Source organism: Micromonospora carbonacea, from assembly GCF_014205165.1.
GTDB classification, from domain to species: domain Bacteria; phylum Actinomycetota; class Actinomycetes; order Mycobacteriales; family Micromonosporaceae; genus Micromonospora; species Micromonospora carbonacea.
The window spans coordinates 3,166,988-3,224,354 of the sequence record NZ_JACHMZ010000001.1 but is presented as its reverse complement, the minus strand read 5'-3'; the positions used below and the strand labels follow the sequence as shown (position 1 = coordinate 3,224,354).

At 74.3% G+C, this 57,367-nt stretch carries 53 protein-coding genes (2 of these 53 cut by a window edge); 25 read left to right on the top strand and 28 right to left on the bottom strand.

The features are described from left to right. On the top strand, positions 1–110 hold the 3' end of the coding sequence (locus HDA31_RS13950; RefSeq protein WP_178065403.1) for an MEDS and STAS domain-containing protein. Its footprint begins 736 nt before the window's first position; only the last 110 of its 846 coding nucleotides appear in the window; its start codon lies off the left edge, out of view; the stop codon is at positions 108–110. A gap of 39 nt (positions 111–149) precedes the next feature. On the opposite strand, the gene HDA31_RS13945 is transcribed toward HDA31_RS13950, so the two are convergent. The 3 genes from HDA31_RS13945 to HDA31_RS13935 all read right to left on the bottom strand — a co-directional run bounded on the left by HDA31_RS13945 (position 150) and on the right by HDA31_RS13935 (position 3,327). Next, on the bottom strand, positions 150–779 hold the full coding sequence (locus tag HDA31_RS13945) for an MBL fold metallo-hydrolase (RefSeq protein ID WP_178065402.1): 630 nt from the start codon (positions 777–779) through the stop codon (positions 150–152). Continuing rightward, positions 776–1,864, bottom strand: coding sequence for an S-(hydroxymethyl)mycothiol dehydrogenase (locus HDA31_RS13940; protein WP_074476366.1), 1,089 nt, complete (start codon positions 1,862–1,864; stop codon positions 776–778). Before HDA31_RS13940 ends, HDA31_RS13945 begins: the two co-directional genes overlap by 4 nt. 107 nt (positions 1,865–1,971) lie before the next feature. Further along, positions 1,972–3,327: an MFS transporter gene (locus HDA31_RS13935; RefSeq protein ID WP_178065401.1), complete on the bottom strand. Its 1,356-nt coding sequence runs from the start codon at positions 3,325–3,327 to the stop codon at positions 1,972–1,974. A 260-nt stretch (positions 3,328–3,587) separates the two neighbouring features. Between HDA31_RS13935 and HDA31_RS13930 the strand changes: the two genes are divergently transcribed. Then, positions 3,588–5,039 carry a cryptochrome/photolyase family protein gene (locus HDA31_RS13930; protein WP_178065400.1) on the top strand — a complete coding sequence of 484 codons (1,452 nt, stop codon included), beginning with the start codon at positions 3,588–3,590 and terminating at the stop codon, positions 5,037–5,039. 58 nt (positions 5,040–5,097) lie between these two features. Here HDA31_RS13930 and HDA31_RS32225 read toward each other — a convergent pair whose 3' ends face one another. The 4 genes from HDA31_RS32225 to HDA31_RS13915 are packed head-to-tail and all read right to left on the bottom strand — an operon-like array spanning position 5,098 to position 8,071. After that, positions 5,098–5,247: a hypothetical protein gene (locus tag HDA31_RS32225; RefSeq protein WP_246383970.1), complete on the bottom strand. Its 150-nt coding sequence runs from the start codon at positions 5,245–5,247 to the stop codon at positions 5,098–5,100. Further along, positions 5,244–5,636: an alpha/beta fold hydrolase gene (locus HDA31_RS13925; RefSeq protein ID WP_246383969.1), complete on the bottom strand. Its 393-nt coding sequence runs from the start codon at positions 5,634–5,636 to the stop codon at positions 5,244–5,246. The genes HDA31_RS32225 and HDA31_RS13925 overlap by 4 nt, the downstream gene beginning before the upstream one ends. Then, positions 5,633–6,532 (bottom strand): SDR family NAD(P)-dependent oxidoreductase, encoded by a 900-nt coding sequence (locus HDA31_RS13920; RefSeq protein WP_178065399.1) that lies wholly within the window; start codon positions 6,530–6,532, stop codon positions 5,633–5,635. The genes HDA31_RS13925 and HDA31_RS13920 overlap by 4 nt, the downstream gene beginning before the upstream one ends. Before the next feature lie 24 nt (positions 6,533–6,556). Next, the gene (locus tag HDA31_RS13915) at positions 6,557–8,071 is read right to left on the bottom strand and encodes a flavin-containing monooxygenase (protein WP_178065398.1); all 1,515 of its coding nucleotides are present in this window, start codon (positions 8,069–8,071) and stop codon (positions 6,557–6,559) included. 270 nt (positions 8,072–8,341) lie between these two features. Here HDA31_RS13915 and HDA31_RS13910 point away from each other — a divergent pair, with 270 nt between their 5' ends. Both HDA31_RS13910 and HDA31_RS13905 read left to right on the top strand, forming a co-directional pair. After that, complete coding sequence (locus HDA31_RS13910) at positions 8,342–9,220, top strand: pentapeptide repeat-containing protein (protein ID WP_178065397.1); 879 nt, start codon at positions 8,342–8,344, stop codon at positions 9,218–9,220. 62 nt (positions 9,221–9,282) lie between these two features. Continuing rightward, entirely contained in the window at positions 9,283–9,513 is a 231-nt protein-coding gene (locus tag HDA31_RS13905; RefSeq protein WP_074476360.1) for a hypothetical protein, read from the top strand. Positions 9,514–9,643: 130 nt separating this feature from the next. Here HDA31_RS13905 and HDA31_RS13900 read toward each other — a convergent pair whose 3' ends face one another. From HDA31_RS13900 to rnhA, 3 genes are all read right to left on the bottom strand, one after another. Further along, positions 9,644–9,868: a ferredoxin gene (locus HDA31_RS13900; protein WP_376701383.1), complete on the bottom strand. Its 225-nt coding sequence runs from the start codon at positions 9,866–9,868 to the stop codon at positions 9,644–9,646. Beyond that, on the bottom strand, positions 9,865–11,085 hold the full coding sequence (locus HDA31_RS13895; protein ID WP_178065396.1) for a cytochrome P450: 1,221 nt from the start codon (positions 11,083–11,085) through the stop codon (positions 9,865–9,867). The genes HDA31_RS13900 and HDA31_RS13895 overlap by 4 nt, the downstream gene beginning before the upstream one ends. A gap of 95 nt (positions 11,086–11,180) precedes the next feature. Next, complete coding sequence (gene rnhA, locus HDA31_RS13890; protein ID WP_074476357.1) at positions 11,181–11,663, bottom strand: ribonuclease HI; 483 nt, start codon at positions 11,661–11,663, stop codon at positions 11,181–11,183. Positions 11,664–11,762: 99 nt separating this feature from the next. Here rnhA and HDA31_RS13885 point away from each other — a divergent pair, with 99 nt between their 5' ends. Beyond that, entirely contained in the window at positions 11,763–12,872 is a 1,110-nt protein-coding gene (locus tag HDA31_RS13885; protein WP_178065395.1) for a serine hydrolase domain-containing protein, read from the top strand. 13 nt (positions 12,873–12,885) lie between these two features. Here the strand turns inward: HDA31_RS13885 and HDA31_RS13880 are convergent, their stop codons facing one another. Together HDA31_RS13880 and HDA31_RS13875 are read right to left on the bottom strand one after the other, a co-directional pair. After that, entirely contained in the window at positions 12,886–14,076 is a 1,191-nt protein-coding gene (locus HDA31_RS13880) for a lycopene cyclase family protein (protein WP_178065394.1), read from the bottom strand. A 65-nt stretch (positions 14,077–14,141) separates the two neighbouring features. Further along, complete coding sequence (locus tag HDA31_RS13875) at positions 14,142–15,035, bottom strand: aldo/keto reductase (RefSeq protein ID WP_178065393.1); 894 nt, start codon at positions 15,033–15,035, stop codon at positions 14,142–14,144. Positions 15,036–15,230: 195 nt separating this feature from the next. On the opposite strand from HDA31_RS13875, the gene HDA31_RS13870 reads away from it, so the two are divergent. The 5 genes from HDA31_RS13870 (at position 15,231) to HDA31_RS13850 (ending at position 19,052) form a co-directional block, all read left to right on the top strand. After that, positions 15,231–15,716 carry a hypothetical protein gene (locus tag HDA31_RS13870; RefSeq protein WP_178065392.1) on the top strand — a complete coding sequence of 162 codons (486 nt, stop codon included), beginning with the start codon at positions 15,231–15,233 and terminating at the stop codon, positions 15,714–15,716. 74 nt (positions 15,717–15,790) lie between these two features. After that, on the top strand, positions 15,791–16,411 hold the full coding sequence (locus tag HDA31_RS13865) for a class F sortase (RefSeq protein WP_178065391.1): 621 nt from the start codon (positions 15,791–15,793) through the stop codon (positions 16,409–16,411). 63 nt (positions 16,412–16,474) lie between these two features. Continuing rightward, on the top strand, positions 16,475–17,581 hold the full coding sequence (locus tag HDA31_RS13860) for a magnesium and cobalt transport protein CorA (RefSeq protein ID WP_178065390.1): 1,107 nt from the start codon (positions 16,475–16,477) through the stop codon (positions 17,579–17,581). Between the two features lie 330 nt (positions 17,582–17,911). Further along, on the top strand, positions 17,912–18,577 hold the full coding sequence (locus tag HDA31_RS13855) for a C39 family peptidase (protein ID WP_178065389.1): 666 nt from the start codon (positions 17,912–17,914) through the stop codon (positions 18,575–18,577). A 70-nt stretch (positions 18,578–18,647) separates the two neighbouring features. Then, positions 18,648–19,052: a YchJ family protein gene (locus tag HDA31_RS13850; RefSeq protein ID WP_178065388.1), complete on the top strand. Its 405-nt coding sequence runs from the start codon at positions 18,648–18,650 to the stop codon at positions 19,050–19,052. Between the two features lie 15 nt (positions 19,053–19,067). Here HDA31_RS13850 and HDA31_RS13845 read toward each other — a convergent pair whose 3' ends face one another. The 3 genes from HDA31_RS13845 to HDA31_RS13835 form a co-directional block, all read right to left on the bottom strand. After that, positions 19,068–20,015 (bottom strand): mechanosensitive ion channel family protein, encoded by a 948-nt coding sequence (locus HDA31_RS13845; RefSeq protein WP_178065387.1) that lies wholly within the window; start codon positions 20,013–20,015, stop codon positions 19,068–19,070. Positions 20,016–20,103: 88 nt separating this feature from the next. Next, positions 20,104–20,829: a hypothetical protein gene (locus HDA31_RS32970; protein WP_281370185.1), complete on the bottom strand. Its 726-nt coding sequence runs from the start codon at positions 20,827–20,829 to the stop codon at positions 20,104–20,106. A 37-nt stretch (positions 20,830–20,866) separates the two neighbouring features. Beyond that, entirely contained in the window at positions 20,867–22,561 is a 1,695-nt protein-coding gene (locus HDA31_RS13835; RefSeq protein ID WP_178065386.1) for a serine/threonine-protein kinase, read from the bottom strand. A gap of 326 nt (positions 22,562–22,887) precedes the next feature. Here HDA31_RS13835 and HDA31_RS13830 point away from each other — a divergent pair, with 326 nt between their 5' ends. Further along, positions 22,888–24,021, top strand: a complete 1,134-nt coding sequence (locus tag HDA31_RS13830; RefSeq protein ID WP_178065385.1) for a peptidoglycan recognition protein family protein — start codon at positions 22,888–22,890, stop codon at positions 24,019–24,021. A 151-nt stretch (positions 24,022–24,172) separates the two neighbouring features. Continuing rightward, positions 24,173–24,718, top strand: a complete 546-nt coding sequence (locus tag HDA31_RS13825) for a MarR family winged helix-turn-helix transcriptional regulator (protein ID WP_178065384.1) — start codon at positions 24,173–24,175, stop codon at positions 24,716–24,718. A gap of 13 nt (positions 24,719–24,731) precedes the next feature. Here the strand turns inward: HDA31_RS13825 and HDA31_RS13820 are convergent, their stop codons facing one another. Genes HDA31_RS13820 through HDA31_RS13805 form a run of 4 tightly spaced genes read right to left on the bottom strand, consistent with a single transcriptional unit; the run spans position 24,732 to position 27,855 of the window. Beyond that, on the bottom strand, positions 24,732–25,826 hold the full coding sequence (locus tag HDA31_RS13820; RefSeq protein ID WP_178065383.1) for an ABC transporter ATP-binding protein: 1,095 nt from the start codon (positions 25,824–25,826) through the stop codon (positions 24,732–24,734). Beyond that, complete coding sequence (locus tag HDA31_RS13815) at positions 25,823–26,644, bottom strand: ABC transporter permease (protein ID WP_178065382.1); 822 nt, start codon at positions 26,642–26,644, stop codon at positions 25,823–25,825. The genes HDA31_RS13820 and HDA31_RS13815 overlap by 4 nt, the downstream gene beginning before the upstream one ends. 6 nt (positions 26,645–26,650) lie before the next feature. Further along, positions 26,651–27,442 carry a molybdate ABC transporter substrate-binding protein gene (modA, locus tag HDA31_RS13810; RefSeq protein WP_178065381.1) on the bottom strand — a complete coding sequence of 264 codons (792 nt, stop codon included), beginning with the start codon at positions 27,440–27,442 and terminating at the stop codon, positions 26,651–26,653. Next, positions 27,439–27,855: a TOBE domain-containing protein gene (locus HDA31_RS13805; RefSeq protein WP_178065380.1), complete on the bottom strand. Its 417-nt coding sequence runs from the start codon at positions 27,853–27,855 to the stop codon at positions 27,439–27,441. Before HDA31_RS13805 ends, modA begins: the two co-directional genes overlap by 4 nt. 152 nt (positions 27,856–28,007) lie before the next feature. Between HDA31_RS13805 and HDA31_RS13800 the strand changes: the two genes are divergently transcribed. Next, on the top strand, positions 28,008–29,582 hold the full coding sequence (locus HDA31_RS13800) for an FMN-binding glutamate synthase family protein (RefSeq protein ID WP_178065379.1): 1,575 nt from the start codon (positions 28,008–28,010) through the stop codon (positions 29,580–29,582). A gap of 61 nt (positions 29,583–29,643) precedes the next feature. On the opposite strand, the gene HDA31_RS13795 is transcribed toward HDA31_RS13800, so the two are convergent. Together HDA31_RS13795 and HDA31_RS13790 are read right to left on the bottom strand one after the other, a co-directional pair. After that, complete coding sequence (locus HDA31_RS13795) at positions 29,644–30,825, bottom strand: acyl-CoA dehydrogenase family protein (RefSeq protein WP_178065378.1); 1,182 nt, start codon at positions 30,823–30,825, stop codon at positions 29,644–29,646. 173 nt (positions 30,826–30,998) lie between these two features. Next, complete coding sequence (locus tag HDA31_RS13790; protein WP_178065377.1) at positions 30,999–31,844, bottom strand: maleylpyruvate isomerase family mycothiol-dependent enzyme; 846 nt, start codon at positions 31,842–31,844, stop codon at positions 30,999–31,001. A 116-nt stretch (positions 31,845–31,960) separates the two neighbouring features. On the opposite strand from HDA31_RS13790, the gene HDA31_RS13785 reads away from it, so the two are divergent. Continuing rightward, entirely contained in the window at positions 31,961–32,893 is a 933-nt protein-coding gene (locus tag HDA31_RS13785; RefSeq protein ID WP_178065376.1) for a hypothetical protein, read from the top strand. 58 nt (positions 32,894–32,951) lie between these two features. On the opposite strand, the gene HDA31_RS13780 is transcribed toward HDA31_RS13785, so the two are convergent. Next, a complete protein-coding gene (locus HDA31_RS13780; protein ID WP_178065375.1) occupies positions 32,952–33,497 on the bottom strand; it encodes a carboxymuconolactone decarboxylase family protein in 546 nt (181 codons plus the stop codon). Between the two features lie 230 nt (positions 33,498–33,727). Here HDA31_RS13780 and HDA31_RS13775 point away from each other — a divergent pair, with 230 nt between their 5' ends. From HDA31_RS13775 to HDA31_RS13765, 3 genes are all read left to right on the top strand, one after another. Beyond that, a complete protein-coding gene (locus tag HDA31_RS13775) occupies positions 33,728–34,894 on the top strand; it encodes a M20/M25/M40 family metallo-hydrolase (RefSeq protein ID WP_178065374.1) in 1,167 nt (388 codons plus the stop codon). A 50-nt stretch (positions 34,895–34,944) separates the two neighbouring features. Beyond that, positions 34,945–36,063 carry a carboxylate-amine ligase gene (locus HDA31_RS13770; protein WP_178065373.1) on the top strand — a complete coding sequence of 373 codons (1,119 nt, stop codon included), beginning with the start codon at positions 34,945–34,947 and terminating at the stop codon, positions 36,061–36,063. Positions 36,064–36,244: 181 nt separating this feature from the next. After that, on the top strand, positions 36,245–36,844 hold the full coding sequence (locus HDA31_RS13765; RefSeq protein ID WP_219825125.1) for a nitroreductase family protein: 600 nt from the start codon (positions 36,245–36,247) through the stop codon (positions 36,842–36,844). Positions 36,845–36,847: 3 nt separating this feature from the next. On the opposite strand, the gene HDA31_RS13760 is transcribed toward HDA31_RS13765, so the two are convergent. Next, complete coding sequence (locus HDA31_RS13760; protein WP_178065371.1) at positions 36,848–38,401, bottom strand: NAD(P)-binding domain-containing protein; 1,554 nt, start codon at positions 38,399–38,401, stop codon at positions 36,848–36,850. Between the two features lie 160 nt (positions 38,402–38,561). After that, a complete protein-coding gene (locus tag HDA31_RS13755) occupies positions 38,562–38,876 on the bottom strand; it encodes a hypothetical protein (RefSeq protein WP_043969055.1) in 315 nt (104 codons plus the stop codon). 638 nt (positions 38,877–39,514) lie between these two features. Between HDA31_RS13755 and HDA31_RS13750 the strand changes: the two genes are divergently transcribed. From HDA31_RS13750 to HDA31_RS13730, 5 genes are read left to right on the top strand one after another with little or no spacing between them, the layout of a single operon-like run. Then, a complete protein-coding gene (locus tag HDA31_RS13750) occupies positions 39,515–41,431 on the top strand; it encodes a CRTAC1 family protein (RefSeq protein WP_246383967.1) in 1,917 nt (638 codons plus the stop codon). Continuing rightward, complete coding sequence (locus HDA31_RS13745) at positions 41,428–42,411, top strand: enediyne biosynthesis protein (RefSeq protein WP_178065370.1); 984 nt, start codon at positions 41,428–41,430, stop codon at positions 42,409–42,411. Before HDA31_RS13750 ends, HDA31_RS13745 begins: the two co-directional genes overlap by 4 nt. Beyond that, positions 42,408–48,230, top strand: a complete 5,823-nt coding sequence (locus HDA31_RS13740) for a type I polyketide synthase (protein WP_178065369.1) — start codon at positions 42,408–42,410, stop codon at positions 48,228–48,230. Before HDA31_RS13745 ends, HDA31_RS13740 begins: the two co-directional genes overlap by 4 nt. 4 nt (positions 48,231–48,234) lie before the next feature. Further along, the gene (locus tag HDA31_RS13735; RefSeq protein ID WP_074476331.1) at positions 48,235–48,711 is read left to right on the top strand and encodes an acyl-CoA thioesterase; all 477 of its coding nucleotides are present in this window, start codon (positions 48,235–48,237) and stop codon (positions 48,709–48,711) included. Positions 48,712–48,750: 39 nt separating this feature from the next. Next, positions 48,751–49,263, top strand: coding sequence for a flavin reductase family protein (locus HDA31_RS13730; RefSeq protein WP_074476507.1), 513 nt, complete (start codon positions 48,751–48,753; stop codon positions 49,261–49,263). Positions 49,264–49,579: 316 nt separating this feature from the next. Here the strand turns inward: HDA31_RS13730 and HDA31_RS13725 are convergent, their stop codons facing one another. Beyond that, on the bottom strand, positions 49,580–50,947 hold the full coding sequence (locus HDA31_RS13725; protein WP_178065368.1) for a cytochrome P450: 1,368 nt from the start codon (positions 50,945–50,947) through the stop codon (positions 49,580–49,582). Continuing rightward, a complete protein-coding gene (locus HDA31_RS13720; protein WP_178065367.1) occupies positions 50,944–51,930 on the bottom strand; it encodes a DUF1702 family protein in 987 nt (328 codons plus the stop codon). The genes HDA31_RS13725 and HDA31_RS13720 overlap by 4 nt, the downstream gene beginning before the upstream one ends. Before the next feature lie 233 nt (positions 51,931–52,163). On the opposite strand from HDA31_RS13720, the gene HDA31_RS13715 reads away from it, so the two are divergent. Next, positions 52,164–53,264, top strand: coding sequence for an SDR family NAD(P)-dependent oxidoreductase (locus HDA31_RS13715; RefSeq protein WP_178065366.1), 1,101 nt, complete (start codon positions 52,164–52,166; stop codon positions 53,262–53,264). Next, positions 53,261–53,962, top strand: coding sequence for a maleylpyruvate isomerase family mycothiol-dependent enzyme (locus HDA31_RS13710; RefSeq protein WP_178065365.1), 702 nt, complete (start codon positions 53,261–53,263; stop codon positions 53,960–53,962). Before HDA31_RS13715 ends, HDA31_RS13710 begins: the two co-directional genes overlap by 4 nt. A 207-nt stretch (positions 53,963–54,169) precedes the next feature. Here the strand turns inward: HDA31_RS13710 and HDA31_RS13705 are convergent, their stop codons facing one another. Together HDA31_RS13705 and HDA31_RS13700 are read right to left on the bottom strand one after the other, a co-directional pair. Then, positions 54,170–54,949 carry a helix-turn-helix transcriptional regulator gene (locus HDA31_RS13705; protein ID WP_221487292.1) on the bottom strand — a complete coding sequence of 260 codons (780 nt, stop codon included), beginning with the start codon at positions 54,947–54,949 and terminating at the stop codon, positions 54,170–54,172. Between the two features lie 452 nt (positions 54,950–55,401). Then, positions 55,402–56,466 (bottom strand): carboxymuconolactone decarboxylase family protein, encoded by a 1,065-nt coding sequence (locus tag HDA31_RS13700; RefSeq protein WP_178065363.1) that lies wholly within the window; start codon positions 56,464–56,466, stop codon positions 55,402–55,404. Positions 56,467–56,792: 326 nt separating this feature from the next. Here HDA31_RS13700 and HDA31_RS13695 point away from each other — a divergent pair, with 326 nt between their 5' ends. Next, positions 56,793–57,367 carry the 5' portion of a carboxymuconolactone decarboxylase family protein gene (locus HDA31_RS13695; RefSeq protein ID WP_178065362.1) on the top strand. It continues 25 nt past the right edge of the window, so only the first 575 of its 600 coding nucleotides appear in the window; its start codon is at positions 56,793–56,795; its stop codon lies beyond the right edge, outside the window.

Here is a 57,367-nt window from a genome sequence, read left to right as displayed (position 1 = left end):
CGGTGACGCTGGTCCGCGCCGGCCCACGCGGCGTGCGGCTGGTCGGCTGCCGGCCGGGGCTGGCGCGGCTGCTGGAGCTGGTGCGCGGCGGCCTGGCCGGCGCGGACTGACGCCGGCCGGCCGGGTGTCCGGCCGGCGTCGGCTGGCCGTCAGTGGCCCCGGGCCACCCACTGCGCGAGGTGCGGCGTCTCCGCGCCGATGGTGGTGCTGTCGCCGTGCCCGGTGTGCACGACCGTCTCCGGGGGCAGGGTGAACAACCGGGTCCGGATCGACTCGATGATGGTGCCGAAGTCGCTGTACGAGCGGCCCGTCGCCCCCGGCCCACCGGCGAAGAGGGTGTCGCCGGTGAAGACGACGCCGAGCTGCGGGGCGTGCAGGCTGCACGCCCCGGGGCTGTGGCCGGGGGTGTGCAGCACCCGCAGCGCGGTGCCCGCCACCTCGACGGTCGCACCGTCGCGCAGCTCGCCGTCGGGGGCCACGTCGGGGTGCACCATGTCCCACAGCACCCGGTCGTCGGGGTGCAGCAGCACCGGCGCGCCGGTGGCCCGGGCGAGCTGCGGGGCCACCCGCACGTGGTCGTCGTGGGCGTGGGTGGCCAGGATCGCCACGACCCGCCGGCCGCCGACGGTACGCAGGATCGCGTCGACGTCGTGCGGGGCGTCGACGACGACGCACTCGCTGTCGTCGCCGATCACCCACACGTTGTTGTCGACGTCGAAGGTCTGCCCATCGAGGGAGAACGTGCCGGAGGTGACGGTGTGGTCGACGCGGGCGGTCACGGGAAGACCACCACCGAACGCAGCACGTCGCCGTGGTGCATCCGGGTGAACGCCTCCTCGACCTGGTCCAGGGCGATCTCCTCGGTGACGAACGCGTCCAGGTCGAGCCGGCCCTGCAGGTACAGCTCGGCCAGCAGCGGGAAGTCGCGGCTGGGCAGGCAGTCGCCGTACCAGCTGGACTTGAGGGCCCCACCGCGGCCGAAGACGTCCAGCAGCGGCAGCTCCACGGTCATCTCCGGGGTGGGCACGCCGACCAGCACGACCGTGCCGGCGAGGTCGCGGGCGTAGAACGCCTGCTTCCACGTCTCGGGGCGGCCGACGGCGTCGATGACGACGTCCGCGCCGAAACCGCCGGTGGCGGCGCGGATCGCCTCCACCGGGTCGGCCTCCGAGGCGTTGACGGTGTGGGTGGCGCCGAACTTGCGGGCCCAGTCGAGCTTGCGGGAGTCGGTATCCACCGCGACGATCGTCGTCGCCCCGGCCAGGGCCGCACCGGCCACGGCGGCGTCACCGACCCCACCGCAGCCGATGACGGCCACGGAGTCGCCGCGGGTGACGCCGCCGGTGTTCATGGCCGCGCCCAGGCCCGCCATCACCCCGCAGCCGAGCAGGCCCACGGCGGCGGGCCGGGCCGCCGGGTCGACCTTCGTGCACTGCCCGGCGTGCACCAGGGTCTTCTCGGCGAACGCGCCGATGCCCAGCGCCGGCGACAGGACGGTGCCGTCGGCGAGCGTCATCTTCTGCGCGGCGTTGTGGGTGGCGAAGCAGTACCACGGCCGTCCCCGGCGGCAGGCGCGGCAGACCCCGCACACGGCCCGCCAGTTGAGCACCACGAAGTCGCCGGGGGCGACGTCGGTGACGCCGTCGCCGACCTGCTCGACGATCCCGGCGGCCTCGTGGCCGAGCAGGAACGGGAACTCGTCGTTGATGCCGCCCTCGCGGTAGTGCAGGTCGGTGTGGCAGACCCCGCACGCCTGGACGCGGACCACCGCCTCGCCGGGCCCCGGGTCGGGCACCACGACGGTGGTGACCTCGACCGGCGCGCCCTTGCGCCGTGCAATGACTCCCCGGACTTCCTGGCTCACGATTCCTCCTGGTCCACACGCTTGTCGGTGTCGCCGCCACCGGGCCCCGGCCGACGACGCGGGACGCGCCGGCGGGCTGCCCGCGCCGATCACGTTCCCCGGCGAAACTACCGCCGATCACCTCGCCGGACCCACCGACGTGCGGGGGTTACCCCCGGCGGGGCGGCCTGGACCGATTCGGCCGGAAGGCCGATGCTCTGCGCGGCGGCGAGGACCCGGCGGGCGGCGGCGCGGTAGCGCAGCACCTGGACCGCGCCGAGCGCCCAGAGGGCGTACTGCACGGCGAAGGCCCACCGGAACGCGGCCAGGTCGGGGGCGGCCCGGCCGGCGGGGGTGGCCAGGTCCAGGACGATCCCGACGGCCAGCACGAGCGCGATCGAGGCGGCGAAGCCGCCGACGTTGACGATGCCGATGGCGCTGCCGATCCGGCTGGCCGGGTTGAACGTGCGGGCGTAGTCGAAGCCGATGACGGAGCCGGGACCGTTCGCGGCGAGCACCAGCACCAGCACGACCAGCAACCAGCCCGGCGCGCGGCCCGGCCAGGCCAGCACCACCGCCCACACCCCGGCGGTGGCCGCGGTGACGGCGAGCACGAGCACCGAGCGGCGCAACGGGTAGCGGGCGCACAGGTGGGCGACGACCGGGCCCGCCGCCAGGCTGGCCAGGGTCATCAGGGTGAGCAGCGACGCGGCGGCGGTGGGCGTCATCTGCTGCCCCTGCACCAGGAACGGGTACCCCCACAGCAGGGCGAACACCGAGCCGGAGAACTGGGCGACGAAGTGCGTCCACATCCCCAGCCGGGTGCCGGGCTGCGCCCAGGCCGCGGCCAGCTGCCGGCGCACCGTCGTCAGGTCGGGGGCGGCCGCGGCGGCGGGCCCCCGGTGCGGGGTGTCCCGGACGACCGCGACGACCGCGGTGAGCACGGTCGCCCCGAGCGCGGCGGCGCCGAGGAACGCCGGGGTCCAGCCCGCGTGGTGCAGCAGCGCCACCAGGGGCACCGCGCCCAGCACCGCGCCGAGCTGACCGAGGGTGCCGGTGAGCTGCACCAGCATCGGGTTGCGCCGGCCCGGGAACCAGAACGCGACGATGCGCAGCACGCTGATGAACGTCATCGCGTCGCCCAGGCCGACCAGCACCCGGGCGGCGACGGCGAGACCGACGTCGGTGGCGACGGCGAAGCAGAGCTGACCGGCGACCATCAGCGCGCCGCCGGCGACGAGGAGCCGGCGGGAGCCGTACCGGTCGAGCAGCACGCCCACCGGCACCTGCATCGCCGCGTACACGGCGAGTTGGGCGACGGTGAAGATGGCCAGCGTGGCGGCGCTGATGTCGAAGCGGTGCGCCGCGTCGACCCCGGTGACGCCCAGCGAGCCGCGGTGGAACACCGCCGCCACGTACGCGCTGAGGGCGACGGCCCAGACCCCGACGGCCCGGCGGCCGGACGCGCCGGCGGCGGCGCTCACCGCGGGGTCCGCGACACGACGGTGGGGTGGGCCGCCCGGTTGGTGGCCATCAGCGCGGTGACGTCGCCGGCGGCCGCCCGGCGGTGCCCGCCGCCGGTCCGGGATTCGTCATGTATCTATGATGGGCCGCGTTCGGGACGGTGTCCGCGACGGGCGGGCGGAAGGTGGCGCGGGCCACCCCGGCCGCTGTGGCGTGCGCCACTTGATGGACACGCCGGTCCCGGGCGGCGGCGGCGGAACGGACTGGGCAGAATCGACGCATGTCTTCCCGCCGGTGGCTGCTCGCCGATCAACTCGGGCCCCACTTCCTCGACGACGCGGCGCAGCCGGTGCTGCTCGTGGAGGCCCGGGAGTTGTTCCGACGCCGCCCGATGCACCGGCAGAAGGCCCACCTGCTGCTGTCCGCGCTGCGGCACCGCGCCGCCGAGTTGGGCGACCGGGCCCTGCTGGTGCGCGCCGACACGTTCCGGCAGGCTCTGGCCCGCGTCGACGGGCCGGTCGAGGTCTGCCACCCGCCGTCGCGGGCCGGGCTGGCGTTCGCCCGCTCGGTGCCGGGGCTGACCGTCCTGCCGCCGCGTGGCTTCCTCGTGCGCCGGGAGGACTTCGCGGCGTGGGCCGACGCCGACCGCCGGGGCCCGTTGCGGGTGTCCGACTTCTACCGCTGGGCCCGGCGCGAGCACGGCGTGTTCGAGGGCCCGCCGGGGCGGGTTCCGCGTCGTCCCCGCCGCGGCGACGGCGGCGGGCTGGTGGCGCCGGCTCCCCCGCCGATCGTGGAGGACGACATCGACGCGGAGGTCCGCGCCGAGCTGGACCGCTGGGAAGGCGACGGCGTGCGGTTCCTCGGCCGCGACGGCCCGCGCCGCTACCCGGCCACCCACGCCGAGGCCGACGCGCGGCTGCGGCACTTCGTGGCGCACCGGCTGCCCGACTACGGCCGCTACCAGGAGGTGATGAGCGCGGGCGACCCGCTGCTGACCCACAGCGTGCTGTCGTCGTCGTTCAACCTGGGGCTGCTCGACCCGGCGCAGGCCGTCCGGGCCGCCGAGGGCGCCTGGCGGGACGGGACCGCGTCGCTGTCGGCGGTGGAGCCGTTCATCCGGGGGCTGCTGGGCTGGCGGGAGTTCCTCTGGCAGCTCTACTGGTATGTCGAGCCGGGCCACCGGGGCACCGACTGGCTGGCCGCGACCGAGCCGCTGCCCGACTGGTTCGCCGACCTGGACGCCGACGCCGTGGAGGCGCGCTGCCTGGCCGACGTGCTCGCCGGGGTCCGCGACCGCGCCTGGGCGCACCACGCGCAGCGCCTGCTGGTGCTCGGCAACTACGCGTTGCAGCGCGGCTGGCGGCCGGCGGAGCTCGCCGACTGGTTCCGCAACTGCTTCGTCGACGGCACCGAATGGGTGATGAACGCGACCGTGATCGGCATGAGCCAGTACGCCGACCTGGGCCGCATCGACACCCGCCCGTACGCCGTCGACGGCCGCTACGTCGACGAGCTCAGCGACTACTGCACCGGGTGCCGCTACCAGCCGGAGACGACGCTGGGCGACCTGGCCTGCCCGTACACCGGGGGGTTCGACGCGTTCCTGCACCGCAACCGCGACCGCCTCGCCGCCGACGCGCGGCTGGTCGCGGAGCTGGCCGAACGCGACGACCCGCAGCTACGCGACGCGGTGCTGGCGCAGGAGGACAAGCGCGGCAGCAGCCCGCCCTGACGAGCGCGGCGGAACCAGGCCGGCGCGGTGGTGCGCCTGCGCCGCCGCCCGGCGCGCCTCACCGGCCGGCGGCCCGGCCCGCCCAGAAGCCGGTGACGAGGCGGTGGAACTCGTCGGCGCGTTCGACCTGCGGCAGGTGCCCGGTGTCGGCGAACAGGTGGGTGCGGGCCCGGGGCAGCCGGGCCAGCAGCCGCAGCCCGATGGTCACCTCGCGGCCGAACCCGCGCTGGCGACCAGCACCAGGCTGGCCGCGCGGGCCGGGTCGTCGACGGCCAGCCGCATGGCGACCGCCCCGCCGAGGGAGTTGCCGACCAGGTGGACGGGGCCGGGCACACCGAGCGCGTCGAGGCAGTCGGCGGCGGCGCGGGCCAGCGCCGCCAGGGTGTGCGGCCCGTCCAGCGGCGCGGAGCCGCCGTGCCCGGCCAGGTCGAGGCTGATCACCCGGTGGTCGCGGGCGAACCGCCCGTGCAGCTCGGCGAAGTCGGCGAGGGTGCGGCCGATGCCGTGCAGCAGCAGCACGGGCGGGCCGTCGCCGGTGTCCCGGCACCGGACGGCCCGGCCCCGCACGGTGCGGATGGTGTCGGCCAGGCCGCTCACCCCGGCTCCCCCGGCCCGTCCGCCGGCACCGACGCTGGGGCGGTCGCCTCCGACGCCTGCGGCCCGGCGGTCCGCCGGCCCACGGCGAGGGCGAGGACCCGGCCGTACCCGGCGGGGGCGAGCCGGGCCAGCAGGTCGGGCAGCCGCGCCGACCAACCGATCAGCACCCGGCCCCGACGCCGCCGCACACCGCGCAGGATGGCCTCGGCGGCGGTTGCCGGGTCGATGGACAGCAGCCGCTCGAAGCGGCGGCGGGCGGCCTCGTACTCCTGCACGGGCACGCCGCTGCCGACGCGGGCGTCGGCGGCGATGCGGGTGCGGACGCCGCCGGGGTGCACGCACGTCACCCCGACGCCGTCGCCGGCCAGCTCGTGCCGCAGCGCCTCGGTGAACCCCCGCACGGCGAACTTGCTGGCCGAGTAGGCGGCCTGCCCGGCGGGGGCGATGAGCCCGAAGAGGCTGGACACGTTGACCAGGTGCGCGCCCGGCTCGGCCTTCAGGGCGGGCAGCAGGGCGTGGGTCAGCTGCACCACGGCCCGGAAGTTGACGTCGACCACCCAACCGAACTCGTCCAGGGTGACCTGGTCGAAGCGGCCGCCCAGCGCGACACCGGCGTTGTTGACCAGCAGCCGCAGCCGCGGGTGCCGCCGCCGCAGCTCCTCGGCGGCCCGTGCGGTGGCGGCGGCGTCGGCCAGGTCGACCACGACGGTGTCGACCCGCCGGCCGGGGTGGGCGGCGCGCAGCGCGGCGGCCACGGCGGCGAGCCGGTCGGCGTCGCGGTCGAGCAGCACCAGGTCGGCGCCGCGCCGCGCCAGGCCGTCGGCGAGCGCCGCGCCGATGCCGCCGGCCGCCCCGGTCACCACGGCGGTGCCCGCCGCGAAGTCGAACCTGCGCACGTCGCTCTCCCCTCGCCCGGCCGGTCAGCCGGCGGTCGTGCCGGCCGGGTGGGCCGGGTCGCGTCGGTGGGCCGCAGACGCCTGCGGGGCGCACGAGAACCGCACGCCGGCGTCGGTGAGCCGCCCGTGCCGCATCAGCAGCAGGTCCCGCACGTAGTTCTGGTGCAGCCGCCACGGCGCGGCCACGCCCTGCTTGGGCAGCGCGTCGACGCTGCGCAGCACGTACCCGGCCTTGAGGTCGATGATCGGCTCCAGCGGGCCGCCGGCGGGGGCCAACGGGGTGACGACCTGCTGGCCGGTGGCGTCCAGGTGCCGCAGCAGCCGGCACACGTACGTGGCGACGAGGTCGGCCTTGAGCGTCCAGGACGCGTTGGTGTAGCCGATGGTCATCGCGAAGTTCGGCACCTGCGACAGCATCATGCCCTTGTAGGCGACCGTCGCGGCGAGGTCGACGTCGCGCCCGTCGACGGTGAGCGTCATCCCGCCGAGGGCGAGCAGGTCGAGGCCGGTGGCGGTGACGACGACGTCGGCGGTCAGCTCGACGCCGGAGGCGAGCCGGATGCCGGTGGGGGTGAACGTGTCGATCCGGTCGGTCACCACGTCGGCCCGGCCGCCGCCCAGGGCGGCGAACAGGTCCCCGTCGGGGGCCACGCACAGCCGCTGGTCCCACGGGTCGTAGCGGGGCGAGAAGTGCCGGTCGACGTCGTAGCCGGCCGGCAGGCGACCGGCCGCCGCGCGCCGCAGGTACCGCCTGACCAGCGTCGGGGCGCGGCGGCTGAGCTGGTAGTTGGCGGTGCCGAGCAGCACGTTCTTCCACCGCACCACCGGATACGCGGCCTTCGCCGGCAGCCACCGCCGCAGCGCGTCGGCGAGCACGTCGCGCGACGGCAACGCGATGACGTACGTCGGTGAGCGCTGGAGCATGGTGACATGGGCGGCCCGCCGCGCCAGCTCCGGCACGAGGGTGACGGCGGTGGCCCCGCTGCCGATCACGACGACCCGCGTGCCGGTGTGGTCGAGGTCGGTCGGCCAGTGCTGCGGGTGCACCAGCCGCCCGGTGTAGGAGTCGACGCCCGGCAGGTCGGGGGTGTGGCCGGCGTCGTAGCGGTAGTAGCCGGAGCAGACGAACAGGAACCCGCAGGTGACGGTGACGTCCTCGCCGGTGTCGTCGCGGTGGGCGCGCACCGTCCAGCGGGCCGTGGCGCTGTCCCACCGGGCGGCGAGGACCCGGTGGTGGAACCGGATGTGCCGGTCGACCCCGTGCTCGCGGGCGGTGTCGCGCACGTAGGCGCGGATCGACTCGCCGTCGGCGATGGCCCGCGGGTTCGTCCACGGCTTGAACGAGTAGCCGAGGGTGAACATGTCCGAGTCCGACCGCACGCCCGGGTAGCGGAACAGGTCCCAGGTGCCGCCGATCGCGGCGCGCGCCTCCAGCACCGCGTACGTCTTGTCGGGGCAGGCGCGGCGCAGGTGGCACGCGGCGCCGACGCCGGACAGGCCGGCGCCGACGATCAGCACGTCGACGTGGTCGCAAACCATGACGTGTCTCCCGTCGCAGGCGGTGAACCGGACACTATCCACCACCGTCGACGGCGGTCAACGCGCGGCCGCGGTGGCGCGGTCCCCCCGCCCCGGGCGCGCCCGCCGTGGTCCGATGCCCGCCGTGGCGCGGCGCACGCGGGTGCCGCAGCCACCCAGGAGCTGCGGGGCGGCCCCTGCCGGCGGGGTGGCCCCCGACCGGCGGGACAATGGGCGGGCCCCGGGGTGCGCCGCCGACGCCGTCCCGACGTCTTCGAGGAGAGGGCCGACGTGTCCGACACCGCCCCGCCCGGCCCCGGTGACGAGCTGCGGGCCGACTGCGCCCGCTGCGTCGGGTTGTGCTGCGTGGCGCCCGCATTCGCCGCCTCGTCGGACTTCGCCGTGGACAAGCCGGCGGGTCGGCCGTGCCCGAACCTCGGCGACGACTTCCGCTGCGGCATCCACCGGGACCTGCGGGCCCGGGGTTTCGCCGGGTGCACCGTCTTCGACTGCTTCGGCGCGGGCCAACGGGTCGCCCAGGTCACCTTCGGCGGCCGCGACTGGCGCACGACGCCCGGCGAGGCGACCCGCATGTTCGACGTGTTCGCCGTGCTGCGGCCCCTGCACGAGCTGCTGTGGTATCTGACGCAGGCGGCGACGCTGACCGGGCCGGGACCGCTGCGCGTCGAGCTGGACGCGGCGCTGGCGCAGACCCGGCGGCTGGCCGCCGGCACCCCCGACCAGGTGCTCGCCGTGGACGTCGACGCGCACCGGGGGCGGGTGAACCCGCTGCTGGTGCGGGTGAGCGAACAGGTCCGGGGCGAGCGGGCCGGCGCGGACCGGCGGGGGGCGGTGCTCGTCGCCGCCGACCTGCGCCGGGCCGACCTGGTCGGGGCGAACCTGCGCGGCGCGGTGCTGCTCGGGGCGGACCTGCGCGGCGTGGACCTCACGCTGGCCGACCTCACCGGCGTCGACCTGCGCGGCGCGGACCTGCGGGGGGCGGACCTGCGCGGGGCGCTGTTCGTACACCAGTCGCAGGTCGACGCGGCCCGGGGCGACCACCGCAGTGGCCTTCCGGCGGCGCTGACCCGCCCCGCGCACTGGTCGCTGCCGGTCGTCGCGGCCCGCCGCCGCAGCGCGGGCCCGGCGGGCCGGGGCCGCCGCCGCTGACCGGCGCGTGTTCTCCGCCCGCCGGGACGTTTGCCGGCCGGTCAGCCGGGCACGACTGTCCCATGACCAGTGAACGACGCGTCGACCGGGCCAGCACCGACGAGCCGGACGGTGTGCCGGCGATGGAGGCGTCCCTGCGCCCGCCGGGCGATTCGGTGCGCAGCGGCGCCGACAGCGGGGACGACTTCGCCGACCTGCCGGCGGAGCAGGCCCGCCCGGCCCGGGACACCAGCCGGGCCGGCTACGACGTCGACGCCGTCTCCGGCGCCGCCGACCCGTCCCGCGAGGGCTGACCCCGGCGACGGTGCCGCCCGCCGGTGGTGTCGGCGGCGTCAACCGTCGGCGCCGCCGTCGCCGGCTGAGCGCGACCCGCCGGTGCGAGGTGGCCTGGGTGGCGGCCCCCCGCCGGGCGGCCCGGCGCGGTCAGGGTCCCGTCGTCGAGGTGAGGTGGATGGCGCCCGCCGGGCACGTCTCGACGGCCCGCCGGACCCGGTCGGCCGCCTCCGGCGGCGGGTCGGGCCGCAGTAGCAGCACCAGCCCGTCGGTGTCGTCCTGGTCGAAGACCTCCGGGGCGGCCACCACGCAGTTGCCGGACCCGCAGCAGCTGCCCCGGTCCACCGCCACCCGCACCACGCCCACCTGGCTCACCAGGTCACCGGCAGGCTGTTGAGGCCGAACACGACAGACGTGTCGCGGGTCGACACCTGCTGCGGCCCGACCTCGGCCCGCAGGGTCGGGAAACGGTCGGCCAACCCCAGCAGGGCGATGCGCAGCTCCGCGCGGGCCAGCGGCTGGCCGATGCACTGGTGCACCCCGAAGCCGAACGCGAGGTGCTGGTGGGCCTGCCGGTACGGGTCGAACTCCTCCGGGTCGTCGAAGACCCCCGGGTCGCGGTTGGCCAGCGACAGCACCGCGATGACGCCCTCCCCCGCCCGGATGGCCTGGCCGCCGATCTCGGCGTCGACCAGAGCCAGCCGGGGCAGCCCCGTGCGGACCACGCTGAGATAGCGCAGCAGCTCCTCGACGAGGTCCGCCGCCCGGTGCGGGGACTGACGCAGCGCCGCGAAGCGGCCCGGCTCGCGCAGCATCAGCAGGGTGCTCAGGCCGATCATGTTGGCCGTGGTCTCGTGGCCGGCGACGAGCAGCAGCAGGGCCATCCCGACCAGCTCGTCGACGGTGAGCTGCCCGGTGACGACCCGGTCGCGCACCAGCCGGCTGATCAGGTCGTCGCCGCCGGTGTCGCCGCGCCGGGCGACGACCAGCTCGTGCAGGTAGTCGCGCAGCTCCTGCGCGTGGGCGCGGAACACCTCCGGCGACGTCCTGCGGTCCAGCAGGGTGCGGCTGCGGACCTGGAAGAAGTCGTGGTCGGCGTAGGGGACGCCGAGCAGGTGACAGATCACGATGGACGGCACCGGCAGGGCGAACGTCTCGACCAGGTCGGCCGGCGGGCCGGCCGCCGCCAGGTCGGCCAACGCCCCGTCGACCGTCTGCTGGATCAACGGCTCGATCCGCCGCACATTCTTGATCATGAATTCGGCGGTGAGCATCCGGCGCAGCCGGGAGTGTTCCTCACCGTCCATCCGGATGAAAGCGCCCTGCCGGCCCGACTCCGACTGCGGGGGCAGCGGACGCACCAGCGGGAACCCCGGACGCTCCAGGTCGGCGCTGAACCCGGGGTGGCGCAGCACCTGACGCACGTCGGCGTGCCGGGTGACCAGCCAGGCGGGCACGCCCGTCGGCAGCCGGACCCGGGTCACCGGCCCCACGAGCCGGTGCCGCTGCTCCTCGTCGAGCAGCGCGAACGGACCATGGTCGAGAGTGGACGCCGGCCAGAGGGGCAGGTCGGTAGCGGCGGTCGCGGTCACGCGGACACCTCCCGTGACAACCGAGGGTAACGCTATCGATCCGCAACGTTACCCACCTGGGGTGCCGCGGCACAACCCCTCACCGTGACGCAACGTCACCCCCGGCCGGTCGCCGGCGCCCCCGACCGCGCCTGCGCCATGCCCCGACCGGCCAACGCGTCGGCCCGCTCGTTCTCCGGATGCCCGTTGTGTCCCTTCACCCACAGCCAGGTCACCTCGTGCCGGGCGCACGCCGCCTCCAGCCGCTGCCACAGGTCCGCGTTCTTCACCGGTTGCCGCGCCGCCGTCACCCACCCGTTGCGTTTCCACCCGGCCAACCACCCGGTGATGCCGTTGCGCACGTACGTGCTGTCGGTGTGCAACCGCACCGGCACCGGCCGCGTCAGGCTCTCCAACGCCCGGATCGCCGCCATCAACTCCATCCGGTTGTTCGTCGTCGGCGTCGCCTCACCCCCGCACAGCTCCCGCTCGTGCCCGCCGTACCGCAGCACCGCGCCCCAGCCACCCGGCCCCGGATTGCCGCTGCACGCCCCGTCGGTCCAGATCTCCACGACCCCGCCGGCCCCCGCATCCACCATGCCCCGCAACCTACCGCGCGCCCCGGCCCCCACCGACACCGAAAAGCGACACCGAAAACCGGCGGCGTCAGCACCGCCGCTCTGGCAGGCTGGCCCACCGTGACCGACCGCCACGCCGACCTGCAGGCCGAGATCCACGCCACCGTCGACGAACTCGTCGCCAGCGGCCGCGAGGCAGGCGTGCAGATCGCCGCCTACCTGCACGGCCACCCGATCGTCGAGGTCCACGCCGGCGTCGCCGACACCACCACCGGCCGCCCGATGACCGCCGCCACCCCCGTCTACGGCGTCTCCACCGGCAAGGGGCTCACCGCAACCGTCGTGCACGTGCTGGCCGAACGCGGGCACCTCGACTACGACCTGCGCATCGCCGACGTGTGGCCCGAGTTCGCCCGCCACGGCAAGGGCCACATCACCCTGCGCCACGCCCTCACCCACACCGCCGGGATCCCGGCGCTGCCCGCCGACGTCACCCTCGACGACTTCGCCGACTGGGACCACATGTGCGCCATCGTCGCCGACGCCCGGCCCCTGTGGACACCCGGCCGCCAACTCGCCTACCACGCGTGGACGTTCGGGTGGATCGTCGGCGAGGTGATCCGCCGCGTCACCGGCCGCCGCGTCGGCGACATCCTCACCGACGACGTCGCCGCGCCCCTCGGCGTCACCGGGGAACTGTTCTGCGGCGTCCACCCCAGCACCCGACCCGGCCCGGCCCGCATGGAAGACGGCAACCTGTCGGCCATGCTGGAGACGTTCGCCGGCCAGCTACCCCACCTCGACCGGGTCGCCCCGCCCGGCGTACGCCCCGACGCCACCCTCGCCGCCCGACCCGACGTGATCGCCGTCGACGTGCCCGCCGTCGGCACCCTCACCGCCCGCGCCGCCGCCCGCATGTACGCCGCGCTCCTCGGCCCCGTCGACGGCGTACGGCTGATCTCCCCGCACCGGCTGCGCGCCGTGTCCCGCCCCGCCGTCCGCGGCACCGAATGGGTCTTCGGCCGGGAAACGACCTGGGGCCTCGGCTACGCCGTCGACGACGACGGATCATTCGGTGTCGCCGGCAGCGGCGGCAGCCTCGCCTTCGCCTACCCCCGGTGGGGCCTCACCGTCGCCGCGACCCGCAACCGCCTCGCCGTCGGCGACGGCGACCCCCTGGAACACCTCCGGGCCCGCATCCGCGACACCGTCGCCGCAGCCGCCGACTGACCCCGGGCCCGGCTCAACCGGCGCGCCGCAGCCGCCCCCGCAACCGGCCCACCGCGTCACCCACCACCGCCGACGTCATCGGCGCCAACGGACTCGACCGCATCACCGCCAACTCCTCCGCCAGCCCGGTCTCCCCGTCGAGGAACCGCAACACCCGCGACGCCGGATTACGGTCGAACAACCGGCCGAAGAACTCCGGACCACCGACCCGCCCCGTGTCCCACGCCCGCAACGCCACCGCGTCCATCCACAGGTGCCGCCGGGGATACGCCGGCGCCGGCACCGGCGCCCGCCCACCCGCCAACGCCGCCGCCACCTGCTCGGCCTGCCGCAACATCGCCGAGAACGTGAACCCCGTCGACGGGCGCGTCGCGCCACCCGCCGTGCCCAACCGCACCACCCGCGGCGAAGGACGACGCGGAAACGGCGCGTCGGTCATCGGAATCACCCCGTCCTCCACCTCCCGCACCACCAACGCCGCCGGATCCCACCCCAGCCGCCGCAGATAACCGCGCAACGCCCGGTCGTAGTCGTCCCCGGTCAACCGGGCCGGGGAGAACTCCGTGTACTCCACCAACGCGAACCGGTCGCTGACCGGCAACACGTAACCGAACGACACCCCCCGCGCCGGCTGCGGCGTGCGGAAGTCCATCAACACCGCCCGCCGCGGATCGAACAACGCCGTCTCCGAGGCCACCCACCAACCCCGGAAGTGCTGCAACCAACTCGTCCGCCCCGGCCGCGCCGGCGGCCGGGGACGCGAGTCCAGCACCCACGACGCCCGCACCAACGGCGCGCCGTCCCCGCCACGCACCACCACCCGCGTGCCGTCGTCGTCGAGCCCCGCCACCGCCGCGTCGCACCGCACCGCCCCCAGCCGCCGCTCCGCCCGCTCCGCCCGCGCATACACCGGAGCCGACCGCACCATCGCATACCGCAGCGGCGCCAGGTCGAGCACCCGCCGACGCCCCGGCGTCACCACCTCCACCTGCCCCCAACTGGCGCTGAGCACCCCGTCGAGCACACCACCGGGTCGACCCCAGAACGCCCACGTGCGGTCCTGGCCGCGCCGGCGCACCGGATCGACCACCGCGACCCGCAACCCCGCCGGCCCGCGCCGGTCCAACGCCGCCAACACCAGCGACGCGGCGCCCCCGCCGCCGACCAGGGCCACGTCCACGTCGACCGGCGCGCCATCGTCCACCCCGACACGCTGTCACACCACCGGCCGCCACCCGACACCGACCGGCACGGCGGACGACGCCCCGGTCACTCCCCGCGCCGGTGCGCGACCTCCAGGCGGGCCAGATCCTCGTCGGTCAACCGCAACGACGCCGCCGCGACGTTCGCCACCAGATGATCGGGATCACCCGTGCCCGGAATCGCCAGCACGTTCGGGCCCCGCCGCAGCGTCCACGCCAGCCGCACCTGCACCGCCGACACCCCGTGCGCGGCGGCGACCGCCCGGACCTCCGCGTGCTCCGCGCCACCCACGCCCGCCTCCCGGCCCGTTGTCGCCAGGGAGAAGAACGGCACGTACGCCACCCCCTGCGCGGCGCAGTCCCGCACGAACTGGTCGTGCCCCGGCCGGAACCCCAGCCCGTACGCGTTCTGCACACTCACCACCGGCGCGACGGCCTGCGCCTGCGGCAGATGATGCGGACGCACGTTGGAGATGCCCAGGTGCCGGATCAGGCCCGCCTCGCGCAGCTCGGCCAACGCCCCGAAATGCTCCGCCACCGACTCCAGGCCCGCCTGCCGCAGATACACCAGGTCCAGGTGGTCACGGCCCAACTGCCGCAGGTTCTCCTCCACCTGCCCCCGCAACTGCTCGGGCCGCGCCAACGGCAACCACTCTCCCGACGGGTCCCTGCCCGGCCCGACCTTCGTCGCGATCACCAGATCCTCCGGGTACGGCGCGAGAGCCGTGTTGATCAGCTCGTTCGCCGACCGCAACGCCGAGAAGTAGAACGCCGCCGTGTCGATGTGGTTCACCCCCAACTCCACCGCCCGGCGCAGCACCCCGACCGCCCGCCCCCGATCACCGGGCCGCCCCTGCGCCGCCCCCGTCAGCCGCATCGCGCCCAGACCCATCCGGTTGACCGTCAGATCACCCAGCCGCCACGTGCCCGCCGCATCCGCGGCAACCGTCCCCGTATCCATGATCACGATCATGGCACGGGCGGGCCGCCCACACCGCCCCACCACCGCCGCCACACGACAGCAACGAAGAATTCTCAATCCCACCTGATCGGGGACCCAACCCTCCTAGGGTGGGACACACCGGTGCTACACACGGAGTTGGCCACCCGAACGACGTCCCACGCGACAGCGGACGAAAAGTGAGGGAAGACGCGTATGAAGGCACAGTCAGTTCTCGGATCGGCAGCGCTCGGCGCGGGCCTCGGCACACTCCTGCTCCCCGCCGCCGCCCTCGCCGACACCACAGTCTCACCCGCGACCACCCCGGTCGGCGGCACCGTCGTGCTCACCTCCACCTGCAACCCGAAATCCGGCGACGCGCTCTTCCACGTCACCGGCCCCGACCGGGACCAGAACGTCCGATCCACCACCGCCGCCGCCGGCGGCGGGCTCAGCGCCGAACTCTTCACCGCCGGCTTCACCCTCGGCACCTACACGGTCACCGCCACCTGCGGCGACGGCAGCACCTCCGGCAGCGCCACCTTCACCGTCACCCCGATCGGCGCCGCACCCGCCGGCACCGGCACCGACACCGACACCACCGGCCTGCTCGCCACCGGCAGCACCCTCCTCGCCGCCGCCACCACCAGCGCACTCATCCTGACCCGCCGCCGACGCCGCCGCACCGCCGCACCGGCCTGAACCACCCCAACCACGGGTGCCCGCGCCGGCCACCACCGACGCGGGCACCCACCGGCCCGACAGGAGACACCCCCATGGCAGCCCCCCACCACACCACCCGGGCCGCCATCGCACTGACCGCCCTCACCGCCGCCGCCGGACTCGGCCTCATCACCACCGCCGCCACCACCCACACCCCACGACCCGCCCCACCCGACCCGGCCACCACCACCCGCACCACCGAACCCGCCCCACCCCTGCCCCACGCCACCCCCCTGCGCATCACCATCCCCACCATCGACGTACACGCCGACATCGTCCCTGTCGCCGCCGACACCCACGGCCAACTCGAAGTCCCCCCAGCCGGCCCACCCGCCACCACCGGCTGGTACCGCCCCGGCGTCAGCCCCGGCGAAGCCGGCAACGCCGTCATCGTCGGACACGTCGACTCCCGCGAGACCGGCCCCGCCGTCTTCTTCGACCTCGGCCGACTCAGACCCGGCGACCCCATCCACATCACCCGCGCCGACCACCGCACCGCCACCTTCACCGTCGACCGCACCGCCACCTACCCCAAGACCCGATTCCCCACCGCCCTCGTCTACGGCCCCAGCCCCACCCCCCAACTCCGCCTCATCACCTGCGGCGGCCGCTTCGACGAACGCCACCACACCTACCCCGACAACATCGTCGTCTTCGCCACCGCCGTGCCCTGACCCACCACCACGACCGAAGATCCCCTACGGTTGCCGGCAGTCCCCGCAAAGCGGAGGTGACCGGTGGACCAACGACCCCCAACGACCCGGTGGCGCACCACCCTGCCCACCCTGCTCCGACGCGCCCTACGCCGCCCCACCCCCACCACACCACCGGCCACCCACCCCACCAACCCCGACGCCGTCGTCGACTGCGCCGTCTACGTCGACGGCCAACGCCAACCCGGCCGCCCCCACTACACCGACGCCCACCACCACAGCCGCCGCAACCGGCGCGCCTTCGTCTGGCTCGGCCTGCACGACCCCACCCCCGCCGTCATGACCGCCGTCGGACACACCTTCGGCCTCGACGACCTCCACATCGCCCAGGCCCTCACCGCCGGACACCGACCCACCCTGCAACGCCACGACGACACCACCCTGCTCGTCCTCCGCACCGCCGCCTACGTCGAACACACCGAACTGACCGACACCTCCGAGGTCGTCGACACCGGTGACATCATGATCTTCATCGGCGACCGATTCGTCGTCACCGTCCGCCACGGCGCACCCGGCGCACTCACCACCGTCCGCCACCACCTCCAACAACGCCGCACCCTCCTCACCGAAGGCCCCTGGGCCGTCGCGTACGCCATCTGCGCCCGCATGGTCGACCAGTACCTCGACGTCGCCAACCACGTCGAAACAGACCTCGAACGACTCGAAGAAACCGTCTTCGCCCGCGACCGCACCGCCGACATCGCGCACATCTACCAACTCAAACGAGAAATCGTCGAACTCAAACGCGCCGTGCTCCCCGCACAGGCGCCCCTGCGCACCCTCGCCGGACCCACCGACGGCCCACCCCCAGCCCTACGCCGCTGGTTCACCGACGTCGACGGCGACCTCGCCCGCGCAGTCGACCGCGTCAACGCCTACGACGACCTGCTCAACTCGATCCTGCAATCCCGACTGGCACAACTGGCCGTCGAACAGAACAACGACATGCGCAAGATCGCCGCCTGGGCCGCCATCGCCGCCACCCAAACCGCCGTCGCCGGCATCTACGGCATGAACTTCACCCACATGCCCGAACTGCACTGGCGCTACGGCTACGCCGGCGCACTCCTGCTCATGGCCACCGCCGCCCTGACCCTGCACCGACTCTTCCGCCGCTCCGGCTGGCTCTGACACCCCACCCCGGGCCGATGCCCGGTTTGCGCCGTCGCGTCCCGTGGCCCGGGTCACCGCGACGACGGAATCGGGCCCGGGGCGGGGGCGTTGCAACTGGCATGCGACCGGGGCTCCGCCGCCCGGTCGACCCCCCGGTCGACCCCCCGGTCAGCCCCGCTCCGTGAGCCCGGATCCCCGGGGCCGGGGAATGGTGGACGGGCCGGGGTCGTTACACCCTCCCGACGCCCCGAGCAGGCCCCCCGGCCGCCGGGTGCGCGTCCCCGGAATCCTTCCCGCGACGCCCCGGGCGGCGTCGTGTCTTCTCCCCCGAGCAGAGGAGTCGCCGTTATGCGTACCGATCTGATTCGTCGTACCGTTCTGACCGTCGCCGGTGTCGCCGCCACCGCGGGTGGGATCGCCGGTCCCGCGCTGGCCGCGCAGGCCGCCCCCGCGCCCGCCGAGCGGGCCGCCGCGTCGGTGCAGGCCGAGCGTCGGCCGGCGGGTGAGCGTCAGCTGGACGTGCGCTACGAGGCGCAGCCGAACTTCTTCTACTGTGGCCCGGCGGCGGCGCGTAACGCGCTGAGCGTGCAGGGCAAGAACATCGACGTGGACACCATGGCCAAGGAGATGGGCACCACCGAGGCCGGCACCAACTCCATCAACGACATCACCCCCGTGCTCAACAAGGAGACCGGCAAGGCCGACGCCTACCGCAGCGTCGAAATCCGCACCAACAAGGCCGACGACAAGCAGACCGACACCCTGCGGGCCGACATCGTCCGCACCGTCGACAACGGCCGCGCAGTCGTCGCCAACATCGCCGGCACCACCACCGACACCGACGGCGTCACCCACTCCTTCGAGGGCGGCCACTACATCAGCGTCGTCGGCTACCGCGACAACGGCCACACCGTCAAGATCGCCGACTCGGCCAACCCCGACCAGGCCAGCTACTGGATCACCGTCGACCACCTCGCCGACTGGATCGCCACCCGCGGCTACGCCACCTCCTGACCCGCAACCACCAGAAAGGGCCGGCCCCACCGGGGCCGGCCCTTTCGCCGCCCTACGGCAGGATGACCACGTGGCCAAACGACACCGCAACCCGGCAACCGACCCCTGCCCCTGCGGCACCGGCCAGCCCTACCCCGACTGCTGCGGCAAACTCCACCGAGGCCACGCCGACGCCGCCACCGCCGAAGCACTCATGCGCTCCCGATACACCGCCTACGCCCTCGGCGACACCGCCTACCTGCTACGCAGCTGGCACACCTCCACCCGCCCCCGCCGCCTGCACCCCGAACCCGGCCAACGGTGGACCCGACTCGACATCCTCCACACCGACCGGGGCGGCCTGCTCGACAGCACCGGCACCGTCACCTTCCAAGCCCACTACCGACAAGCCGGCCGCCCCGCGACCCTCACCGAACACAGCCGCTTCACCCGCGAACACGGCCGCTGGGTCTACCTCGACGCACAACCGGACTGAACCAACCACCCCACCTCACCGGCCGACGCCGCCCCCGTCCGGCCGACGAATCACCACCGTCGCCTCCCCGTCATCCACCACCGCCCCAGGCCCCCCGAAACCCTGCCCCAACGGCGGCACCGGCTGCGTCACCTCCGACCCCCCGAACGGACCCACCGGCTGCGTACGCTCCGACTCCTCACCCACCCGGGGCACCACCTGCGTGCGATCGGCGTCCCCGGCCACCGGCGGAGCCGCCGCCGCCAACCGCTCCGCCACATCCCGCCGCCCCGCCCGATACGCCCGCGCATGCGTCGCCACCACCCGCGACTCCCGCTCCGCCCGGCTCAACCACGACTCCCACCGACTCTGCATCGGCCGCACCAACCCACCACCGACACCCACCACCAGAATCCCGCCCACCGTCGCCAGCACCGCCACCAGCACCGGCGTCGTCACCGCCGTCGCCACACCCACCTGATTCAGCGCCGCGATCACCCCCAACCCCACGATGAACACCGACGCCACGCCCGCCAGCACCCGCCCGTACGACAACCCACCCAACGCGCTGCTGATGATGTCCTTCACCGCCCGCGCGATAGCGGCCGCCACCACCACGATCACGATCGCCACGAACGCCCTCGGCAACCACGCCACCACCGCCGCGATCAGATCCGAGATCGGATTCGGCCCCCACAGACCGAACGCCACATGCAACGTCACCAACAGCACCCCGTAGTACGCCAGCTTCGCCACGACGTCACCCGCGTCGTACGGCGACCGCGCCAACGCCGCCTTGATCCCCCCACGCTCCACCACCCGGTCGAACCCGACCCGCGCCAACACCCTGCCCACCACCCGCACCGCCGCCTTGGCCACCAACCAGCCCACCACCAGGACCACCACGAACCCCACCGCCCTGGGCAGGAAAAGCAGCACCGCCCGCAGCACGTCACCCACCGCGTCACCGAAGTCGTCTCTCATCGCTCAGATCCTTCACACCAGGGACAGCCGACAAACCCGTCGCCCTACCCTGACCCACCCGCGCGGAAACGGCACCCCGACCCGACCCTCAACGACCACGACAGGCGTACCGCACCTCCGTACCCGCCTGCGTCACCGACGGCTCCACGATGTTGACCGTCGCCGTCTCCCGCGCCGAACCCACACCCGCGAACGACCACCTCAACGGCAGACCCACCGACCGCTGCCCCCGACCGACCCGCTCACTGACCATCGCACCCGGCGGCGAACCCGAACGCAGCCACTGGTAACGGATCGTGCCCGCGTTACCGTTCGTCCGCACCGTCGCCACCACATCCACCGTCACGTCACACCGGCTCCCCGCCGGCTCGACCACCGCGACCGTGACCCCCTCGATCTCCAACGGACTCAGCCGCTGCCACAGGAACAACCCCACGACCACCAACAGCACCACCGTCAGCAGGGTGGACAGCACCGACACCAGCCGACGCCACACCGGCCGCGACCGCACCCCCGGCCCCGAACCCGGCTGCGGCCACGCCGGCGCCACCGGCGGCCCCACCGGCACCCCCGGACCGAACCGCGTCTCGCCACCCGGCGCGACCGTGACCGCAGGCTCCATGGAAGCGCCGACCGTACGCGCCGACGCCGGACCCGCCACCGTCGCCTCCGGACCCGCCCCGAACACCTGCGTCCGCCCCGCATCCACCGTCCGACCCAGATCCACGGTGCGCCCCAGCCCCACGGTCGGCTCCACCCCACCCGCCGCACCCACGCCCGGCACCGCCGCCGTCGGCTCGTTCGGACTACTCAACGCCGCCCCTCCGTCAACCTCGTCGACACCACCGCGATCAACCCGGCGTACAGAACGGCTGAAGACTCACGTACACCGGCCCGACCGGCCCGGCCGAATTGCCCGCAGCATCCACCGCCGTGACCGACACCGGAATGCGCACCGCCGCCTCCGGCATCGCGAACGGACCCAACGTCCCCTGGAAGACGTCCTTCCCCACCGACGCCATGCCCACCGACGCGGACACCCGACCCACCGTGTACCGGAACGACACCCGCAGATCCCCCGCCGCCGAACGATCGTCGGTCACACTCACCGTCACCGACGTCGACCTCGGCCCGTACTTGCAGCCCTCCGGCTCCAACGTCGTCAACGCCGTGCTCGGCGACCCCACCGACGGCGCGGTGACATCCGACGGCGGCGAGGACGTGCTCACACTCGGACTGGCGGTAGGCGACGCCGTCCTGGTGGGCCGGCTCGTCGGCGACGGCGGACGCGTCGTGGCCGGCGCACCCGTGGTCGGAGCCGCCACCGTCGGACTCGCCGACGTCGGCGCGGGCGTCGGGGTGCCACCCGACGGACCCACCGTGGCCTCCGGCGCCGCCGACTCCGACCCGCCACCCGACACCGGCGTCGCCGCACCGGCCGGCCCACCGGCATCGACCGGCGCGGCCACGTCCGGCTCCGCACCCGAGGCGTACTGATAACCGACGCCGCCGACCAGCACCGCCGTCACCAGCGCCCCGCCGACCAGGGCCGTACGGGCCCGCCCCGTCCGCATCCGCCGGCCGGTGCGGATCTCCCGACGGGTGCCGAAACCGGCGTCCGACCCGAGAACCGTGCTCGCCACGCTCGTGCCGCCGCCCGAGGACTCCGGGAACGGGAACAACACCGCCAACAGGGCGGCCCGCCGGGCCAGCTCCCGTATCCCGCGCTCCTCCCAGTCCGGCCCGTACGCCCCACCCGCGATCTGCTCCAGCACCCCGAGGAAGACCTGCGCCGGCTGCGGCCGCTCGTCGGGCCGCTTGGCCATCCCCCGGCGCAGCAGCTCGTGCACCGGCGGCGGAGCCGGATCGGTGGGAACCGGCGCGCTGGCGTGCTGGTCCCGCAGGGCCAACAGGCTCCGCCCGTCGTACGGGGGACGGCCCGTCAGGCACTCGAAGAAGGTCGCCGTCGCCGCGTAGATGTCGCAGGCCGGCGCCGCCGCCGCGCCGGTCCACTGCTCCGGCGCCATGTAGCGCGGCGTGCCGCTGACGATGGTGGTCGACTCCCCGCCGATCGGCATGGCGATGCCGAAGTCGGCGAGCTTGCTCTCCCCCTGAGCGGTGACCAGCACGTTCTCCGGCTTGTAGTCACGGTGCACTACGCCCCGGTCGTGCGCGGCCGCCAGGCCCGCCAGCGATCCCTTGAGGACGCAGAGCGCCGCCTCCGGCCCGGTCGGCCCGTTGGCGCGCAGCATCTGCCGCAGCGAGACGCCGTTGACCAGCTCCATGACGATCGCCGCGCCGGTGGGCGACTCGACGTACTCGTAGAGGCGGGAGATGTTCGGGTCGTCGATGTCGGCCAGCAGGCGCGCCTCGGCGCGGAAGGACTCACGGAACGACGGGTCACCGCCGAGCCCGCCGACGAGGTACTTCACGGCGACCGGGGTGCCGGTCGCGTCGTGGGTGGCCAGCACCACCCGGCCGGATGCTCCCGAGCCCAACTCACGGACCTCGGTGTAGCCGGACACCAGCCAGCTGTTGGCGCTCATTCGACGGTCTCCACCGCTCCCCCGGGCCGCTGGCCCGACACACCCGAATCCGACGCCGCTCATTGTGACCGGCGTCGTCCAGTCGGCCATCGGCGCATCGGTTGCTTCCTCGGGTCTGGGTGTTTCTTGTGTTGCGGTTGGGCGTCAGGGGGCGGTGTGCGTCACACCGCGTAAGGCATCCTAGGACACTAGGTGCAATGGTCCGGGGGGCGAGTCGTCGGTTGCCCCTGGCGCGCCGACCCGGCTTGGCAATATCCTCCACATCACACACTGCCCCTGGAGCTCCTTTTCACTCACGCGCCGTCGTCGGCCACAGAGGAGATGCCATGCACTTCGACCATCCGGAGCTCGACCGCCGCACCCTGTTGCGGGCCGGGCTCGGCGCGGCCACGGTCGCCGTCGTCGGCACGCAGCTCGCGTCCCCCGCCTCCGCGTGGGCGGCGTCCGGCCCGGACCTCGACTGGGTCATCGGCTGCGACGAGTGGGGCGCCCGGCCGCCGGCCGATCCCCTCTCGGTCAGCGAGATCGCCACCAACAAGATCATCGTGCACCACATGGCGTTCCCGAACGTCACCGACTACTCCCGCGAGCAGGCCGTGAAGCTGGCCCGGGACTGCCAGGACCTGCACATGGACGGCAACGGCTGGTCGGACACCGGCCAGCACTTCACCGTCAGCCGCGGCGGCTACGTGCTGGAGGGCCGGCACGGCAGCCTGGAACGGCTGGCCGCCGGCGACCGGCAGATGGTCTCGGCGCACTGCCCGGGCGAGAACGGGCGCGCCATCGGCATCGAGAACGAGGGCACGTACGTCGACGAGACCCCGCCGGAGGCGCTGCTGGACTCGCTGGTCAGGCTCTGCGCCACGATCGGCCGGCAGTACGGCCTGCACGCCCACGACATCTTCGGCCACTGGGACTTCCGCACCACCGCGTGCCCCGGAACAGCGTTCTACCGGCAGTTCCCCGAACTGCGCCGGCGGGTCTTCCGCGAGCTGGGCACCCGCCACGGCGACGTGCCGGCCCGGCGCTGGCCGGACCTGTGGCGGTTCGTCAGCTCCCCCTCGGTGCGGGTGGTGCAGTACCTGCTCACCCACCGGGGCTACGCGGTGCCCCTCGACAGCACCTTCGACGCCGCCACCGTCGCCGCCGTCCAGGACTGGCAGGCCCGCAACGGCATCCCGGTCGACGTGGACGCCACCCTCACCGCGCCCACCTGGGAGACCCTCGCCCCCGAACTGGACCGCAGCGCCAGCGGCGCGCCGGTCAGCGGGGCGCAGTTCATCCTCAACGCGAAGGGCTACGCCGACGTGGCGGTGACCGGCGAGTTCGACCACGCCACCCGCCGCGCCGTGCAGGACGTGCAGCGGCTGCACAACCTTCCGCCCCACGGCAAGGTCGACACGGGCACGTGGTGCGCGATCGTCGGCGGAGTGGTCCGGCAGTCGTTCCGGCGGCCCTGACGAGCCCGGCCGGGCGGGCCGGCGACGGCCGGCCCGCCCGGCGGCGTCGGGCCCGCAGGGCGGCGCGCATTCCGGCCTGTCACTGCGCAAAACGGATCAACTGCTGCCATGATGGTGTCCTGCCGCCCGAACCGCAGCCGGAGGTCCACCCATGGCCGATCCACCGCCGGGCATCGAGGGCGAGGCCGTGGCGGCGCTCCTGGCCGCCAGCGGCGCGCTCGTCGGGCTGGCCACCCGGTCGCTGGCCGGGACCGGCCCGGAGATCACCCTGTCGCAGCTCCGCACGCTGGTCGTCCTGGCCGTGCGGGGACCGCAGCGCGCGGCGGAGATCGCCGCGGAGCTCGGCGTGGCCCCCTCGGCGGGCACCCGGATGTGCGACCGGTTGGCCGCCAAGGGCCTCCTCCGGCGGGACCGCTCGACCGACGACCGCCGGGTGGTGCGGCTGCGGCTGAGCGCGGCGGGGGCCGCTCTGGTCGACGAGGTGTTCCGCCGGCGGAGGGAGGCGCTGTCCCGCATCGTCGCGGACACGGCCGGGCACTGGTGCCCGGAGGCGGTCGCGGCCCTGACCGCGTTCGCGGTCGCGGCGGGCGAGACGCCGGAGCGGCAGTGGTGCCACGGCCGGCCGGCCGCGCGGGAGCGCGCCCCGCGGCAGCGCGCCGGCCACGGGTCGACCGGAGCGCAGGCGTCGACCGCCTGAGCCGCCGCCCGGCTCAGGAACCCACCGGGTACGCGCGGGTCTCGGCGGCCTTCACCGCCACCCACACCTGCTGGCCGGGGCGCAGCCGCAGCGCGGCGGCGGCCGTCGGGGTGACGTCGGCGGAGACCGGCAGTGGCCCGCCCAGTTCGACCCGCAGGTGGTCCCCGTGCCGCTGCACCCCCACCACGGTGGCGGGCCAGGTGTTGCGGGGGCTGCCGTCGGGCCGGGCGGGGTGCAGGGCGACGGCGGCGGGCGGGAACGCGACGAACGCCTCGCCCACGACGCGGTCGACGGCGGTCAGGGCCAGCGGACCGACCTGCACCCGGTGGCCGTCGGCGTGGCCCCGGTGCAGGTTCAGCCCCACCAGGCGGGCGACGTAGTCGGTGCGCGGGCGGGCGGTGACGGCCGCGGCGTCCCCCTCCTGGACCACCCGGCCGCCCTCCACGATGACCAGCCGGTCGGCGAGCACCAGCGCGTCGAGCGGGTCGTGGGTGACCAGTACGGTCGCGCCGGGGTGCGCGCCGAGGTGACGGTGCAGCTCGGCGCGGGTGTCCACCCGGGTGCGGGCGTCGAGGGCGGCGAGCGGCTCGTCGAGCAGCAGCAGGGTCGGCTCCACGGCGAGGGCCCGGGCCAGCGCCACCCGCTGGGCCTGCCCGCCGGAGAGCTGCCGGGGCCGGCGGCGGGCGTGCCCGGCGAGGCCGACCCGGTCCAGCCAGGCGTCGGCCAGGGCGCGGGCGGCGCGCCGGTCCGCGCCGCGCCGCCGGGGGCCGAAGGCGACGTTGTCGCGGGCGCTCAGGTGCGGGAAGAGCAGGTAGTCCTGGAAGACGACGCCGACCGGGCGGCGCTCGGGCGGGACCCACACCCGCCCGTCGGGACGGTCGAGGTCGACCCCGTCGAGGGTGAGATGCCCGGCCGTCAGCGGGTGCAGGCCGGCGAGGGCGCGCAGCGCGGTGGTCTTGCCCGCGCCGTTGGGGCCGAGCAGCGCGACCACCTCCCCCGCGCCCACCCGCAGCGCCACGTCCAGGTGGAATCCGCCCCGGTCGGCGGCGAGGTGGGCGTCGAGCAGCGGCGTCCCGGCCGCGCGGCGGCGCGGCCCGGCGGCGGTCACGGGCCGGTGACCCAGCGGTCGCGCAGGCCGGCGAGGATCGCCACGGAGACGGTGAGCAGCACCAGGCTCAGCACGATGGCGGCCTCCAGGTCGGTCTCCAGGGCCAGGTAGACGGCCAGCGGCATGGTCTGGGTGCGGCCCGGGAAGTTGCCGGCGAAGGTGATCGTCGCGCCGAACTCGCCGAGGGCACGGGCCCAGCACAGCACCGCGCCGGCCGCCACCCCGGGGGCGACCAGCGGCAGGGTGACGTGGGTGAACGTCGCCCACCGGCCCGCGCCCAGGGTCGCGGCGGCCTCCTCGTAGCGGGCGTCGGCGGCGCGCAACGCGCCCTCGACGGCGATGACCAGGAACGGCATGGCCACGAACGCCTCGGCGAGGACCACCCCGGCGGTGGTGAACGGCAGGGTGACGCCGAGGGTGGCGTCGAGCCAGCCGCCGAGCAGGCCCCGGCGGCCGAAGACCAACAGCAGGGCCACGCCGCCGACCACCGGCGGCAGCACCAGCGGCACGGTGACCAGCGCCCGCACCAGCCGCCGGCCGGGGAACCGCACCCGCGCCAACACCCAGGCCAGGGGTACGCCGAGGACGAGGCAGAGCAGTGTCGCTCCGGTGGCGGTCAGCAGGGACAGCCGCAGCGCGGTGAGCACGCCCGGCGCGGCGAGCCGCTGCGGCAGGGTGGCCCACGGGGCGCGGGCGAGCAGCCCGGCCAGGGGCAGCACGAGGAACGCCAGCCCGAGGCCGGCGGGGACGAACAGGGCGAGGGGCGCCTGCCGGCCGGGGACACGGCGGCGCGGGGCCGGGGCGGGCGGGCGTACCACCGGCGGTCAGGCCCGGGGCGGCTGGAACCCGGCGGCGGCCAGCGCGGCCCGGCCCCGCTCGGACAGCACGTACGCGACGAAGGCGCGCGCGGCCGTCGGGTTGCCGGCCTGCCGCAGCACGACGATCGGGTAGTCGTTGACGGCCCGGGCCGACTCGGGAAACTCCACGGCGTCCACCTGGGACGCGGCGGCGGTGGCGTCGGTGCGGTAGACCAGCGCGGCGTCGACCTCGCCGAGGCGGACCTTGGCCAGCGCGCCCTTGACGTCGGATTCGAGGGTGACCGGGGTGAGCGCCACCCCGGCGGCGGCCAGGGCGGTGCGGGCCGCCGCGCCGCAGGGCACCTGCTCGGCGCAGAGCGCCACCTTCACCCCGGGCCGGGTCAGGTCGGCCAGCGCGCCGACGCGCCCCGGGTTGCCCTCCGGCACGGCGATGACCAGCTGGTTGCGGGCGAAGGTGGCCGGGGCGTCGGCGGCGTTGCCGGCGTCGGTGACCGGGCGCATGGTGGCCGGGGACGCGGCGGCGAACACGTCGGCGGGGGCGCCCTGGTTGACCTGGGTGGCGAGGGCCGCGCTGCCGGCGAAGCCGAACGTGACGGTGGCGCCCGGGTGGGCGGCCTCGAACTCGTCGCCGAGCCGGGTGAACGCCTCCGTCAGCGACGCCGCCGCCAGGACGGTGACCGGGCCGCGCACCCCGTCGCCGCCCTCCCCCGGCTGGTCGGCCCCGCCGGCGCAACCGGCGAGGGCGAGGGCCAGGGCGAACGCCCCGGCGAGGGCGGTGCGGGTCGTCGCTGCGGTCACGTGCCGGCCCTGCCTTTCGCAGCGGTCGGCCGCTCCACCACGACCGTCGTCGACTTGATCACCGCGATGGCGAGCGCGCCGACCTCGAGGCCCAGGTCGTCGACCGCCTCCCGGCTCATCAGCGACACGACCCGGAACGGCCCGGCCTGGATGTCGACCTGGGCCATGACGGTGTCCTTGACCACGGCGGTGACGATGCCGCGCAGCCGGTTGCGCGCCGAGGAGAGCTCGGCGTGTTCCTCGGGCGCGGCCGCCGCGGCCCGGACGAACGCGGCCAGGTCCACGCCGTCGAGCACCCGGTGGCCCTGCGCGTCGCGGGTGGCGGCGAGGCGGCCGGCGTCGACCCAGCGCCGCACCGTGTCGGTGCTGACGCCGAGCAGCTCGGCGGCCTCGCCGATCCGGAACATCGCCACGCCGGCAGCATACCGTGCCGCATCTGCGAGGTCGATGGCGTCCAACCCCTGGTATCCACAGGCCGGATCCGATCCCGACGGCGGCAGGTGCGATGAGAGGCGGGGCCCGGGCGAACCGTGCGGCGGGCGGCGGGTGCGGGGAGACTGGCGGCATGAGATGGGCCCGCCGAGCCGTACCCGCCGTCGCCGCCGCCGTCGCGGCCCTCGCCGCCCGCGACGTCCTGCAACGCGACCACGCCCTGCTGCGCAACTTCCCCGTGCTGGGGCGGGCCCGGTACCTGCTGGAGTCGCTCGGCCCGGAGCTGCGGCAGTACATCGTCGCCGGCAACAACGAGGAGCGGCCGTTCACCCGCGACCAGCGGCGCTGGGTGTACGCGTCGGCGAAGCAGGAGAACAACTACTTCGGGTTCGGCACGGACAACGACATCGAGTACACGGCCGGCTATCCGATCATCAAGCACCGCACGTTCGGCCGGGCCGTGCCGCCGTCGACGCCGACGGCGGGTCAGCAGGTGCGGCTGCCCTGCGCGAAGGTGCTCGGGGCGGCCCGGGGGCGGGCGCGGGCGTTCCGGCCGGAGTCGGTGGTCAACATCTCCGGGATGAGCTTCGGCTCGCTGTCGGGCAACGCCGTGGCGGCGCTCAACCGGGGCGCGGCCCTGGCCGGCTGCCTGCACAACACCGGCGAGGGCGGCCTGTCGCCGTACCACCGGCGCGGCGGGGAGCTGGTGTTCCAGCTCGGCACGGCCTACTTCGGCTGCCGCGACGCGCGCGGCCGGTTCGACCTGGCCCGGCTCAGGGACCTGGTCGCCGGCGCGCCGGTGCGGGCGCTGGAGGTGAAGCTGAGCCAGGGCGCGAAGCCGAGCCTCGGCGGGCTGCTACCGGGGGCGAAGGTGTCGGCGGAGATCGCCGCGACCCGGGGCGTCCCGCAGGGGCGCGACTGCGTCAGCCCGTCCCGGCACGCCGAGTTCTCCGACTGCGACAGCCTGCTGGACTGGGTCGAGCTGCTGGCCGCCGAGACCGGCCTGCCGGTGGGGATCAAGTCCGCCGTCGGCGACCTCGGCTTCTGGGCGGAGCTGGCCGACCTGATGCGCGACACCGGCCGGGGGGTCGACTTCGTCACCGTCGACGGCGGCGAGGGGGGCACCGGCGCCGCCCCGCTGATCTTCACGGACTCGGTGTCGCTGCCGTTCCAGCAGGGCTTCTCCCGGGTCTACCGGGTCTTCGCCGAGCGAGGGCTGCACGAGCAGGTGGTGTTCGTCGGCGGCGGCAAGCTGGGCCTGCCGGACAACGCCGTGGTGGCGTTCGCCCTCGGCTGCGACATGGTCAACGTGGGCCGGGAGGCGATGCTGGCGATCGGCTGCATCCAGGCCCAGAAGTGCCACACCGACACCTGCCCGACCGGGGTGGCGACGCAGCACCCGTGGCTGGCCCGGGGCCTGGACCCGGCGCGCAAGTCGGTGCGGGCGGCGAACTACCTGCGGACCCTGCGCCGGGACCTGGTGCGGGTCGCCGAGGCGTGCGGGGTGGAGCACCCGGGGTTGATCGACGCCGACTCGGTGGAGATCCTCGACGGGCGCACCTCGGCCACTCCCCTGCGCGAGGTGTACGGCTACCGTCCCGACTGGGGCCTGCCCTCGGCGGCCGACCGGGCGGAGATCGTCCGGCTGATGACCCCGCGGGCGCCCCGGGGCGGCACCGCGACGCCCTCCCCCACCGCCGTGGGCTGACGCCGCGCCGCGCCGCCGCCCCCAGCGGCGGCGGTGGGGGCGGCGGCGCGGCGCTCAGGCGTCACATGTAGAGGGTGTTGGGCTCCAGCCCGCACAGCACCCGGCCGTACAGCTCGGTGTTGACGTCGGGGACGACGAGGCCGTGCAGCGCGGCGGACGTGATGTCCCGCACGATGCGCTGGATCGGCACGTCGGTGTAGATGGAGGTGCCGCCGCTGGCCATCTGGAAGGTGTCGGCGACCTCCTTGGCCAGCCGGGCCGCCTCGCCCTGGTCGGCGCGCACCCGGACCCGCTCCTCGACCGTCCACGCCTCGCCGCTGAACGCCTTGTGGTCGACGACCTCGGCGATCCGCCGGGCGTGGAACATCGCCTGGTCGATCTTGTGGGCGGCGGCGCCGACCCGCAGGTGGGTCAGCGGGGCCTCCGCCTGGCTCGGGTAGTCGGTGTAGATGATCTTCCGGTCGGGCAGCCGGTCGAAGAAGGTGTCCCACGCCGCCTTGGCGATCCCCACCAGCATGCCGACCCCGGAGACCGCGGCGACCAGCGTGGCCGGGGTGGAATAGATCGGGATGTTCCGGTTGGTCTCCGACAGCGTGTTCGGGGCGAGCGCCGCGCCCAGCGGGATGACCCGCTCGGCGGGCAGGAAGACGTCGGTGGCCACCGTCGTGATGCTGCCCGAGCCGCGCAGCCCGGTGGTGTGCCAGTCGTCGACGAGCTCCATGTCGGACATCGGCACCATGGTCATCACCGGCTCCGGCTCGGCGCCGTCGCGCAGGATCACGGCCGCCGCCTCCATCCAGTGCGCGTGGTGCGCGCCGCTGACGAAGGGCCACCGCCCGTTGAGGAGGTAGCCGCCCTCGACCGGCACCATCGTGCCCTTGGGGGCGTTGGTCCCGCAGACCCGCACGTCGGGGGTCGAGAAGACCTCGTCCTGCACCTGGTCGGGGAACATGCAGACCAGGTAGGTGGGGATCCAGTTCACCATCGCGACCCAGGCCACGGAGGCGTCGATGCGGCCCAGGGCCGCGCCGACCTCGACCAGCGTCGCACCGTCGCACTCGTAGCCGCCGTAGCGCTTGGGCACCCGCATCCGGAAGATCCCCGCCTCGGCCATCGCCTCGACTGTCGCCTCGTGCAGGCGACGATTCTCCTCCGACCAGGCCACGTGCTCCCGCAGCACCGGCTCGGCCTTGGCGACGCGGCTGAGGATCTCCTCGCGCGTGGGGGTTTCGGTTACAGTCACCAGTCCTCCTTGGGAAGGCTCTCCGGTCTTGTGGACCTTGTCCGTCCCACGGTCGCACCCGTCGCCGTGCGGGCACTTCTTCCGTGTTGCGCCCCCGCCGTTCGCCGCCGGCCCGGCCGCCAGCCGGCCGGCGCGGCCGCCCCGCACCGGGTTGGGCGGGGCGGCCGCCCAGGTCAGGACGGCAGGCGCATGGTGCGCAGGAAGACCGGCAGCAGCCAGGGTCGGCGGCCGCCGACCCAGAGCTTGCGGGCGAGGACCGCGCGCGGCCGGGACACCCGGCCGAACAGCATCAGGGTGAACACGGCCGGGTCGAAGGAGAGCCGGACGTCCGGACGGGGCTCGGTCGGCGCCACCGTCACCCGGCCGTCGGCCAGGGCCATCGTCACCTCGGGGCCGAAGCGGTGCCGGAAGTTCACCGAGACGGTCCCCGGATGCACCGGGCCGTCGCGGTCCAGCAGCCGGCCGTAGCCGCGGCGGGTCATGTCCACCATGAACAGGTCGACGAAGAGCGCCGCGTCGGCGGGATCGACGACCCAGCGCCGGCCGACCGCCCGGGCGATGTCCCAGGCGTGCAGGTTCAGCTCGTTGAGCAGGTGGGCCAGCAGGCCGGTGACCGGCAGCCGGGCCCCGCCGAGCCAGGACACCTCGTGCTCCGGCCCGGCCTCGTCGACCGCCCGCAGCACCTCCTCGACGTCGGCGCGCAGCCGGGCGGCCAGCGCCGGCAGCCGCCGCTCGGTGAAGTGCCGCAGCACCTCGGCGTTCATCACCGAGATCGTGTCGACCGTGGTGCGCTGGCGCAGTTCGAGCAGGTCGGGCACCGGCAGGTCCGGCGGCCCGCCCCGGACCAGGGCCAGGCCCATCGCGGCGACCCCGCACAGGTGGGCCATGGTGTCCGCCACCGTCCAGTGCGCGGTGGCGGGCCAATCGGGCGGGGCGTCGTCGACGAGGTCGAGCAGCCGCCCGAGGACGACGGGCACGGAGGCGCGGACGCGACGCCACTGGTGCGGGTTGACCGACATGTGTCCACGATGGAGGATGCTGGCGCGCGAACACTTGTTCGAGGTTGCCGTCCTGCCGGGGCGGATCGGGCAACCTCGAAGAAGTCGATGCGGTCACCCGTCCCCACAATCCATCCATGGCAGTCACCGAAAGAGGACGCGCGGTCCACCTCTCCGCGCGCACCCACCCGCGCTCGCGCGGGATCGTCCTGGGCGGCGTCGCGGCGGGAGTCCTGCTGGCGGTGCTGTGGTCGTACGAGTTCGTCGACCACGTGATCGGCGACAACGTCGCCAACACCCTGCTGGGCCACGACGCGAAGAGCACCGCCATCGGCGGCACCGTCGCGGGCCTGGTCTTCGCCTTCGTCTCCGGCCTGGCCGGCACCTTCACGGCGTGCAACATCGCGATGGCGGCCGCGGTCGGCCCGATGAGCCAGGCCGGCGGGGCGGGGGCGACCCGGGCCGGGCTGCGCGTCCTGCTGCGGCCGGTCGGCTGGCTCACCGTCGGGATGGTGGCGGTCGCCGCGACGTACGGCTTCGTGGGCGTGCTGCTCGGCGACCGGCTGCCGCAGCTGTCCACCGGCACCGTCGGCGGGCTGCCGGTGCGCCTGGTCCAGTCGATGGTCGTCTTCGGCGTGATCGGTCTCGCCTTCGTCTACCTCGGCCTGGCCGCCCTGGGCACGCTGCCGGACCCGTTCGCGCACCGGCCGGCGGCCCGGGTCGTGGTGCTCGGCGCGCTCGTCGGCGGGTTCCTCATCGGCCGGCCGTACCCGCTGTTCAACAAGCTGTTCCACTGGGCGGTGGACACCGGCAACCCGCTGTACGGTGCGGGCGCGTTCGTGCTCCAGTCGCTGGGCAACATCGCCATCGTCGCCGCGCTGTTCGCGCTGGTCATCGTGGTCACCCGGGGCCGGTTCGTGCAGTGGCTCGCCGCCAGCCCGGCGCGGACGGCCGCGGTCACCGGGGCGCTGCTGATCGCGCTCGGCGTGTTCATGGTCGTCTACTGGGACGTGCGGCTGCCCGCCATGTTCGGCTACGGCTGGTTCCCCACCATGCCGTACAACGGTTAGGCCGCCGGTCGTGCCGGCGGGCGCGGGACCGCGCCCGCCGGGCCGGGGCCGCCCGGACCTAGCCGACGTACCCGCCGACCTTGATCCGCTGCGCGGTCTCGGTGTAGGCCGACGGGTCCTCCGGCAGCCGGGTGCCGAGCCCGTCGACGTAGCGGTTGAACATGCAGAACGCGGCGGCGATCAGCACCGTGTCGTGGATCTCCAGGTCGGTCGCGCCCTCGGCGCGGGCCGCGTCGACCAGCGCGGCGCTCACGTCGCGGCCGCTCGCCTGGACCGCGGCGGCGATCCGCAGCAGGCCGCGCAGCTTCGCGGAGACCTCCGCGGTGTCCGGGTCCGCCCGGACCTGGGTCACCAGCGGCATGCCCCCGTCGAGCTGGACGGCGGCGAACGCCGAGTGCGACGAGCAGCAGAACGTGCACTCGTTGAGCCCGGAGACGTACGCGGCGATCAGCTCCCGCTCGCCGGCGCTGAGGGTGGGGTGCGGGGCGTGCAGCAGCGCCTCGGCCAGGGCGTTGAGCGCCACGGCGGTCTCCGGCCGGTAGCGCATCAGCCCGCTGATGCCCGGGTACTGCGTCTCGTCCAGGCCCAGATCGATGTGTGCCACGTGTCTCTCCTCGGCGTGACAGGCCGCGGCCGGCGGCGACGCGGTCCTGCTGCGCATGGTGCCGGCCCCGCCGCCCGTCCGCTTCTTCGACCGTGCCCACTGCGGCCGGCGCCCGCGGGCTCTTCGAGAATGCCGTCCCCGGGGCCGGCACCTGGGCCGACACGGAGGGCGACGAGCAGGGCACGGATGCGTATTGCCGCTGCGCAGCAGCCGCTGCCACGATCGGCACCATGGTCGACACGACGCACATACGGCAGGGGGCCCGGGCGCAGTCCGGGACCATGGTGGACCGACTTCGTCAACTCGTGCACGCCGAATCCCCGCCCGGGGCGGTGCGACGCCTGCACGCCTGCGCCGACCTGCTGGAGAGCTGGATCAGCCCGCTGCTGGGCCGGCCCGCCGTGCGGGTCACCCGCGACGGGCTGCCGCACCTGCTCTGGCAGGCCGAGGACCAGCGGGTGCTGCTGCTGGGGCACTACGACACGGTGTGGCCGGAGGGCACCACGCGGGACTGGCCCTTCGCGCTCGCCGAGCACGTCGCCACCGGGCCCGGGGTGTGCGACATGAAGTCCGGCATCGTCCAGCTGGTGACCGCGCTGTCCCTGCTGCCCGACCCCTCCCGGGTGGGGGTGCTGCTGACCTGCGACGAGGAGAGCGGGTCACCGACGTCCCGGCCGCTGATCGAGCAGCAGGCCCGGCGGTCGCGGGCGGTGCTGGTCTGCGAGCCGGCCACGGAGACCGGCGCGCTGAAGGTCGCCCGCAAGGGCGGTTCACGGTACGAGATCACCGTGCGCGGCCGGGCCGCGCACGCCGGCGTGGAGCCGCACCGGGGGGTGAACGCGGCCGTCGAGCTGGCCCACCAGGTCCTCGCCGTGCGGGCGTTCGCCGCCGAGGGCACCAGCGTCACCCCGACGGTGCTCAGCGCCGGCAGCATCAGCAACCAGGTGCCCGAGTCGGCGACGTTCTGCGTCGACGTGCGCGCCTGGACCCGCGAGGAGCTCGACCGGGTGGACCGGCAGATCCACGCGCTGACCCCGCAGCTGGCCGAGGCCGCGCTCGTGGTGGGTGGCGGGATCAACCGCTACCCGTTGCAGGAGGCGGTGGCGATGCCGCTGCTGGAGGTCGCCCGGCGGGCGGGCCGCGAGCTGGGCCTGCCGCCGCTGGAGGCCGCGCACGCCGCCGGCGCGTCCGACGCGAACTTCACCGGCTCGCTGGGCGTGGCCACCCTCGACGGCCTGGGCGGGGTGGGCGGCGGGTCGCACGCCCGCAGCGAGTGGGTCGACGTGAGCCAACTGCCCGACCGGGCCGCCCTGCTCGCCGCGACCGTCGCCGGGGTGCTCACCCGGCAGCGGCGGGGCCCGGCCCCCGCGGCCCGGGGCGTGCCCGCGCGCCTGTGAGGCGCGTCGCTGCTGTCCACGGGCCCGCACACCGTCCATAATGGTGTGTCATGAGCAGCACCACGCGCCGGTACCCGGCCCCGCCCCGCTTCGGGGTGGAGGAGGAGTTCCTCGTCGTCGACGCCGTCACCCGGGCCCCGGTGCCCCGGGCCGCCGAGGTCGTCGCGGCGGCGTCGACGTCGCTCGGTGAGCGGGTGTCCGGGGAGATCACCACCCTGCAACTGGAAACCAGGACCCACGCCTGCGGCACCCTCGGCGAGCTGACCGACCAGCTCGGCGAGGCCCGCAAGGTCGTCGCGGACTGCGCCCGGGCGGCGGGGCTGCGGGTGGTGGCCACCGGCACGGCCCCCGTCGCCGGGGCGGTGCCCCCGCCGATGACCGTCGGCCCGCGCCAGACCCGGGGCGCCGAGACCTTCCGGGGGCTGCACGACGAGCTGGCGCTGTGCGCGCTGCACGTGCACGTGGAGCTGCCGGACCGGGACCGGGCCGTGCTGGTCGGCAACCACCTGCGGCCCTACCTTCCGCTGCTGCTGACCCTCACGGCGAACTCGCCGTACTGGGACGGCCGCGACTCCGGCTACGCGAGCTGGCGCACCACGGTCTGGGGCCGGTGGCCGGTGGCCGGCCCGCCGCCGGTGTTCGACTCGGCGGCGCACTACGACGAGGTGGTCGGGCGGCTGCTCGACGCCGGCGCCCTCGTCGACCGGGCCACCATCTTCTGGGACGTACGCCCGTCGGAGCGGCACCCGACCCTGGAGGTCCGGGTGGCCGACTCGGCCCTCACCGCCGAGGACGCGGCGCGCTACGCGGCGCTGGTGCGGGCGCTCGTGGCGCACCTGACGGCGGCGGTGGACGCCGGCGAGCCCGCCCCGCACGTCGCCGGGGAGCTGCTGCGGGTGGCCTACTGGCGGGCCGCCCGCGACGGCCTGGCCGGCGCGGGCCTGGACCCGCGCACGGGCCGGCTGCGCCCGGCGGCCGAGCTGGCCCGCGAGCTGCTGGCCACGGTGGAGCCGGCGCTGCGCGCCCACGGCGACCACGACGCCGTCGCGCGGTGGCTGGAGCAGCTCGACGCCGACGGCACCGGGGCGCGGCGGCAGCGGGCGGTCGTGCGCGCCGGCGGGACGCTCGCCGACGTCGTCGACCGGCTGGCGGAGTGGACGGCGGGCTGACCTGCGCCGGGCGGCGGGCGGCCGGTCCCTCTGGTCGGACCCGGTGAATCTGGGCAATCGCGCACAACCGGCGGCGGGTGCCGTGGGTGATGCTGGAGGGGCCCCGACCTGCTGATGGAGGCCGTTCATGGACCAGATCGCGACCACCCCGTTCCACCTGGACCGGCTGGAACCCACGCTGATGAACCGCACCGCCCGGGCGTTCGCCGACCGGATGGCGGCCCGCCGGTCGGTGCGGCACTTCTCCGACGAGCCGGTGCCGCTGGAGGTCGTCGAGGAGGCCGTCCGGGCCGCCGCGACCGCCCCCAGCGGCGCCAACCTGCAACCCTGGCGGTTCGTGGTGGTGACCGACGCCGACCGCAAGCGGCGGCTGCGCGAGGCCGCCGAGGCCGAGGAGATCGAGTTCTACACCCGCCGCGCGTCCCGGGAGTGGCTCGACGCGGTGGCCCCGATGGGCACCGACTGGCAGAAGCCGTTCCTGGAGACCGCCCCGGTGGTCATCGTGGTGTTCGAGGTGCACCAGGGGCCGCAGACCCCGAAGCCCTACTACGTCAAGGAGTCGGTCGGCATCGCCGTCGGCGTGCTGATCACCGCCCTGCACCTGTCCGGGCTGGCCACGCTCACCCACACGCCCAGCCCGATGCGGTTCCTCAACGAGATCTGCGACCGCCCGGCCGAGGAGCGCGCCTGCCTGGTGATGCCGGTCGGCTACCCGGCCGAGGGGGTCACCGTGCCGCAGCTGACCCGCAAGGCGCTGTCGGAGGTCATGGTCCTGCGGTAGACCTCACCGCCCCAGGTCCGCGGAGAAGAACTCGCGCAGGGGCTGCACGTGCCGGTCCTGCCGACGCCACTCGGCGAGCAGGTCCTCCAGCAGGTGCAGCTCCTCGACCAGCTCCCCGCCCCGGTAGCGGCGCACGACCGGGTGGATGAAGGCGCTCTCGGCGGCCCGGTCCGGCTGCGGGTGCCGCTCGATGGCGAACACGTCGTGGTAGGCGTCGCGGCCCCAGCGCAGCGAGAACGTGTAGTAGTGGCTCTCGCCGCCGAACCGGGCGACCGCGTGGTCCTCCGGCAGGTCGTGGTAGTGGCGCACCACCCCGGCGGCCGCGTCGACGACGAGGACGTCGCAGAGGAACTCGAACTGGGTCCACAGCGCCGAGCTCCAGTTGACCCGGTCCAACACCACCTCGGTGAGCGCCTCGGCGTCGGCCGCCACCTTCTCGTACGCCAGCGGCGCGCCCTCGTACCGCTCGCGCAGCAGGGCGGTGAGCGTACGCAGGTTGTAGCGGAAGCCGTCGATGAACGCCGACGACGCCTTCTTGAAGTCACGGTCCTGGGCGAGCGTGCCGGCGAAGTAGAGCCCGTCGACGTCGACCGACTGCCAGTCGGGGCGGGTGGCGGGCAGCCGCCCGCTGGGCACCATGCCGGGGCGGCAGTTGTCGGCGAAGACCGAGGTGTCCATGGCGAAGCCGGTGCAGCGCAGCACCGACTCGTACTCCATCACGGCGGTCTCGCCGTCGGCGTGGGTGTAGGTCAGGCGCACCTCGTACTTGTCGCCCACGGGGCGGATCTCGTCGATGACGCAGTCGAGCACGGAGTGCAGGGTCTTGAACTGGTAGCTGTCCAGGACCGCGCCGTGGTGGCCGCGTACGTCGCCGGGGTGCTTGGTGTTCCAGGCCAGCCGCAGCGGACGCGGGCTGGCCAGGTGGATCATGGCGGCGTGCCCGAGGATCGCCGAGGCGGTCTCGAACGCCGAGTTGCCCTTGCCGAGGATGAGCACCCGCTGGTCGGCGTAGTCGGCCGGGTCGGTGGACATGTCCTCGTAGCCGATCGCGTGCTCGATGCCGCGCACGTCGGGGATGTTGGGCCGGCCCCAGCCGGCGGCCCACACCACGCAGTCGGCGTGCAGCAGCCGACCGCCGGCGCGCACGAGGAAGCCGTCGTCGGTCTTGGTGACCAGCTCGACGGCCGTGTCGTAGCGGACGGCGAGGCCGTGGTGGCGGGCGAAGTCGCCAAGGTAGCGGACCATGTCGTCGGCGGAGGGGAAGTACTCCCGGCTGTAGTCGGCGAACGGCAGGTCGGCCGGGGTGTGCAGCAGCGAGTTCCAGTCCCAGCGCAGCCGGATCTCGGGGTCGGTGCTCGTGGTGTGCACCTTGTTCAGGGAGATCAGTTTGCGGTGGCGGGGGAAGCGGCGGAAGAACTCGCCGGGTTCGGCCGCGCGCTCCAGCGTCAGGTAGTCGCTGCCGGCCTGCTGGAGGTAGTAGCTCAGCTGAAGGCCGGCCGGGCCGGCGCCGATGATCAGGTAACGGTGGTGCTCGGTGCCCTCTGGCAAGTCGGTCATGGTTGCTCCCGCGTCGAGTACCCATGACCATTGTGGATAAATGCACTTAAGTCAATACATATCCAGGTCGGATGGTGCCGCCGAAGGACGAATCCGGGTCCTGCCGGCGGCCCGCCGCCCCCGCCGGACGGACGGGGGCGGCCGGCCTGCGGGCGGCGGCTCAGGCGGGCTGGGCGGCCGGCTCGCGGTGGCCGCTGACCTTCGCCGCCGGCATCGGCCCACCCTTGGCGGTGCCGGTCATCTCGTCGCCGTCGATCGTCACGTCGAAGGCCAGGTCCATCCGCATCGGCTTCTTGATCGACTGGTACCAGGACAGCCGGTTGCCCTCCAGCGTGAGATCGTTCAGGGTGAGCGTCTCCTTCTCGCCGCGGGAGATGCCCTGCAGGACACCGTCCTTGCTGAACAGCTCCAGCTCGGTGCGGCGGACGCCGAACGGGGTGGCCACGGCCACCTTCCAGAATCCCTCGACAGACACGGCGACTTCCTCTCTTCCCGGGGTCCCGGGCGGGGCGGTCCCGCAGGACGACGCCCGGGCGGCGCCTCGGGCAGCGCCGCCACCCACGCTAGCCATCGCGCCGGCGGCAGTTAGTCGCCATATTGCCGTCTTGCGCCGGCGGGTGGACACAGCGGGTCAACGCGGCGAGATCGACCAATAGGGATCCGACGCGTCAAATCGTCCGCTATACGCGAACTAAACCGTCCGCTTCCTGCGAAAACGTCGGGAGCAATGTGAAAGAAGCGCGCCCCGGCGCCACCGTCGCACGATGAACCTGGCCTGATCCGGTCGCCGAGCATCCACTTTTCCCGCCCGCCGCAGGAGGAAACCAGGCACGCCAGAAAACAGATTCGCCGCGTCGACGGATAATTGCCGGGGAAACAATCTTCCGCCGGCCGGACCGTCGCGCCGCGAAGCCCCCGACGTCAGGCGACACTCCCCTCACCCTTGCCGCGCAGCACCCCGGGACCGCCCGTGGAACACCGCCGCGGTGATGCCGTCTGCCCTGTTCGCGCCATCGGCTTTGGCAGAAGCCGATGGCTCTGTTGTAAGGAGACCGTACCGTGCTGGGTCAACGCGCACGCTCGTTCAGTCCCGGAATAGTCGCGATTCTACTCGTGGCCTCGCTCTTTTTCATCATCGACAGCCGCGTGTCGGTCGCCGGCGCCGACGAAGCCGCTACGAAGTACCGCTTCACCGAGCAGGCGATCGCCTACCCGGCCGGCTACGACCAGCTTCCGAAGAGGACGATCCGGGACGTCAACCCGACGTACCACAAGATCCGGGCCTGGATCTCGTCGGTCGGCGCGAGCATCGCGCTCAACGACCTCACCGACCACGGTCGCGCCAACAGCCTGTGCTTCGTGGACACCCGCACCAACCACGTGGTGGTCACCTACGCGCCCACGGCGCCGAAGCAGGACCAGTTCGCGCCGTTCATCCTCGACCCGGCGCCGCTGCCGATCGACGACACCATGGCGCCGATGGCCTGCGTGCCGGGCGACTACAACCTCGACGGCCGGATGGACCTGATGGTCACCTACTGGGGCCGGGTGCCGATCCTGTTCCTGCGCAAGGCCGACGCCACGACGGTGTCCAACGCCACGTACCAGCGCCAGGAGATGCTCCCGCAGAGCTCGCCCGACGGCCGTTACCACGGGCCCAAGTGGCACACCAACGCCTCCCTGGTCAGCGACCTCGACGGCGACGGCAAGCCGGACGTGGTGATCGGCAACTACTTCCCCGAGTCCGACGTGCTCAACACGCGGGGCCAGGACAACGTCGAGATGAACGACACCCTGTCCAGCGCCACCAACGGCGGCGGCCTGCACGTGCTGCGCTGGCACTCGGCGACCAGCGGCGACACGCCGTCGGTGAGCTTCGTGCCGGAGCGCGGGGCGGTCCCGTTCAAGAAGTCCACGGGCTGGACGCTGGGCCTGGCCTCGGCCGACCTGACCGGCCGGGGGCTGCCGGACGTGTACGTCGCCAACGACTTCGGCCACAACCACCTGCTGCACAACGTCTCCTCCCCCGGCCACATCAAGTTCAAGGCGGCCATCGGCGAGCGCACCCCCACCACGCCCAAGTCGTTCGTGCTCGGCAACGGCTCGTTCAAGGGCATGGGCATCGACTTCGGCGACCTGGACCGCAACGGCAGCTTCGACATGATGGTCTCCAACATCACGACGGCCTGGGGCCTGGAGGAGAGCAACTTCGTCTGGATCAACCGGGCCCGCGACGAGCGCGACATGCTCGCCAAGCTGGGCAAGGGCGTCGCCCCGTTCACCCAGGAGGCCCGCCCGCTGGGCATGGCCTGGAGCGGCTGGGGCTGGGACGTGAAGTTCGGCGACTTCCTCAACAGCGGCGACCTGGAGGTCGTGCAGACCCTCGGCTTCGTCAAGGGCAAGATCAACCGGTGGCCGTGGCTGCAGGAGATGGCCATGATGAACGACGACCTGCTGTCCAACCCGGCCATGTGGCCGAACCTCCAGCCCGGTGACGACATCGCCGGCGACCAGCCGCTGGCGTTCTTCGCCCGCACGAAGAGCGGCGAGTTCGCCAACATCACCAAGGAGATCGGCCTGGACGTGCCGATCCCCACCCGCGGCATCGCCACGGCCGACACCCGGGGCACCGGGGCGCTGGACCTCGCGGTGGCGCGGCAGTGGGGGGCGCCCGCCTTCTACACCAACGACGCGCCCAGCAAGGGCAACTTCCTGAACCTGCGGCTCTACCGGCCGGCGGTCGGCGCCCCGGCGGGCCAGATGCTCTGCACCCCGGCGTACGGCGCCACCGTCACGGTGACCACGCCGGACGGCCGCAAGCAGATCTCCCAGCTCGACGGCGGCAGCGGCCACGCCGGCAAGCGCAGCTTCGAGGTCCACTTCGGCCTCGGGGCCAGCAGCGGCCCGGTCACCGTCGACCTGCGCTGGCGTGACCTGAACGGCCAGCAGCACAGCACCAGCCAGCAGCTCACCGCCGGCACGCACACCCTCGTGCTGACCGACCGCGTCGAGGAGGTCCCGAACCGATGACCACGATCGCCCCGCCCCCCAGCATCGACACCGCCCCCGCGGCCCCCATCCGCCCCGCGCCGGCCAAGCCCGAGCCCGACCGCCGCTACCTGGCGCTGCGCAACTTCGCCCTCTCCATCAGCATCTTCAACATCTTCGGCTACACGCTGCTCGGCTTCGAGCAGCCGTGGCTGTGGCCCATCCTCGCGGTGCTCACCGCCTACGTCACCGAGCTGACCTTCGAGCTGATCCGGGCCCGGGCCAAGAAGGAGGCGCCCCGGTTCCTCGGCGGCGGCGCCCGCCGGGTGTACGAGTTCCTGCTGCCCTCGCACATCACCGCGCTGGCCTGCAACATGCTCCTGTACGCCAACGACATGTTCCTGCCGATCGCCTTCGCCGTGATCGTCGGCGTGACCGGCAAGTACGTCCTGCAGGCCCCGGTCTACGGCCGGATGCGGCACTACATGAACCCGTCGAACTTCGGCATCACGATGGCGCTGGTCTGCTTCGGCTCCTGGATCTCCATCGCCCCGCCGTACGAGTTCACGGAGAACGCCAACACCTACTTCCGGGTGATGATCCCGATCATCATCGTCACCGCCGGCACCGTGATCAACGCGCTGCTGACCCGCAAGGTCCCGCTGATCGTGGGCTGGCTCGGCGGCTTCGCCATCCAGGCGTTCATCCGGCACTGGATCTGGGACGTGGCGCTGTTCTCCGCGCTGGGCGTGATGACCGGGGTGGCGTTCGTGCTGTTCACCAACTACATGATCACCGACCCGGGCACCACGCCGGTCAAGCCGATGAACCAGTTCATGTTCGGCTCCGGCGTGGCCATGGCCTACGGCGTGCTGATGCTGTTCAACGTCGTCTACACGCTCTTCTTCGCGGTGGTCGTCGTCTGCGGCATCCGCGGCATCGGCTGGTGGATCGCGGACATGCGCAAGAAGTCCCGGGCCGCCGCCAAGCTGACCCTCGACACCCCCAGGAGCCTCGCGTGAGCGACCGGATAGCCGTCGTCGGGATCGCCTGCCGCTATCCCGACGCGGAGGACCCCAACCAGCTGTGGGAGAACGTGCTCACCGGCCGTCGGGCGTTCCGCCGGCTGCCCGACGAGCGGATGAACGCCGAGGACTACTACTCCCCCGACCCCGCCGCGCCCGACCGGTTCTACTCGGCCAAGGCCGCCGTGATCGAGGGCTTCGAGTTCGACCGGGTCAAGCACAGGATCGCCGGGAGCACCTTCCGGTCCACCGACATGACGCACTGGCTGGCCCTGGACACCGTCGCCCGGGCCCTGGCCGACGCCGGCTTCGCCGACGGCGAGGGGCTGCCGCTGGCCACCACCGGCGTGGTCATCGGCAACACCCTCACCGGCGAGTTCAGCCGCGCCAACCTGCTGCGGCTGCGCTGGCCGTACGTGCGGCGCACCGTCGGGGCGGCGCTGCGCGAGCAGGGCTGGGACGACGCCGCCGTCGGATCCTTCCTCGACGAGCTGGAGCCGCGCTACAAGGCGCCGTTCCCCCCGATCGACGAGGACACCCTGGCCGGCGGGCTGGCCAACACCATCGCCGGGCGGGTCTGCAACCACTTCGACTTCAAGGGCGGCGGCTACACCGTCGACGGGGCCTGCTCGTCGTCGCTGCTGTCGGTCGCCACCGCCTGCAACGCCCTGGCCCGGGGCGACCTCGACGCCGCCGTCGCCGGCGGGGTGGACCTGAGCATCGACCCGTTCGAGGTGATCGGCTTCGCCAAGACCGGCGCGCTGGCCACCGGCGAGATGCGGGTCTACGACCGCAACTCCAACGGGTTCTGGCCCGGCGAGGGCTGCGGCATGCTGGTGCTGATGCGCGACGAGGACGCGGTCGCGCGCGGGCTGCGCCGGCACGCCGTCATCGCCGGCTGGGGCTACTCCTCCGACGGCAAGGGCGGCATCACCCGGCCGGAGGCCAGCGGGCACCGGCTGGCCATCCGCCGGGCGTACGAGCGGGCCGGCTTCGGCATCGACTCGGTGTCCTACCTGGAGGGTCACGGCACCGGCACCGCCGTCGGCGACGCCACCGAGCTGACCGCGTTCACCGAGGCCCGGCGGGAGGCCGACGCGACGGCGGCGCCCGCCGCGATCAGCACCGTGAAGGGCAACTTCGGCCACACCAAGGCCGCCGCCGGGGTCGCCGGGCTACTCAAGGCGATCCTCGCCGTACGCCAGCAGGTCATCCCGCCGGCCACCGGGCACGTGGACCCGCACCCGGTGCTCGACGTGGAGCAGCCCGCCCTGCGGGTGCCCGCCACGGCGGAGCTGTGGCCGGCCGACAAGCCGATCCGCGCGGCCGTGTCGTCGATGGGCTTCGGCGGCATCAACGCGCACGTGGTCCTCGAGAGCGCGGAGAGCGGCCGGCGCACCCGCATCGGGACGTCGACGACCGCGCTGGTGCGCTCCCGGCAGGATACCGAGCTGCTGATGTTCGACGCGCGCACCCCGCAGGAGCTGGGCTCGCGGCTGTCGGACCTGGCGCCGTGGGTGGGCCGCCTGTCGTACGCGGAGCTGGGCGACCTGGCGGTGACCCTGGCCGGGAAGCTGGCCGGGCGGCCGGTGCGGGCGGCGGTGGTCGTCGCCTCGCCCGAGCAGGCGCGGCAGCGCCTGGAGCGGCTGGTCGAGCTGGTCGACGCGGGCGAGCAGCGGGTGATCGACGCGGCCGGCGGCGTCTTCCTCGGCGCGGCGGGCCCCGCCCCGCGGATCGGGTTCCTCTTCCCCGGCCAGGGCGCGGGCCGGCGGGCCGACGGCGGCGCGCTGCGCCGCCGGTTCGAGGAGATCGACGCCCTCTACCAGGCGCACCAGCCGCCGCCCGGCGCGGACCTGGTGGCCACGGCCGTGGCGCAGCCGCGGATCGTGACCGCGTCGGTCGCGGGCCTGCGGGCGCTGTCGATGCTCGGCATCCGGGCCACCGGCGCGGCCGGGCACAGCCTCGGCGAGCTGACCGCCCTGCACTGGGCCGGCGCGATGGACGAGCAGACGCTCATCGCCACCGCCGGGGCGCGGGGGCGGATCATGGCCGACGCCAGCGCCGGCGACGGCACGATGGCCAGCATCTCCGCCGCCCCCGAGGTGGTGGAGCCGCTGCTGGCCGGCACGCCGGTGGTCATCGCCGGCTACAACAGCCCGGAGCAGACCGTGGTCTCCGGCCCGGTCGACGCGGTGCTGCGGGTCGGCGCGGCGGCCGAGCGGGCCGGGCTGTTCTGGACCCGGATCGCGGTGTCGCACGCCTTCCACTCCGAGGCCGTCGCCCCGGCGGCGGTCGCGTTCGCCGAACACCTGAGCGGCGAGCGGTTCGCGCCGCTGGCGCAGCCGATGGTCTCCACGGTCACCGGGGACGTGCTGCCGGCCGACACCGACGTGCCGGAGCTGCTGCGCCGGCAGGTGCTGGACCCGGTGCGGTTCACCCAGGCGGTGCGCCGCCTCGCCGACGACGCCGACCTGCTGCTGGAGGTCGGCCCGGGCCGGGTGCTGCGCGGGCTGGCCGCCGACATCGCCCCGGAGGTGCCGACGGTCTCGCTGGAGACCGACAGCCTCTCCCTCGCGGGCCTGCTCAACGCCGTCGGGGCGGCGTACGCGGCGGGCGCGGCGGTGAACCACGAGGCGCTGTTCCAGGACCGGTTCGCCCGGCCGCTGGAGCCGGGCCGGCCGCTGCGGTTCTTCGCCAGCCCCGCCGAGTCGGCCCCGGCCGGGGACTTCGCGGTGGCCCGTACCGCGAAGGAGCTGGCCGCCGTCGCGGCCGCGCCGGACGGTGCGTCGGTGGCGGTGTCCGGGCCCGGCGCGACCCTCGACAGCCTGGAGCTGCTGCGCCGGCTCGCCGCCGAGCGGGCCGAGCTGCCGCTGGAAGCGGTGCGGCCGGACAGCCGGCCGCTGGACGAGCTGCACCTCAGCTCGATCACCGTCGGCCAGATCGTCAACCAGGCCGCCCGGGAGCTCAACGTGGCCGCGCCGACGCTGACCTCCAGCTACGCCACCGCCACGGTGGCGGAGATCGCGCAGATCCTCGACGACGCCGCCGGCGGCGCGGCCGGCGGCGACGAGCAGACGGCGTCGATCGCCGGGGTGGCCCCGTGGGTGCGGGCGTTCGCCGTCGACCTGGTGCCCACCGAGGTGGGGCCGCGCGTCGGCGCCCCGGCCGACGGGGAGTGGCAGGCGTTCACCGCCGGGCACAACCCGCTCGCCGAGCCGCTGCGCACGGCGCTGCACCAGGCCCGGGTGGGCGGCGGCGTGCTGCTGTGCCTGCCGCGCGACGGCCAGCCCGAGCACATCCCGGTGCTGCTGCGGGCCGCCCGGGCCGCGCTGGCGCAGGGCGGCGCCGCGCGGTTCGTGACGGTGGGTGACCGGCGCACCGCCGCCGGCCTGGCCAAGACGCTGCACCAGGAACACCCCGAGATCGTCACCACGGTGGTCACCCTGCCGCTGGTCGACGAGCCCACCGAGGAGGCGGTCGCGGCCGCGGTGACCCGGGTGGTCGCCGACGTGGCGGCCACCGCCGGGTTCAGCGAGGTCCACTACGACGCCGACGGCAACCGGCACGTGCCCGTGCTGCGGCCGGCGGCCCTGCCGCCCAACGGCGGGCCGGGGCTGGGCGTCGAGGACGTGCTGCTGGTCACCGGCGGCGGCAAGGGCATCACCGCCGAGTGCGCCCTGGCGCTGGGGCGGGACACCCTCGCGGCGGTCGGCCTGATCGGCCGCTCCGACCCGGCGACCGACGCCGAGCTGGCGGCCAACCTCGACCGGCTCACCGCCGCCGGGGTGCGCTTCCACTACGCCCGCGCGGACATCACCGCGCTGGACGAGGTGAAGGCCGCCGTCAACGACATCGAGCGGGTCCTCGGCCCGGTGACCGGCGTGCTGCACGGCGCCGGCCGCAACGAGCCGACGGCGGTGGCCAACCTCGACGAGGCGACGTTCCGGCGGACCCTCGCCCCGAAGATCGACGGGCTGGAGGCCGTGCTCGCCGCGACCGACCCGCACACGCTGCGGCTGCTGGTCACCTTCGGCAGCATCATCGGCCGGGCCGGGCTGCGCGGCGAGGGGCACTACGCCACGGCCAACGACTGGATGACCGACCTGACCCGCAAGGTCGGCGAGGACTACCCGCACATCCGGTGCCTGGCCCTGGAGTGGTCGGTGTGGTCCGGGGCCGGCATGGGCGAACGGCTCGGGGTGCTGGAGGCCCTCACCCGCGACGGCATCGCGCCGATCCCCGTGGAGGCCGGCATCGCCACGCTGAAGGAGGTGCTGGCCAGCCCCGCGGCCCCGCAGGCGCTGGTGGTGATGGGCCGCGCCGACGGCCTGGCGACGGTCACGCTGGAGCGGCGCGAGCTGCCGCTGCTGCGCTTCGTCGACCGGCCGCAGGTGCACTACCCGGGCGTGGAGCTGGTCGTGGACGCGGACCTCACCGCCGACGACGACCTCTACCTGGCCGACCACCTGCTCGACGGGGACCTGCTCTTCCCCGCCGTGCTGGGCATGGAGGCGATGGCGCAGGCGGCGTCGGCGCTCACCGGGCGCACCGAGGCCCCGGTGCTGGAGGACGTCGAGCTGCTGCGGCCGATCGTGGTGCCGCCCACGGGCAGCAACACGATCCGCATCGCGGTGCTCGCCGCCGCCGACGGCACGGTCGAGGCGGTGGTGCGCAGCAGCGACACCAACTTCGCCGCCGACCACTTCCGGGCCCGGCTGCGCTGGGACCGGCCGCTGCGGGTCGAGGCCCGGCCGGGCACCGCCGCGGCGGGGCTGCTGCCGATCGACCCGGCCCGCGACCTGTACGGCCCGGTGCTGTTCCAGGGCCGGCGGTTCCAGCGCCTGCTGGGCTATTTGGACCTGGCGGCGAAGAGCTGCACGGCGCGGGTGTCCAACCGGCCGGTCGACGCGTGGTTCGCCCGGTACCGCCCCGGCGACCTGGTCCTCGGCGACCCGGGCACCCGGGACACGGTGATGCACGCGTTGCAGTGCTGCGTGCCCGACGCGACGCTGCTGCCGGGCGCGATCGAGCGGCTGCACCTGGCCGACCCGAAGGTCGCCGCGACCCTGGACACGGTCACCATCCACGCGGTGGAGCGGCTGCGCCAGGGCGACACCTACCACTACGACGTGGACGTCTGCGACGCCGACGGCAACCTCGTCGAGCGGTGGCAGGGGCTGCGCCTGCACGCCGTGCGCAAGCAGGACGGCACGGGGCCGTGGCTGCCGGCGCTGGTCGGCCCGTACCTGGAGCGGCGGGTCGGCGCGTTCCTGCCCGACGAGCTGCGCGTCGTGGTGCGGCCCGACGACTCCGACGCCGCCGGCACCCAGGCCCGCCGCCGGCAGACCGCCCGCGCGGTGAGCTGGGCGCTGGGCACGGAGACGACGGTGCGGTACCGGCCGGACGGCAGGCCGGAGGTCGACGGCGACGTCCGGATCTCCGCCTCGCACGCCGCCGGCGTCACCGTCGCCGTGGCCGGCGTCTCGGCGGCGGTGGGCTGCGACGTGGAGTTGGCCGCGGCCCGCTCCGCCGACGAGTGGGCCGGGCTGATCGGCGCCGACGGCCTGGCCCTGGCCACGCTGCTGGCCCGGGAGCAGGGCGAGGACCTGTCGGTCGCCGCCACCCGGGTCTGGGGCGCGGTGGAGTGCCTGCGCAAGAACGGCCACGCCCGGGTCGACCTGGTGGCCGAGCCGAACGGCACGGCGGGCTGGGTGGCCCTGCGGTCGGGGGCGGCGCGCATCGCCACCTTCGTCACCACGCTCAACGACGTCGCCGACCCGGTGGTGTTCACGATGCTGGCGGAAGGAAGCAGGTGAAGTCATGGAGTCCTACTACGAGTACCGACACCTGGTCGGTTTCGAGGAGACCAACCTCGTCGGGAACGTCTACTACGTCAACTACATGCGCTGGCAGGGCCGGTGCCGGGAGATGTTCCTGCGGGACCAGGCGCCGGAGGTCCTGGCGGACATCCGCGACGACCTGAAGCTGTTCACCCTCAAGTGCGAGTGCGAGTTCTTCACCGAGATCACCGCGTTCGACGAGCTGTCGATCCGGATGCGGCTGGAGGACCTCACCCAGACCCAGATCGGCTTCGCCTTCGACTACGTGCGGCTGCGCGACGGCTTCGAGGAGCTGGTGGCCCGGGGGCGGCAGCGGATCGCGTGCATGCGCGGCCCGAACACCGACACCCGGCCGACCCGGGTGCCGGACACGCTGCGGGCGGCGCTGTCGCGCTACGCGGTGACCCCCGCCGCGGGCGGCCAGCGCAAGGTCCTCGAAGGCGTCGGGGAGGGCTGAGCCGTGACCAGAGCGGACCAGCGGCCGACCGTCGGCGCGGTGACGACGGCCCCGCCGGCGACGGCGGCCAACCACGCCGAGCTGCGGGCGGTGATGGGGATGTTCGCCACCGGCGTGACGGTGGTGACGTCGGGCCGGGACCTGCCGCACGGCATGACCGCGAACGCGTTCACCTCGGTGTCGCTGGACCCGGCGATGGTGCTGGTGTGCGTGAAGCGCAGTTCGGTCATGCACGACACCGTCCTGGCGCAGGGCTCCTTCGCGGTGTCGATCCTGGCCGCCGGCCAGGAGGGGCTGGCGCGTTACTTCGCCAGCTCCAGCCGGCCCCGCGACGAGCGGGAGTTCGAGACGGTGCCGTGCGAGGCGGGACCGCACACCGGGGCGCCGATCGTGTCCGGGAACGTGGCCTGGGTGGAGTGCAAGCTGGCGGCCGTGTACGACGGCGGCGACCACTCCATCTTCCTCGGCTCCGTGCTCGGCACCGGCCGGGGTGACAGCAGCGACGCGCTGCTGTTCCACGGCGGCCGGTTCTGCGAGGTGGGCAAGGGTTGACCGGGTCGGCCCGGCGCCGGCCGGGCCGACCACCCGACGGCCGGGCGGCCACGCACCCCGCGTGGTCGCCCGGCCGTCGCCGTGTCGCCGGCTGCCGCTGCCGCCATCGCTGTTGGTCGTCGCCGGCTGCCGTCGCCGTCACCGGGCGCGCTGCGGGGCGGCTCCACGGGGGGCGGTAGGGCCCGGCGGAGGCGCGGTGACGCCCGACGGGGATGGGTTCCCGCCAGGGCTGGTGTCCGGCCGGGGGCCCTGGGCACACGACGAGGCGCAACCGGGCGGGGAGCACCGGTTGCGCCAGGGTCGCCGGGCAGGCGGGTCAGGCCTCGTGGACGTGCATCGGCAGGCCGCCGCGGACCCGCAGGGTCAGCATCGGCTCCGGCACCACCGGGTAGCCGGGTTGCAGCGACAGCCGCAGCTGCCGGGTCACGCAGGCCAGGACGAACACCGCCTCCATCAGCCCGAGGTTGTTGCCGACGCAGAAGCGCGGGCCGGCGCCGAACGGGATGTAGGCGTACCGCGGCCGGTCGGCACGCCGGTCGGGGTCGAACCGGTCCGGGTCGAAGCGGTCCGGGTCGGGCCAGAACTCCGGGTGCCGGTGCAGGGTGTACGGGCAGAGCACCACGTCCGCGCCGGCCGGCACGTGCCAGCCGCCCACGACGTCGTCGCCCTGGGCGATGCGGGGCAGCAGCCACACCGGCGGGTACAGCCGCATCACCTCGTCGACCACCATCGCGGTGTACCGCAGCCGGTGCAGGTCCTCGTACGTCGGGTTGCGGTCGCCGAGCACCTCGACGGCCTCGGCGTGCATCCGCTCCCACACCTCGTGGTGCCGGTCGAGCAGATAGAACGTCCAGGTCAGGGTGCTGGCGGTGGTCTCGTGCCCGGCCAGCAGCAGGGTGACCAGCTCGTCGCGCATCCGCTGCCGGGCCACCCGGGGGTCGGTCTCCCGGCTGGTCGACTCGATCAGCCGGGACACCACGTCGTCGCGGCCGGCGATCCCGCCGGGCTGCGCCCGCCGGTGCGCCACCAGCCGGTCCACGATCTCCTGGAGCTCGGCGCGGGCCCGGCGGAAGCGCCGTTGCCGGGGCAGCGGCACCCACGGCGGCACGGCGCCCAGCGACATCATCTCGAAGATCGCCTGGTCCTGCACCGCCTCGAACGCCGCGCCGATGCCGCCGAACTCGCCGAGGTCGGCGTCGAGCAGCGTACGGCCCAGCACGCCGAGGGTCAGCTCGGTCATCTCGTGGCGGATGTCGACGGGGCCCGCGCCGACGGCGCGTTGCAGCCGGGCGGCCATCCGCACCGACTCCTCGGCGACCGCGTCGGCCTGGCGGGCGATGCGGCGGGCCTGGAACACCGGCTGGATCACCTTGCGCTGCTTGGTCCACAGCTCGCCCTCGCTGGTGAGCAGGCCGTCGCCGAGGGTACGGCGGGCGTGCACCAGCCCGATGCCCTTGTGGTAGTTGCCCGGGTTCTCGGCCAGCACGTGCTTGGCGTGGTCGGGGTGGTTGAAGAACCACAGCGTCTTCGGCCCCAGCGGCAGCCGCACCGCGTCGCCGTGCCGGGCGGCGACCGCCCGCATGACGTCGAGACGGTTGCGCGCCATCCGCCCGAGCAGCACCGGGGCGGTCCAGGGCGAGGGGCCCGGCGGACGTACCCGGGCGGGGTCGGCGACCGCGGTCACGGCTGCACCCGGGCGGCGGCCCGGAACCGCGCGGCCACGGCCCGCCGCCACACCTCGTACGCGGGCCGGCCCGAGGCGTCCGGGCCGGCCGGGATCAGCTCGTCGGTGACCCGGCCCGCGTCGGCGGCCGACGCCCGGCAGAACACCTGCGTGGCCAGCTCCGTGTGCGGCACCAGCAGCCCCGCCCGGATCCGGGCCTGCGCGGCGAACGCGCTGGCCTGGGCGACGAACGGGGCGTGCTCGCCGGCGCGGGCCAGGAACACCCGCAGCTCGTCGGCGGTGCACCCGCCCGCGTACGTCGCGGCGAGCCCGGCCCCGCTGTAGAGGTCCTCGTGCCGCGCCGCCGGGAACCGGTCGATCAGGTCGGCGGCGACGGTCGGGTCGCAGCCGGCGACGAACCAGGTGGCCCGGCCGATGCCCTGGTCGATGGCGCGGGCGGCGTACGCGGTGGGGCCCTCGGGCGGCCACGGGAAGTCGGTCACCGCGCGCTGGCCGTGCACGTACTCGGCGGTGCGGAAGTACGCCTGGTGGAAGCCGTAGCCGTCGTGCACGAGCCAGCGCAGCAGCGGGTCGGTGGCGGCGGCCAGGGCGCGTCGCCACAGCAGCTTCGGCAGCCGGGCCAGGGCCCAGCCGATCCCGACGTACGCCATGTAGACGTGCCGGTCGCCGGTGCCGGCGAGGAACTCGGCGCTGCGCCGGGGCGTGCCCGGGGTGAGCGCGTCGACCAGCGCGAAGCCCATGGCCGCGCCCTCGTAGGCGAACCCCTGGAAGCGGGTCGGCAACGGGGCGAGGTCGGTGTCGACGTCGGTCACCCGGCGGGCGCCGGCGGCCGAGGAGAGTCCGGTCAGGAACGACGAGCCGACCGTCTCCAGGATGGTGCGTGACTCCGGGTTCTTGACGTGGAACCCCCGGGTGGAGACGAGGGTCTCCTTGACGTCGGGGGTGAGGACGCGGCGCCTGAGCGCCCTGATGGTGCCGGCCACCTGCTGCTCCCATTCATCCAGATTCGACGATTCAACTGCCTCATCCTCCCGGTCGTCCGACGCCCGCAGCCACTTCCCGATTGCCCTCTGAGCTGCGGCGGAGCGGCCAGGACAACGGCACGCTGGGAGTAGTGCGCCGCTGCGGGGCGGGACACGATCGAGCCGCCCGCCACCTCGGCGGCGGCGTCGCGCCGCGCGGCACCGCGCCGGTCGCGGGCGGAGAGGAGCTCGCGATGTTGGTGCTCGTGACGGGCGGTACGGGCTTCGTCGGCGCGCACACGGTGGCGGCGCTCGTCGCCGCCGGGCACCGGGTGCGGGTGCTGGCCCGCGATCCGCGCCGGGTCGCCCCGGCCCTGACGCCGCTGTCGGTGCCGGACGACGCGGTGCAGGTCGTCGACGGCGACGTCGTCGACGAGACGGCGGTGGCCCGGGCGGTGCGCGGCGTGGACGCGCTGGTGCACGCCGCGTCGGTCTACTCGTTCGACAGCCGGTCGCACGAGGCGACCCGCCGGACCAACGCCCGTGGCACGCAGGTGGTGCTGGCGGCGGCCCGCCGCCTCGGGGTGGGTCGCTCGGTGCACGTGTCGACGTTCGGGGCGCTGGCGCCGTCCCCGGCCGGGACGGTGGGCCCGCAGTCGCCGCCGACCACCGCCGGGGAGACGTACCTGGCGAGCAAGGCCGCCGCGGAGCGGGTCGCCCGGGGCCACCAGGCACACGGCGACCCGGTGGTGATCGCCTATCCGCCCGCCCTGCTCGGGCCGCACGACCCGAAGCTCGGCGACCAGAACGCCCGGCTGCGCTACGTGCTGCGCGGCCTGATGCCGATGTGGCCCACCGGCGGCTTCCCGGTCGGCGACGTCCGGGACACCGCCGCCCTGCTCACGGAGCTGGCCACCGCGCCAGCCGAGGACGGCGGGCGGCACCTCGGGCCGGGCCGCTACCTGAGCACCCGCGACTACGTGCGGGCCGTCCGCGAGGCGACCGGCCGCCGGCTGCCCACGCTGTTCCTGCCGGCCCGGGCGATGCTGCCCTTCGCCTACGCCACCGACCTGGTGCAGCGGGTGTGGCCGTGGCACATCCCGGCCGAGTACGGGGCGTGCTACGTCTGCGCCACCGACGCCCGCCCGCAGGAGGCGGCCCGGTCGGCGGGGCCGGCGGGGCCGGCGCCCCGGCCGATCGGCGAGACGCTCGTCGACACGGTGCGCTGGCTGCACCGCACGGGGCGGCTCACCGCCGGCCAGGCCGGTCTGGCCGGCGCACCCGTCGTTCCCGCCGCGCCCGCGGCGGGTCCCGTCGAAGCCGCGGCGCCGCCGCGCAGGGAGGCACGATCATGACCATCGTCGAACCGCACCCGTCGCCGTCCACCGGGGCCACCGCCGTCGCGGCCTACCGCCAGGTCCGGCGGGCCACCGCGGAGCTGCTCGCCGAGGCGCCGCCCGGGGCTGACGCGCGGCCGGTGGCACACTGTCCGGACTGGACCGTACGGGAGCTCGTCGCGCACCTCGTGGAGGTCTGCGCGCGGGTGCACGGCCGGGTCACCGGCGCGGTCCCCGGCCCGAAGCCCGACGGCGGGGTGCCGGAGTTGCTCGCCGAGTGGGAGCGGCTGAGCGGGCCGGTGGAGGAGTTCCTCGCCGGTCCGGGCTCGATGGACGGGCACATCCTGGTGATGGACGCCTTCACCCACGAGCTGGACCTGTGTCAGGCGCTGGGCGTCGCCCCGCCGGTCGACCACCCGGCGCTGCCGGTGGCATCCGGCGTCCTGCTCAAGGGGCTGTCCGCCTCGCTCGACGGGCACGGCCTGCCGCCGCTGACGGTGCGGACCGAGCACGGCGACGCCGTGGCGGGAACGGGCGAGCCGACGGTGACCGTCGCCGGCCCGTGGCACGAGGTCTACCTGTCGCTGGCCGGTCGCCGCAGCGCGGCGCAGATCCGGTCGCTGCGGTGGAGCGCCGACCCGGGGCGCTGGCTGCCGGCGTTCACCTGGGGGCCGTTCCGGGTGCCGGAGTCGCCCGTCGCCGGTGCCGTGGGCTGAGCCGACGCACCGCTGTCGGCTGCCGGCCGGTGCCCCCGGGGCACCGGCCCGCCGCCTTCTTCCGTGGGGGATCGATCCGAGCGCGTCGCCGGGTCCCGTTCGGCGCGCGCCCTCATCCCCCGGTGGCGGCCGCGCCGCCCGATCCGCGGCCCCGCCGCGCCGGGCCGCAGCCCGGGGTCCGGGGCCGCCACCGCCCGGGGGCGGCGGTCACGACTTGGCCCGGTGCAGCACCCGGGACGGCCGCGCGGTGCGCCGGTCGTTGCGGGCGAAGCCGCGCCGGTTGCGGGCCGCCGGGTCGGTGCTGTCCAACTCGGGCAGCGCGATCAGGATGGGCAGGTCGAACACCCCGGTGTGGTGCAGCTCCAGGTCCACCGTGAGGTTGACGCCGGCGGCCACCGACAGCGCGTCGTACGCGCCGACGGCGAGGGGGCGGCGCATGGACGGGCGGGCCGCGATGTCACCGAGCGCGATCGCGGCGGCGCGCAGGTACCACTCGCCCTCCGGCACGTCGCGCAGCACGTACTCGCCGGAGGCCTCCAGGATGTCGCAGGAGGCCGGCAGGCCCTGCACGATGGGGCTGTCGAAGACGCCGACGTAGACCTTCACCGGCACGTCGACCGGGGGCAGGACGAGGCGTCCGGAGATGGTGGCCCGGCGGCGCGGGCCGGCCGTGCGGGTGCGGGAGAGCTGCGGGATGCCGTTCTCGGCGAGCCAGCGGTAGCGGGCCGGCGAGATGCCGACACTGCGGGTGAAGCGGCTGATGAAGGTGCCCAGGCTGTTGTAGCCGACGGCATAGGCGATGTCGGTGACGCTCATGTCGGTCTCGAGCAGCAGGTTCTTGGCCTTGTAGAGCCGGATCGCGGTCAGGAATCGGCCCGGCGAAGTGCCCGTCTTCGACCGGAACAACCGAGAGAAGTAAAAGCGGCTGAGAAAGGCCGAATCGGCCATTGCGTCGAGTGACAGGGGTTCGTGGTAACGATCCCACATGATCGAGATGGCTCTTTCGACGGCGTTGTGCACGGCCAATCACTCCATTCGGTGAACACGTTGGGGACACTCCGGCCATACCCGGCGCGACCGGCCCGGGTATGGTGCCGCCGGCCGCGGGATACCCCCCACGACCGGCGGCGTTGCCCTGCCCAGGGTCGCCACGACCTCGTCGTCGCTCCGTGACGGAACAGGTGTTCGATCACCCGGCTTGAATTGTGGAGAAATGCCAGTCCACCGGCCTGTCGGGTGGCGCGAGTGCGGACCGAAACGTATCGGGCCGCGCTTACTGTGAGTGTCCTAAGTGGTCCGGATGGAGTAGGACGATACCATGCATGGAGATCAATCAATACGGAACTTTCGAATGTTCCCACGGGCGGCTAGGCGATTTAATCTGACAGACGCAGCGATTATCCGAATTGGTCGGCGATGCGAGCCCTGTCCATAGTTGATCACTGTGGCGCCGCGAGCCTGCCGCCCAGCCACCGGGCCGCGGCCATCGCCGACCAGGCGGAAACCTCCACCAGCGCCCGGTCGTCCACGCCGGCCAGCCGGCAGCCCCGCACGACCGTCGGGTCCACCTGGTAGGACGCGAAGGCGACCAGCAGGGCCAGCCGGGCGATGGGCCGCTGGGCTTCGGGAAGCCCCTCGACCAGACCCTCCACCCAGGACCGGCTGATCCCCCGCGGACCGCCGTGCCAGCCGACCAGGTTGGCCAGCACCAGGTCGCGCACCGCCTCGGGCACCGAGCGCCGGCCCGCCGCCTCGATCGCCGCGCTGGCCCGGCCGAACGCCTCCGCGATCGTCGGGCTGCCCGCCGCCCAGGACAGGTCCGCCGGCAGCGGCGCGGCCGGCAGCAGGTCCAGCGAGAGGCCGGGCCCGTGCGGCCGGCGCGACGCGCCCATCATCGCCCAGCCCAGCACCCGCAGCACCATGGGCAGCGCCAGCTCCGGCACCCCCGGCGGCAGCGGCACGTCACGCAGGAAGACGTTCACCACCCGGTTGAGGTAGTGCAGCAGCACCGCCACCCCGACCAGCTCCGGCGTCTGGGCGGCGGGGAACGGCGGCGGTGGCGGGTTCCCGCCGACCGGCATCGCCCAGCCGACGAGCCCCTCCAGCTCCGCCGGGCCGCCGCCGGACCCCGGGTCGGGCCGGGCGCGGCCGTCCACGCCCACGCCGACCCCGGTGAGCAGGCCCAGCGCGTTGTTGTGGATGGTCGCGCAGTACGGGCAGGTGTTGCCCAGCGAGACCGAGGTGGCCACCGTCTCCTTGGCCGCCCGCGAGGCGGCCCCGGGCACGATCAGCGTCTCCCGCATGAGCAGCCACGCCGCGGCCAGCACCTCCGGCGCCGGGGCGTGCAGGGCCATCGGTGGGGCCAGCACACCGAAGTCCCTTTCCACCTGCCTGTACACCTCGGCCACCAGGCCACTGGCCCGCCCCCGACGCACCGCGTCGACGTATCGGATCTGCGTCAAACCGAGCGAGCCCAGCACCGGTCGCAGAACACTTGCCGGCATCACGTACCTCATCCGTCTCTGTGAATTGAAAACAGGTTATCGGCGAAAAGTGCCTTCAGCCAGTAGGCAGTACGGCCCAGCCGCGCCGACGGTTCAACTGCGGGACAGTTCCCGCAGTAGGCAATCTGGGAGAGCACTCCAGCTGCGACGACGTGCCATCATGGGCCAGCGGAATCGCTGCCCGACTGTCTTCGCCAGCGTTTCCGTGTCGCCCCGCAGCCCCGTCGGAGATTGCTGCGGCCAGCGCCGACAGCGGCCCTACTTCGTCGTGGAACGCACCGTCGTTCGCCTGGCCCCAGATCGCCCGAGCAACGAGGAGATGGCTCATGGAAACGACGACGAGACAGCCGGGAATCAGAGTCCCGCTGATTGACGAGGATCAGGCTCAGGGCCGTACCGCCGAACTCTACGAGGAAATCAAGGCGGTCACCGGGCTCCCATTCGTGCCCGACATGTTCCGGCTCACCTCCACCAATCCGCGGCTGCTCGCGGTGGTGGTCGCCGGCTACGGCGGCATCTTCGGCGGCGACACCCTGCCCCGGCAGCTCAAGGAGCTGATCTCGGCCTGGACGTCCAAGCTGAACGGCTGCCCGTACTGCGTCGGGACGCACAGCTGGTTCCTCAGCCAGTTCGGCGGCAGCGACGAGCTGCTGGAGGCGGTGTCGGACGCCGACAGCGTCGAGGACCTGCCCGTCGACGAGCGCACCCTGCCGCTCATGCGGCTGGTGACCAAGGTGAGCACCGGCTCGTACAAGATCACCGACGCGGACTGGGAGCAGGCAGCCGCCGCCGGCTGGAGCGACGCCGAGATGCTGGAGGCGGTCTTCTGCGCCTGCCTGTTCGCGTTCATCAACCGGCTGGTCGACGCCACGGGGCTGGGCTCGTCGGTCGACCGCAGCCG

Excerpts from the sequence above, each read along its gene's own strand:
- HDA31_RS13865 (WP_178065391.1), top strand. The coding sequence starts at position 15,791 with ATGGCAGCCCCCCACCACACCACCCGGGCCGCCATCGCACTGACCGCC.
- HDA31_RS13785 (WP_178065376.1), top strand. The coding sequence starts at position 31,961 with ATGGCAGTCACCGAAAGAGGACGCGCGGTCCACCTCTCCGCGCGCACC.
- HDA31_RS13770 (WP_178065373.1), top strand. The coding sequence starts at position 34,945 with ATGAGCAGCACCACGCGCCGGTACCCGGCCCCGCCCCGCTTCGGGGTG.
- HDA31_RS13870 (WP_178065392.1), top strand. The coding sequence starts at position 15,231 with ATGAAGGCACAGTCAGTTCTCGGATCGGCAGCGCTCGGCGCGGGCCTC.
- HDA31_RS13765 (WP_219825125.1), top strand. The coding sequence starts at position 36,245 with ATGAACCGCACCGCCCGGGCGTTCGCCGACCGGATGGCGGCCCGCCGG.
- HDA31_RS13710 (WP_178065365.1), top strand. The coding sequence starts at position 53,261 with ATGACCATCGTCGAACCGCACCCGTCGCCGTCCACCGGGGCCACCGCC.
- HDA31_RS13715 (WP_178065366.1), top strand. The coding sequence starts at position 52,164 with ATGTTGGTGCTCGTGACGGGCGGTACGGGCTTCGTCGGCGCGCACACG.
- HDA31_RS13875 (WP_178065393.1), bottom strand. The coding sequence starts at position 15,035 with ATGGATACGGGGACGGTTGCCGCGGATGCGGCGGGCACGTGGCGGCTG.
- HDA31_RS13735 (WP_074476331.1), top strand. The coding sequence starts at position 48,235 with ATGGAGTCCTACTACGAGTACCGACACCTGGTCGGTTTCGAGGAGACC.
- HDA31_RS13915 (WP_178065398.1), bottom strand. The coding sequence starts at position 8,071 with ATGGTTTGCGACCACGTCGACGTGCTGATCGTCGGCGCCGGCCTGTCC.
- HDA31_RS13825 (WP_178065384.1), top strand. The coding sequence starts at position 24,173 with ATGGCCGATCCACCGCCGGGCATCGAGGGCGAGGCCGTGGCGGCGCTC.
- HDA31_RS13835 (WP_178065386.1), bottom strand. The coding sequence starts at position 22,561 with ATGAGCGCCAACAGCTGGCTGGTGTCCGGCTACACCGAGGTCCGTGAG.
- HDA31_RS13800 (WP_178065379.1), top strand. The coding sequence starts at position 28,008 with ATGAGATGGGCCCGCCGAGCCGTACCCGCCGTCGCCGCCGCCGTCGCG.
- HDA31_RS13700 (WP_178065363.1), bottom strand. The coding sequence starts at position 56,466 with ATGCCGGCAAGTGTTCTGCGACCGGTGCTGGGCTCGCTCGGTTTGACG.
- HDA31_RS13760 (WP_178065371.1), bottom strand. The coding sequence starts at position 38,401 with ATGACCGACTTGCCAGAGGGCACCGAGCACCACCGTTACCTGATCATC.
- HDA31_RS13830 (WP_178065385.1), top strand. The coding sequence starts at position 22,888 with ATGCACTTCGACCATCCGGAGCTCGACCGCCGCACCCTGTTGCGGGCC.
- HDA31_RS13775 (WP_178065374.1), top strand. The coding sequence starts at position 33,728 with ATGGTCGACACGACGCACATACGGCAGGGGGCCCGGGCGCAGTCCGGG.
- HDA31_RS13790 (WP_178065377.1), bottom strand. The coding sequence starts at position 31,844 with ATGTCGGTCAACCCGCACCAGTGGCGTCGCGTCCGCGCCTCCGTGCCC.
- HDA31_RS13845 (WP_178065387.1), bottom strand. The coding sequence starts at position 20,015 with ATGAGAGACGACTTCGGTGACGCGGTGGGTGACGTGCTGCGGGCGGTG.
- HDA31_RS13905 (WP_074476360.1), top strand. The coding sequence starts at position 9,283 with ATGACCAGTGAACGACGCGTCGACCGGGCCAGCACCGACGAGCCGGAC.
- HDA31_RS13745 (WP_178065370.1), top strand. The coding sequence starts at position 41,428 with ATGACCACGATCGCCCCGCCCCCCAGCATCGACACCGCCCCCGCGGCC.
- HDA31_RS13705 (WP_221487292.1), bottom strand. The coding sequence starts at position 54,949 with ATGTGGGATCGTTACCACGAACCCCTGTCACTCGACGCAATGGCCGAT.
- rnhA (WP_074476357.1), bottom strand. The coding sequence starts at position 11,663 with ATGGTGGATGCGGGGGCCGGCGGGGTCGTGGAGATCTGGACCGACGGG.
- HDA31_RS13930 (WP_178065400.1), top strand. The coding sequence starts at position 3,588 with ATGTCTTCCCGCCGGTGGCTGCTCGCCGATCAACTCGGGCCCCACTTC.
- HDA31_RS13855 (WP_178065389.1), top strand. The coding sequence starts at position 17,912 with ATGCGTACCGATCTGATTCGTCGTACCGTTCTGACCGTCGCCGGTGTC.